51 protein-coding genes, 1 tRNA gene and 2 pseudogenes (2 of these 54 only partly in view) are annotated in these 57,017 nt (G+C 73.1%); 21 read left to right on the top strand and 33 right to left on the bottom strand.

Annotation, left to right across the window (positions count from 1 at the left end; all coding sequences use genetic code 11):
- Together ACZZ97_RS03630 and ACZZ97_RS03625 are read left to right on the top strand one after the other, a co-directional pair.
- A protein-coding gene (locus ACZZ97_RS03630; RefSeq protein WP_314100550.1) for an acyl-CoA carboxylase subunit beta crosses the window boundary here: on the top strand, positions 1-347 show its 3' end. Its footprint begins 1,270 nt before the window's first position; 347 of the gene's 1,617 nt are visible here — the last part of the coding sequence; its start codon lies off the left edge, out of view; it ends in the stop codon at positions 345-347.
- On the top strand, positions 344-610 hold the full coding sequence (locus ACZZ97_RS03625) for an acyl-CoA carboxylase subunit epsilon (protein WP_463472304.1): 267 nt from the start codon (positions 344-346) through the stop codon (positions 608-610). The genes ACZZ97_RS03630 and ACZZ97_RS03625 overlap by 4 nt, the downstream gene beginning before the upstream one ends.
- 415 nt (positions 611-1,025) lie before the next feature.
- Here ACZZ97_RS03625 and ACZZ97_RS03620 read toward each other — a convergent pair whose 3' ends face one another.
- From ACZZ97_RS03620 to ACZZ97_RS03605, 4 genes are all read right to left on the bottom strand, one after another.
- Positions 1,026-2,135, bottom strand: coding sequence for a hypothetical protein (locus ACZZ97_RS03620; RefSeq protein WP_463472303.1), 1,110 nt, complete (start codon positions 2,133-2,135; stop codon positions 1,026-1,028).
- Complete coding sequence (locus tag ACZZ97_RS03615; RefSeq protein ID WP_463472302.1) at positions 2,132-3,385, bottom strand: sensor histidine kinase; 1,254 nt, start codon at positions 3,383-3,385, stop codon at positions 2,132-2,134. The genes ACZZ97_RS03620 and ACZZ97_RS03615 overlap by 4 nt, the downstream gene beginning before the upstream one ends.
- Positions 3,375-4,073 carry a response regulator transcription factor gene (locus ACZZ97_RS03610; RefSeq protein ID WP_223269329.1) on the bottom strand — a complete coding sequence of 233 codons (699 nt, stop codon included), beginning with the start codon at positions 4,071-4,073 and terminating at the stop codon, positions 3,375-3,377. Before ACZZ97_RS03610 ends, ACZZ97_RS03615 begins: the two co-directional genes overlap by 11 nt.
- 76 nt (positions 4,074-4,149) lie before the next feature.
- Positions 4,150-5,391: a class I SAM-dependent RNA methyltransferase gene (locus ACZZ97_RS03605; protein WP_314100554.1), complete on the bottom strand. Its 1,242-nt coding sequence runs from the start codon at positions 5,389-5,391 to the stop codon at positions 4,150-4,152.
- 26 nt (positions 5,392-5,417) lie between these two features.
- Between ACZZ97_RS03605 and ACZZ97_RS03600 the strand changes: the two genes are divergently transcribed.
- Entirely contained in the window at positions 5,418-6,107 is a 690-nt protein-coding gene (locus ACZZ97_RS03600; RefSeq protein ID WP_314100555.1) for a Maf family protein, read from the top strand.
- A 79-nt stretch (positions 6,108-6,186) separates the two neighbouring features.
- Positions 6,187-7,943 (top strand): annotated as a pseudogene (locus tag ACZZ97_RS03595) (acetyl/propionyl/methylcrotonyl-CoA carboxylase subunit alpha).
- Positions 7,944-8,014: 71 nt separating this feature from the next.
- Here ACZZ97_RS03595 and ACZZ97_RS03590 read toward each other — a convergent pair.
- Positions 8,015-8,314, bottom strand: a complete 300-nt coding sequence (locus ACZZ97_RS03590) for a DUF559 domain-containing protein (protein ID WP_463472301.1) — start codon at positions 8,312-8,314, stop codon at positions 8,015-8,017.
- Positions 8,315-9,004: 690 nt separating this feature from the next.
- On the opposite strand from ACZZ97_RS03590, the gene ACZZ97_RS03585 reads away from it, so the two are divergent.
- Positions 9,005-9,835, top strand: a complete 831-nt coding sequence (locus tag ACZZ97_RS03585; protein ID WP_463472300.1) for a purine-nucleoside phosphorylase — start codon at positions 9,005-9,007, stop codon at positions 9,833-9,835.
- Positions 9,832-11,520, top strand: coding sequence for a phospho-sugar mutase (locus ACZZ97_RS03580; protein ID WP_463472299.1), 1,689 nt, complete (start codon positions 9,832-9,834; stop codon positions 11,518-11,520). Before ACZZ97_RS03585 ends, ACZZ97_RS03580 begins: the two co-directional genes overlap by 4 nt.
- Positions 11,521-11,622: 102 nt before the next feature.
- Here ACZZ97_RS03580 and ACZZ97_RS03575 read toward each other — a convergent pair whose 3' ends face one another.
- From ACZZ97_RS03575 to ACZZ97_RS03530, 10 genes are all read right to left on the bottom strand, one after another.
- On the bottom strand, positions 11,623-11,895 hold the full coding sequence (locus tag ACZZ97_RS03575) for a PTS sugar transporter subunit IIB (RefSeq protein ID WP_314100559.1): 273 nt from the start codon (positions 11,893-11,895) through the stop codon (positions 11,623-11,625).
- On the bottom strand, positions 11,892-12,338 hold the full coding sequence (locus tag ACZZ97_RS03570; RefSeq protein WP_123546559.1) for a PTS sugar transporter subunit IIA: 447 nt from the start codon (positions 12,336-12,338) through the stop codon (positions 11,892-11,894). The genes ACZZ97_RS03575 and ACZZ97_RS03570 overlap by 4 nt, the downstream gene beginning before the upstream one ends.
- 2 nt (positions 12,339-12,340) lie before the next feature.
- Positions 12,341-13,465, bottom strand: coding sequence for an adenosine deaminase (locus ACZZ97_RS03565; RefSeq protein WP_314100561.1), 1,125 nt, complete (start codon positions 13,463-13,465; stop codon positions 12,341-12,343).
- A 54-nt stretch (positions 13,466-13,519) separates the two neighbouring features.
- Entirely contained in the window at positions 13,520-14,833 is a 1,314-nt protein-coding gene (locus ACZZ97_RS03560) for a thymidine phosphorylase (protein WP_463472298.1), read from the bottom strand.
- 14 nt (positions 14,834-14,847) lie between these two features.
- Positions 14,848-15,267, bottom strand: a complete 420-nt coding sequence (locus tag ACZZ97_RS03555; protein ID WP_314100563.1) for a cytidine deaminase — start codon at positions 15,265-15,267, stop codon at positions 14,848-14,850.
- Positions 15,264-16,553, bottom strand: a complete 1,290-nt coding sequence (locus tag ACZZ97_RS03550) for an ABC transporter permease (RefSeq protein ID WP_399539802.1) — start codon at positions 16,551-16,553, stop codon at positions 15,264-15,266. Before ACZZ97_RS03550 ends, ACZZ97_RS03555 begins: the two co-directional genes overlap by 4 nt.
- The gene (locus ACZZ97_RS03545; RefSeq protein WP_463472297.1) at positions 16,550-17,833 is read right to left on the bottom strand and encodes an ABC transporter permease; all 1,284 of its coding nucleotides are present in this window, start codon (positions 17,831-17,833) and stop codon (positions 16,550-16,552) included. Before ACZZ97_RS03545 ends, ACZZ97_RS03550 begins: the two co-directional genes overlap by 4 nt.
- Entirely contained in the window at positions 17,830-19,350 is a 1,521-nt protein-coding gene (locus ACZZ97_RS03540) for an ABC transporter ATP-binding protein (RefSeq protein ID WP_314100564.1), read from the bottom strand. The genes ACZZ97_RS03545 and ACZZ97_RS03540 overlap by 4 nt, the downstream gene beginning before the upstream one ends.
- A gap of 140 nt (positions 19,351-19,490) precedes the next feature.
- Positions 19,491-20,582, bottom strand: a complete 1,092-nt coding sequence (locus ACZZ97_RS03535; protein ID WP_314100565.1) for a BMP family lipoprotein — start codon at positions 20,580-20,582, stop codon at positions 19,491-19,493.
- Positions 20,583-20,758: 176 nt separating this feature from the next.
- The gene (locus ACZZ97_RS03530; protein WP_314100566.1) at positions 20,759-21,877 is read right to left on the bottom strand and encodes a mannose-1-phosphate guanylyltransferase; all 1,119 of its coding nucleotides are present in this window, start codon (positions 21,875-21,877) and stop codon (positions 20,759-20,761) included.
- Between the two features lie 137 nt (positions 21,878-22,014).
- Between ACZZ97_RS03530 and ACZZ97_RS03525 the strand changes: the two genes are divergently transcribed.
- The 5 genes from ACZZ97_RS03525 (at position 22,015) to ACZZ97_RS03505 (ending at position 26,902) form a co-directional block, all read left to right on the top strand.
- Positions 22,015-23,190, top strand: coding sequence for a glycosyltransferase family 4 protein (locus ACZZ97_RS03525; RefSeq protein ID WP_463472296.1), 1,176 nt, complete (start codon positions 22,015-22,017; stop codon positions 23,188-23,190).
- Between the two features lie 142 nt (positions 23,191-23,332).
- Positions 23,333-23,791 (top strand): succinate dehydrogenase, cytochrome b556 subunit, encoded by a 459-nt coding sequence (sdhC, locus tag ACZZ97_RS03520; RefSeq protein WP_314100568.1) that lies wholly within the window; start codon positions 23,333-23,335, stop codon positions 23,789-23,791.
- Positions 23,792-23,795: 4 nt separating this feature from the next.
- On the top strand, positions 23,796-24,242 hold the full coding sequence (gene sdhD / locus ACZZ97_RS03515; RefSeq protein WP_123546569.1) for a succinate dehydrogenase, hydrophobic membrane anchor protein: 447 nt from the start codon (positions 23,796-23,798) through the stop codon (positions 24,240-24,242).
- 72 nt (positions 24,243-24,314) lie between these two features.
- A complete protein-coding gene (gene sdhA / locus ACZZ97_RS03510) occupies positions 24,315-26,132 on the top strand; it encodes a succinate dehydrogenase flavoprotein subunit (protein ID WP_123546570.1) in 1,818 nt (605 codons plus the stop codon).
- A 2-nt stretch (positions 26,133-26,134) separates the two neighbouring features.
- Positions 26,135-26,902: a succinate dehydrogenase iron-sulfur subunit gene (locus ACZZ97_RS03505; RefSeq protein WP_123546571.1), complete on the top strand. Its 768-nt coding sequence runs from the start codon at positions 26,135-26,137 to the stop codon at positions 26,900-26,902.
- Between the two features lie 70 nt (positions 26,903-26,972).
- Here ACZZ97_RS03505 and ACZZ97_RS03500 read toward each other — a convergent pair whose 3' ends face one another.
- Together ACZZ97_RS03500 and ACZZ97_RS03495 are read right to left on the bottom strand one after the other, a co-directional pair.
- Positions 26,973-27,320: a hypothetical protein gene (locus ACZZ97_RS03500; RefSeq protein ID WP_314100569.1), complete on the bottom strand. Its 348-nt coding sequence runs from the start codon at positions 27,318-27,320 to the stop codon at positions 26,973-26,975.
- Entirely contained in the window at positions 27,310-28,488 is a 1,179-nt protein-coding gene (locus tag ACZZ97_RS03495) for a DUF6177 family protein (protein WP_463472295.1), read from the bottom strand. Before ACZZ97_RS03495 ends, ACZZ97_RS03500 begins: the two co-directional genes overlap by 11 nt.
- Before the next feature lie 164 nt (positions 28,489-28,652).
- Here ACZZ97_RS03495 and ACZZ97_RS03490 point away from each other — a divergent pair, with 164 nt between their 5' ends.
- Entirely contained in the window at positions 28,653-29,594 is a 942-nt protein-coding gene (locus ACZZ97_RS03490; protein WP_463472294.1) for a hypothetical protein, read from the top strand.
- An 85-nt stretch (positions 29,595-29,679) separates the two neighbouring features.
- Here ACZZ97_RS03490 and ptsP read toward each other — a convergent pair whose 3' ends face one another.
- On the bottom strand, positions 29,680-31,332 hold the full coding sequence (gene ptsP, locus ACZZ97_RS03485) for a phosphoenolpyruvate--protein phosphotransferase (RefSeq protein WP_463472293.1): 1,653 nt from the start codon (positions 31,330-31,332) through the stop codon (positions 29,680-29,682).
- A gap of 122 nt (positions 31,333-31,454) precedes the next feature.
- On the opposite strand from ptsP, the gene ACZZ97_RS03480 reads away from it, so the two are divergent.
- The 8 genes and pseudogenes from ACZZ97_RS03480 to ACZZ97_RS03445 all read left to right on the top strand — a co-directional run bounded on the left by ACZZ97_RS03480 (position 31,455) and on the right by ACZZ97_RS03445 (position 40,152).
- Positions 31,455-32,630: a YihY/virulence factor BrkB family protein gene (locus tag ACZZ97_RS03480; protein WP_463472292.1), complete on the top strand. Its 1,176-nt coding sequence runs from the start codon at positions 31,455-31,457 to the stop codon at positions 32,628-32,630.
- A gap of 10 nt (positions 32,631-32,640) precedes the next feature.
- Positions 32,641-33,486 (top strand): exodeoxyribonuclease III, encoded by an 846-nt coding sequence (locus ACZZ97_RS03475; protein ID WP_314104530.1) that lies wholly within the window; start codon positions 32,641-32,643, stop codon positions 33,484-33,486.
- A gap of 54 nt (positions 33,487-33,540) precedes the next feature.
- Positions 33,541-34,599 (top strand): tryptophan--tRNA ligase, encoded by a 1,059-nt coding sequence (trpS, locus tag ACZZ97_RS03470; protein ID WP_463472291.1) that lies wholly within the window; start codon positions 33,541-33,543, stop codon positions 34,597-34,599.
- A 2-nt stretch (positions 34,600-34,601) separates the two neighbouring features.
- Positions 34,602-35,312, top strand: coding sequence for a GNAT family N-acetyltransferase (locus ACZZ97_RS03465; RefSeq protein WP_463472290.1), 711 nt, complete (start codon positions 34,602-34,604; stop codon positions 35,310-35,312).
- Positions 35,313-35,374: 62 nt separating this feature from the next.
- Complete coding sequence (ribD, locus tag ACZZ97_RS03460) at positions 35,375-36,376, top strand: bifunctional diaminohydroxyphosphoribosylaminopyrimidine deaminase/5-amino-6-(5-phosphoribosylamino)uracil reductase RibD (protein WP_463473752.1); 1,002 nt, start codon at positions 35,375-35,377, stop codon at positions 36,374-36,376.
- A gap of 23 nt (positions 36,377-36,399) precedes the next feature.
- Positions 36,400-37,026, top strand: a pseudogene (gene ribA / locus ACZZ97_RS03455) (GTP cyclohydrolase II); the annotation flags it as partial.
- Between the two features lie 94 nt (positions 37,027-37,120).
- The gene (locus ACZZ97_RS03450) at positions 37,121-39,022 is read left to right on the top strand and encodes an ABC transporter ATP-binding protein (protein ID WP_463472289.1); all 1,902 of its coding nucleotides are present in this window, start codon (positions 37,121-37,123) and stop codon (positions 39,020-39,022) included.
- An 80-nt stretch (positions 39,023-39,102) separates the two neighbouring features.
- Positions 39,103-40,152 (top strand): enoyl-CoA hydratase/isomerase family protein, encoded by a 1,050-nt coding sequence (locus tag ACZZ97_RS03445; RefSeq protein ID WP_463472288.1) that lies wholly within the window; start codon positions 39,103-39,105, stop codon positions 40,150-40,152.
- A gap of 17 nt (positions 40,153-40,169) precedes the next feature.
- Here the strand turns inward: ACZZ97_RS03445 and ACZZ97_RS03440 are convergent, their stop codons facing one another.
- From ACZZ97_RS03440 to ACZZ97_RS03370, 15 genes are all read right to left on the bottom strand, one after another.
- Positions 40,170-41,246: a Gfo/Idh/MocA family oxidoreductase gene (locus ACZZ97_RS03440; protein ID WP_463472287.1), complete on the bottom strand. Its 1,077-nt coding sequence runs from the start codon at positions 41,244-41,246 to the stop codon at positions 40,170-40,172.
- Positions 41,243-42,718 (bottom strand): NAD-dependent succinate-semialdehyde dehydrogenase, encoded by a 1,476-nt coding sequence (locus ACZZ97_RS03435; RefSeq protein ID WP_463472286.1) that lies wholly within the window; start codon positions 42,716-42,718, stop codon positions 41,243-41,245. The genes ACZZ97_RS03440 and ACZZ97_RS03435 overlap by 4 nt, the downstream gene beginning before the upstream one ends.
- Positions 42,715-43,287: an isochorismatase family protein gene (locus ACZZ97_RS03430; RefSeq protein ID WP_463472285.1), complete on the bottom strand. Its 573-nt coding sequence runs from the start codon at positions 43,285-43,287 to the stop codon at positions 42,715-42,717. The genes ACZZ97_RS03435 and ACZZ97_RS03430 overlap by 4 nt, the downstream gene beginning before the upstream one ends.
- Positions 43,288-43,374: 87 nt before the next feature.
- Complete coding sequence (dacB, locus tag ACZZ97_RS03425) at positions 43,375-44,964, bottom strand: D-alanyl-D-alanine carboxypeptidase/D-alanyl-D-alanine endopeptidase (RefSeq protein WP_463472284.1); 1,590 nt, start codon at positions 44,962-44,964, stop codon at positions 43,375-43,377.
- Between the two features lie 90 nt (positions 44,965-45,054).
- Positions 45,055-46,035 carry a Gfo/Idh/MocA family protein gene (locus tag ACZZ97_RS03420; protein ID WP_463472283.1) on the bottom strand — a complete coding sequence of 327 codons (981 nt, stop codon included), beginning with the start codon at positions 46,033-46,035 and terminating at the stop codon, positions 45,055-45,057.
- Between the two features lie 170 nt (positions 46,036-46,205).
- A tRNA-Thr gene (locus tag ACZZ97_RS03415) sits at positions 46,206-46,281 on the bottom strand.
- A gap of 61 nt (positions 46,282-46,342) precedes the next feature.
- Positions 46,343-47,002, bottom strand: a complete 660-nt coding sequence (locus ACZZ97_RS03410; protein WP_314103454.1) for a TetR/AcrR family transcriptional regulator — start codon at positions 47,000-47,002, stop codon at positions 46,343-46,345.
- Between the two features lie 14 nt (positions 47,003-47,016).
- Positions 47,017-48,162 carry a DNA polymerase III subunit delta' gene (locus ACZZ97_RS03405; RefSeq protein WP_314103453.1) on the bottom strand — a complete coding sequence of 382 codons (1,146 nt, stop codon included), beginning with the start codon at positions 48,160-48,162 and terminating at the stop codon, positions 47,017-47,019.
- A gap of 10 nt (positions 48,163-48,172) precedes the next feature.
- On the bottom strand, positions 48,173-48,799 hold the full coding sequence (gene tmk / locus ACZZ97_RS03400) for a dTMP kinase (protein ID WP_314103451.1): 627 nt from the start codon (positions 48,797-48,799) through the stop codon (positions 48,173-48,175).
- The gene (topA, locus tag ACZZ97_RS03395) at positions 48,799-51,663 is read right to left on the bottom strand and encodes a type I DNA topoisomerase (protein WP_463472282.1); all 2,865 of its coding nucleotides are present in this window, start codon (positions 51,661-51,663) and stop codon (positions 48,799-48,801) included. Before topA ends, tmk begins: the two co-directional genes overlap by 1 nt.
- A 152-nt stretch (positions 51,664-51,815) precedes the next feature.
- The gene (locus ACZZ97_RS03390) at positions 51,816-52,247 is read right to left on the bottom strand and encodes an Rv3654c family TadE-like protein (RefSeq protein WP_463472281.1); all 432 of its coding nucleotides are present in this window, start codon (positions 52,245-52,247) and stop codon (positions 51,816-51,818) included.
- Positions 52,244-52,585 carry a TadE family type IV pilus minor pilin gene (locus tag ACZZ97_RS03385; RefSeq protein ID WP_463472280.1) on the bottom strand — a complete coding sequence of 114 codons (342 nt, stop codon included), beginning with the start codon at positions 52,583-52,585 and terminating at the stop codon, positions 52,244-52,246. The genes ACZZ97_RS03390 and ACZZ97_RS03385 overlap by 4 nt, the downstream gene beginning before the upstream one ends.
- A 6-nt stretch (positions 52,586-52,591) precedes the next feature.
- Positions 52,592-52,858, bottom strand: a complete 267-nt coding sequence (locus tag ACZZ97_RS03380; RefSeq protein WP_463472279.1) for a DUF4244 domain-containing protein — start codon at positions 52,856-52,858, stop codon at positions 52,592-52,594.
- A 107-nt stretch (positions 52,859-52,965) separates the two neighbouring features.
- On the bottom strand, positions 52,966-53,880 hold the full coding sequence (locus ACZZ97_RS03375; protein WP_463472278.1) for a type II secretion system F family protein: 915 nt from the start codon (positions 53,878-53,880) through the stop codon (positions 52,966-52,968).
- A gap of 44 nt (positions 53,881-53,924) precedes the next feature.
- Positions 53,925-55,040: a TadA family conjugal transfer-associated ATPase gene (locus ACZZ97_RS03370; RefSeq protein WP_463472277.1), complete on the bottom strand. Its 1,116-nt coding sequence runs from the start codon at positions 55,038-55,040 to the stop codon at positions 53,925-53,927.
- 491 nt (positions 55,041-55,531) lie between these two features.
- Between ACZZ97_RS03370 and acs the strand changes: the two genes are divergently transcribed.
- Positions 55,532-57,017: the 5' portion of an acetate--CoA ligase gene (acs, locus tag ACZZ97_RS03365; RefSeq protein WP_463472276.1), read on the top strand. It continues 392 nt past the right edge of the window; 1,486 of the gene's 1,878 nt are visible here — the first part of the coding sequence; it begins with the start codon at positions 55,532-55,534; the stop codon falls past the right edge of the window.

Raw genomic sequence — 57,017 nt, 5'->3', positions numbered from 1 at the left:
GCGCGTACATCGTGATGGGGTCCAAGCAGCTGGGCGCCGACATCAACCTGGCCTGGCCGACCGCCGAGATCGCCGTCATGGGCGGACAGGGCGCCGTCAACATCCTGTACCGCAACGAGATCAAGGCCGCGGAGGCCGCCGGGGAGGACGTCGCCGCAGTCCGGGCGAGGCTCGCCAGCGAGTACACCTACAACGTCGCCAGCCCCTTCCTCGCTGCCGAGCGCGGCGAGCTCGACGGTGTGATCGAGCCGGCGGCGACCCGCGTCGCCGTCGTCAAGGCGCTCCGGGCCCTCCGCACGAAGCGTGCCGACCTGCCGCCCAAGAAGCACGGGAACATCCCCCTGTGAGCGGCCGCCACGCCGCCGACGACACCACCGACGCGCACGAGGCCGAGGGGCCGCTCCTGCGCGTCGTCGGAGGCTCACCGTCACCGGAGGAGCTCGCCGCCGTCACGGCCGTCCTGACGGCCCTCGAGGCGGAGGCGGCCGAGACGGCGAGGGCGGCCCCTCGGGACGTCTCCTCGTCGCCGTCCGGCTGGTCCTCCCGGACGGCTCGTCTCCGTCGCCCCGTCGACCGCGGCCCCGGTCGCTGGCGCAGCTTCTCGGCCTGAGCCCGGCCGCGCCCGCGCGCGTACCCCGACCTCGTACCCCGCCATCGCCACCGGCGTGCCCCGAGGCCCAGAGATACGGCACCCGAACGGGGGTAGACGAGTCGCTCACCCCCGTGTTGTCCCCCTAAATGACGACTTTGCGCTCGTGGCGGGGGGCGACATACTCGTTCTTGCTAGGTGCCTCTCCTTGAGTCGCACCACCGATCGGGAGCTGACTAGGGTAAGCGAGTTCTCGGTCGGGGGCGGATCAGGGCGACATTCGGGTTGTCGCTCTGGACCGGGATATCTCCCATGAGGGCCAGACGGGTGTCTGGCCCTCTTTCCCGTCCTCGGGCCCGTTGCCCGTTCCTGCCCGGTCCCCGCCGCCGGCCTCCTCCGCTGCGGCGGCGCACGCCCCCACCGTCGGCCCTCGTCCCTAGCGGACGACGCGGCTGTCCTCGTCGAGGTCCTCGAGGTCGTCGACCGGTGCCTGGTCCGCAGAGACCCCGGCTCGGCGCGGTATCTGCAGCCAGAGCAGGACCTCGTCGTCGTCGTCGTCCTCGTCGGCCTCCGCGGACACCCCCCGCCCGAGAGCGCTCGAGCTGAGGTCCGGCGACCCGAGACCGACGACGCTGACGGCGTGGTCGCCGCCCGCGACCGTCCGGATGATGAGCTTGTCGGCCTCCGAGCCGTGCAGCGCCGCGGCGAGGGCCTCGTGGATGCGCCGCAGTTCGTCGTCGGGGACGTCGTCGATGCCGCCCTCGTCGAGCAGGCTGACCTCGGCCCCCCGGCGTCGCGCCGCCATGACCTCGCGACGGACCTCGTCGTCGAGGAGGCGCCTCCCGCGGATCTCGTCCCGGATGGCGCCCTCGAGATGGAGGCTCTCCTGCCGCTGCTCGGGCGACAGGTCGCCCGACTGGGAGACGATCGCCTGCAGCATGGGCCGGGCCGTGCGGCCCGTCTGCAGGAGGCGGTACTGACGCTCGTTGACGTGCGCCTCCTGTGCTGCCTGCCAGTCCGCGGCCTCGTGCTCGGCCAGGATGAACTCCCGCGTCTCGCGACCGGCCCGGGTCAGCGTGGACGAGATGGCGTGCGAGAAGGCGACCCAGCTGACGCTGCCGACGATGCCGAGGTCGGCGATCTGGGACACCCCGGCCCACGCGACCCCCTGCACGGCCATGAAGCCCACGCCGAGCCACGCGAAGCCCTGGCGACGACGCGTCGAGACGATCACCATGAGCGTGCCCACGGCGGCGACGTACCAGGTCGCGTAGCCGTTCTCGGCCCCGGGGTCCAGGACGCTCGTCACGACGAGCGGCACCACGATGCTCACGGCGAGGGCGAAGGCCGCCGCCCACACGGGAAGCACCGGTTGGCGGCTGGGCCAGAGCACGACGGCCGTGACGACCGCGTACGCGACCATGCAGGCGACGACCGGGACGGGATCGGCGACCTGGCCGAGCGAGACCGCCCCGAGCACCAGGTGGTAACCGGAGAAGACCGCCGCCAGCGAGACGATGAGCCACCGGGGGACGGTGATCCTCACGACGCGTCTCCCCTCGACGGGCCGACGACGAGGGCCGCGGGCCACATCACGCGGACGACCGTGCCGGCACCCGGCCGGGAGTCGATGCAGGCCCGGCCGCCCGCGTTGGCGACGCGCTCGATGATCGACACCCGGACTCCGAGGCGCTCCACGGGCACGGCACCCGGGTCGAAGCCCGCCCCGTCGTCGCCGACCTCGACGAGCACGCCGGCGTCTCCGGTGCGCTCGAGGGCGACCCAACGCCGGACCGGGCCGGGACCTGCGTGCTGGGAGCTGTTGACGAGCGCCTGGGCCGCGGCGCTGACGATGGCCTCCACGGCGGTGGTCGGCAGCACCCGGTCGTCCGTGTCGTCGACGCGGAGCTCGACGGCGACGCCGGTCGCGTCCACCGCGTCGGACAAGCGCCGGCGGAGGACGCCGAGGGTCGTCGTCGACTCGTCGAAGGGCGTCGTCGCGGCGGCCGAGGTGAGGTGGGCCATCGCGTTGCGGGCCATGGTCGTGGCGAGCACCTGCTCCGCCGGCGTGTACGCCCGGGCGGCCTGGATGAAGGTGGTCAGCACGCTGTCGTGCACGATGGCGTCGACCTGCACGCGCTCGAGCTCGGTGGCGTGCTCGCGGATCGCCCCCGAGTACCGGGCGACGGCCGTGGCCTGGGCGGCGTCCACGGCCGCGCTCGCCTGGCGCAGGATGAGCACGAGCACGAGCACGGCCCCGCCGAGCAGGATCGCGTAGGTCGAGTCGAGGGCGGCGCGCGCCAGCGACTCGCCGCCTCCCGACGGGGTCAGCCGGATCGCGCCGTAGACGAGCGGGACCACGACCGAGTAGCCGATCGCGATCCACGCGGAGAAGGCGTAGGCGGCCGCCGCGGTGGCGACGGTGCAGAGGTACCAGAGCCACGGCACGCCGGCGAGGACCTGGTCGGGGTCGACGACCGCCAGGGGCCACGTGACGATCGCCACGAGGTAGGACACCGCGAGGATGGCGCAGGTCGTCTCGACTCCGCGCACCACGACGCTCGCGACGCCGACGGCCACGATGGCGCCGAGCATCCCCAGCCCGATGAGCCAGGCCCACGCCACCTGCATGACCTCGATCTGCACCATCGTCGTCGGCAGCGCCTGCAGGCCGAAGATGAGCCCGGCGAGGGCGATGACCCGGCCGAGCACCTTGTCGAACAGGGCACGGCTGATCGGGTTCCGCGCCGAGCGCGTCGTCGGCGGCGTCAGCGCCGGCAGGGGCTCAGCGGCCATCGCCGTCCGCGTCGAGTCCCGGCAGGATGCCGTCCTCGACGGCACGCCGGAGCAGGTCGACCTTCGTGGGCGCCGGACGCCCCACCTCGACGTACTTGACGCGGATGCGGTCGAGGTACTCCCGAGCGGTCGAGTAGCCGATGCCGAGCTGCTGGGCGGCGAGCTTGAGGGGCAGGCCCGAGGCGTAGAGGTGCAGGATCTCGCGCTCGCGCCGGCCGAGCTGGGCCTTGGCGAAGTCGCGGTCGGCGTCGATCGCGCTGGCCCACTCGAGGTTGTTGAGCACGTCTCCGCGGGCGACGGTCGCGACGGCGGCCATCACCGTCTTCGTCGCGGAGGACTTGGGGATGACGCCGGCCGCGCCCGCGGCGAGCGCCTCGCGGACGCTCGCCACCCGGTCGGCGATGCTGTGCACGAGCACGGCGGAGCCGGTCGCCTGGACGCGCTTCACGTTCTCGGTGACCGTCGAGCCGTCGCCGAGCGAGAGGTCGAGGACGACGACGTCGACCTCGCGGCCCGCCAGCGACTCCACCAGCTCCTGCACGCCGGCCGCGGTCAGCACGACGTCGAAGCCCTCGGCCTGGCAGGCCGCCTGGATGCCCAGCCTCACCGACTCGTGGTCGTCCACGATGGCGACGCGGACGGGGGCGGGGGTCGTCGACGCCGGAGCGTCCGTCGAGGTGTCGGTCACGATGGTCCTTCGTTCGCGTGCGACCCGGTCCCTGAATTCCGGGTCGTCAACGTCGTCATCGTAACGTGACGGGGAGTCACCGACGGAGCAGCCGGACCACCGTCTCGACGTGGTGCGTGCTGGGGAACAGGTCGAAGGCCCTGATCGCGTCGACGTCGTACCCGTGGTCGCGGAAGAGCGCGAGGTCACGGGCGAGGGCGACGGGGTCGCAGGCGACGTAGACGACCTGCGCCGGGGCGAGCTCCGCGATGCCGTCGACCACGGGTCGACCGGCCCCCGAGCGCGGCGGGTCGAGGACGACCGTCGCGGAGCGGAAGCGGTCCCGCTCGGCCGAGGTCGCCTGGGCGGCGGCCTGGCGCACCCACCGGTCGACCCGGCCGGTGACGGCCGAGGCGCCGAGCCAGTCGGCCAGGTTCTCGGACGCGTGCTCGGTCGCGCGCTCGTCGCTCTCGACGCTCGTGATGCGGACGCGGCTGCCGAACGCGTCGCCCACGGCGGCCGCGAGGAGCCCCACGCCGCCGTAGAGGTCGAGGTTGGCCGCCCCGGGCTCGAAGCGCTCGGGGTCGACCATCTGCTGGACGGCGGCGGTCAGCGTCGCGGCGGCGTGGCGGTGCACCTGCCAGAAGCCGCCGTCGTCGAGCTGGAACGTGCGGTCGCCGACGACCTCGGTGACCGTGCTGGGCGCCTGGCCGCCGATGATCAGGCGGGCGCCTCCCGTGCTCGGCGCCAGCACGTCGACGTGCTCCTCGCCGGGGAACGCGTCGGCGAGCGGAGCGGCCTCGGCGACCTCGGGGGTCGCGAGGGGCAGGTCGGCGACCCGCACGACGCGGTGCGACCGGGCGGCGTACTGCCCGGGGCGGCCCTCGGCGTCGAGGTGCAGGCGCACCCGCGTGCGCCAGCCCGTCCCTCCGCGCTCGTCGTCGCCAGGGAGCGCCTCGACGGCGACGGTCGCCTGCTCGTCGGGGAGCCCGCCGGTCCGCGTGAGGGCGTCACGGACCACCTGCGACTTGAGCTCGCGCTGGTGGCCCAGCTCGATGTGCCCGAACTCGGCGCCGCCGGCGCGGTCCTCCGGAGCGCGGTCGACGGACGCCGCGGACCAGACGTGCTCGCGCCGGTGCGGGCTGGCCTCGACGACCGAGACCGTCTCGGCCCGCCAGAACGACTTCTTGCGGTCGTCGGCGACGCGCGCGAGGACCTTCTCGCCCGGCAGCGTGTCCGACACGAAGACGACCCGCCCGTCGAGGCGCGCCACCGAGATGCCCCCGTGTGCGATCCCGGTCACGTCCAGTTCGACCTCGCGGCCCAGCATGTCTCCCATGCTCCGAGTCTGCCAGGCTGGCGGACATGACCGTTCCCCTCTACCTGGCCAGCACCTCCCCCGCACGCCTCGCGCTCCTGCGGGCCGCAGGCGTCGAGCCGGTGCTGATCAGCCCGGGCGTCGACGAGGAGGCGGCGGTCGCGCGGGCCGAGGAGGCGACGGGCCGAGCCCTCACCGCCTCCGAGACCGTCTCGCTCCTGGCCAGGGCGAAGGCGGAGGCCGTCCTCGACGTGACCGTCGACGGGCACCCCCTCGACGGTCTCGTCCTCGGGGGCGACAGCGCATTCGAGTTCGACGGCGAGGTGCACGGCAAGCCCCACGAGCCCGCCCTCGCCCTCGATCGCTGGCGACGCATGGCCGAGGTCGGCCGGGGAACCCTCTGGTCGGGGCACTGGCTGATCGACCACCGCGGGGGCTCGCCCCGCGCCGACGCGGCGTTCCCGTCGGGCGGCGCGGGCGCCGTCGCGAGCGCCGACCTGGTCTTCGCCGACGACCTGGAGCCGGAGGAGCTCGCCGCCTACGTCGAGACCGGCGAGCCGCTCGAGGTCGCGGGCGCCTTCACCATCGACGGCCGCGCCTCCGCGTTCATCACCCACATCGAGGGCACGCCGAGCGCCGTCGTCGGCCTGTCGGTGCCGGTGCTGCGCTCGCTGGTTCGTGGCTTCGGGGTGTCGTGGCACGAGCTGTGGACGACACCGACCTCCGGCGCGTTGTAGCAATCCTCACGCGCCTCCTGCGTGTTTTCGTGCACGTCAGCCAAAGGAGGCTGCGGGTGGCGCAATAGGGTGGGGAACTATGCCGTCCATCAGCAAGGTCCTCATCGCCAACCGTGGAGAGATCGCGGTCCGGGTCGTCCGCGCAGCGCGCGACAGCGGGATCGGCAGCGTCGCCGTCTACGCCGACCAGGACAGGGACGCGCAGCACGCCCGCCTCGCCGACGAGGCCTACGCGCTCGGCGGCACGACGAGCGCCGAGACCTACCTCGTCATCGACAAGATCCTCTCGGTCGCCCGCCGCTCGGGGGCCGACGCCGTGCACCCCGGCTACGGGTTCCTCGCCGAGAACGCCGACTTCGCGCGCGCCGTGACCGCCGCGGGGCTCGTCTGGATCGGCCCCTCCCCCGAGGCGATCGAGCAGCTCGGCGACAAGGTCAGCGCCCGGCACATCGCCGAGCGCGTCGGCGCACCGCTCGCACCCGGCACCCTCAACCCCGTCTCGGGCGCCGACGAGGTGCTCGACTTCGTCGACCAGCACGGCCTGCCCGTCGCCATCAAGGCGGCCTTCGGCGGCGGCGGACGCGGCCTCAAGGTCGCCCGCACCCGCGACGAGGTGCCCGAGATGTTCGACTCGGCCGTCCGCGAGGCCGTCGCCGCCTTCGGCCGCGGCGAGTGCTTCGTCGAGAAGTACCTCGACCAGCCCCGCCACGTCGAGACCCAGTGCCTCGCCGACGCGCACGGCAACGTCGTCGTCGTGTCGACGCGCGACTGCTCGCTGCAGCGCCGTCACCAGAAGCTCGTCGAGGAGGCGCCCGCCCCGTTCCTGACCGAGGCGCAGACCACCGCGCTCTACGAGTCGTCCAAGGCGATCCTCCGCGAGGTCGGCTACGTCGGCGCGGGCACCTGCGAGTTCCTGATCGGCAAGGACGGCACGGTGTCGTTCCTCGAGGTCAACACCCGCCTCCAGGTCGAGCACCCCGTCTCCGAGGAGATCACGGGCATCGACCTCGTCCGCGAGCAGTTCCGCCTCGCCGAGGGCGGCGTGCTCGAGTACGGCGACCCCGAGCCCCGCGGCCACTCGTTCGAGTTCCGCATCAACGGCGAGGACGCGGGCCGGGGCTTCATGCCCGCCCCCGGCCCCGTGCACGTCTTCAAGGCGCCGGGCGGCCCCGGCGTCCGCGTCGACAGCGGCGTCCAGGCCGGCGACGAGATCAGCGGCTCGTTCGACTCGCTGCTCGCCAAGCTGATCGTCACCGGCTCGTCGCGCGAGGACGCCCTCGAGCGCTCGCGGCGTGCCCTCGACGAGTTCGAGGTCGCCGGCCTGCCCACCGTGTTGCCCTTCCACCGCGCGATCGTCCGCGACCCGGCGTTCGCCCCCGAAGGCGGCGAGCCGTTCTCGATCTACACCCGGTGGATCGAGACCGACTTCGTCAACGACATCCCCGCGTGGAGCGGCGAGGCCGAGGCTCCCCGCCCCGACGACCAGCGCACCACCGTCGTGGTCGAGGTCGGCGGCAAGCGCGTCGAGGTCTCGTTGCCCGCCGGTCTCGGCGCGCGCACCGCGCCTCCTGCGGCTGCCCCCGCCGCCGCGGCTCCGGTCGCGGCGCCGTGGTCACCGCCACGGGCGCCGAGGTGAAGTCGCCCATGCAGGCGACGGTCGTCAAGCTCGCCGTCGAGGAGGGCCAGCAGGTCGTCAAGGGCGACCTCGTGCTCGTGCTCGAGGCCATGAAGATGGAGCAGCCGGTCGCGGCCCACCGCGACGGGGTCGTCTCGGGCATCTCGGCCGCCGTCGGCGAGACTGTCTCGTCGGGCCACGTCCTCCTCAGCATCGACTAGCCCGCGCTCGCCCCCTTCCCCCTCCTCCTCTTTCATTCAGGAAGATCCGTCCTGATCCTCGCAATGAGGGGTCAGATCGTCCTGAACTGTGCACGGCTCAGGAACTTCGGCTCGTCCTTTCCTGCATCGTGCGCGTCGCGAACGCGGACGACCGTGTCACTGACCTCCCCGAGATCACGTTCGACCTGGTCGGCGCTGAACCGCAGGGTCGTGTAGCCGGCCGATGCGGACTCCGCGTCCTTCCTCCGGTCCCGGTCGAACGCGTCCCGCCGCGAGTGGAAAGCGAAGCCGTCCAGTTCCACCAGCGCGCGGAGCGCCTGACCACGACGACCTCGCAGGCGCATGTCGCTCGGCCCGACCGACGTCACCACGACCTGTTGCTCGACCTCCACACCTCTCACAGCGAGGGCCTGCCGCACGATCGACTCGACTCCCGAGTCCGACCCCGGACGGCACCTCCGGAGCACGGCACGCGCTCGAGGACCGTGGCCCTCCAGACCTGCCGTGAGGTCGTCGAGACCGACGAGAGAGGCCTGCAGGGCCGTGTCGACGCACGCGACCGCCGTCATCTCGTCGCACCACGCGACCATCTGGCGGAGGCAGACGACGACCGGCGACAGCCAGCACGGCTCGCCCAGGTCGAGGGGCTCGGTGTCGGTCCAGTGGACCACCACCGAGTCGTCGGCCGACCTGGGCGCTCCTCCTCCCCCCGGTGCTGCCCGGCGCGCGTCCCTGAGGCGCGACGCGTGGCGGGGGACGGAGACGTGCAGTCGACGGTCGTACCCCGCCCAGAGCCCGTGCACGGAAGCGGCGGACGGACCCGCGAGGCGCCCGCCGAGACGAACGGCGGCGACTGCGTCCGTGGCTGCGTCGAGCCTCGCGTAGTGACCATGCCGGGCCCGCTGGACGCACAGCATGCAGGACCTGACGGTCCCGACTTCCTGAACAGTGCACGAGTCAGGAACACGGCTCCCCCCACCGCACGGCTCAGGCAGAGACTTCCTGAACGAGGAGGGGGAGGCAAAGGGGCGAGCCGGGGCGCGGGAACTAGGGTGGACGGCATGTCCGAGACACCCACGCACCCCCTCGACGGTGCCGCCGACCCCTTCGAGGTCGCCCGCACCGCCGCCGCCCAGATCGCCGAGGCGACCGGCGTAGCCCACCACGACGTCGCCCTCACCCTGGGCAGCGGCTGGGCCAAGGCCGCCGACCTGATCGGCGAGACCACCGCTGAGATCCCGGCGACCGAGATCACGGGCTTCAGCGCCTCGGCGGTCGTCGGCCACACGGGCTCGATCCGCAGCATCGCGCTGCCGAGCGGGAAGAACGCCCTCGTCATCGGCGCCCGCAAGCACTACTACGAGGGCCACGGCGTCCGCCGCGTCGTGCACAGCGTCCGGACCGCCGCCGCCACGGGCGCCCGGACGATGATCCTCACGAACGGCGCCGGCGGCATCAAGGAGACGTGGACGCCCGGCAGTCCCGTCCTGATCAGCGACCACATCAACCTCACGGCGGACAGCCCCCTCGAGGGCGCCACCTTCATCGACCTCACCGACCTCTACTCGGCGCGTCTGCGCGAGCTCGCCAAGGGCATCGACCCGACCCTCGACGAGGGCGTCTACACGCAGTTCCGCGGGCCGCACTACGAGACGCCCGCCGAGGTCCAGATGGCGAAGGCCATGGGCGGCCACATCGTGGGCATGTCCACCGCTCTCGAGGCCATCGCCGCCCGCGAGGCCGGCATGGAGGTGCTCGGCATGTCGCTCATCACGAACCTCGCCGCCGGCATCCAGAAGACGCCGCTGAGCCACCAGGAGGTGCTCCAGGCAGGCAAGGACGCCGAGGCCGCCATCAGCCAGCTGTTGGCTCGCATCGTGGCGGCCCTGTGACCGACCACGCGGCACGGGTCGACGAGGTCGCCCTGGTCGCCGCCGCCCGCTCGTGGCGTGACCAGGACCCGGACGCCGAGACGCGCGACGAGCTCGACGCCGTACTCGCGGCGGTCGAGGCCGGCGACGCCGCCGCCCTGGCCGACCTGCGCGACCGCTTCGACTCGCGCCTCGCCTTCGGCACCGCCGGGCTCCGTGGTGCTCTCGGAGCCGGCTCGGCACGGATGAACCGCGTGCTCGTCGCGCAGGCCGCGGCCGGGTTCGCGGCGTTCCTCACCGGTCGCGAGAGCGCCCCCTCGATCGTGATCGGCTACGACGGGCGCAAGAACAGCGCGGTCTTCGCCCGGGACACGGCCGAGATCATGGCTGCGGCCGGCGTCCGCACGACGATCCTCCCCCGCGCCCTGCCCACGCCCGTGCTGGCCTTCGCGGTCCGCCACCTCGACGTCAGCGCCGGCGTCATGGTGACGGCGAGCCACAACCCCGCACGGGACAACGGCTACAAGGTGTACCTGGGCGGGGTCGACGCGGGGTCGCAGATCGTCGCGCCGATCGATGCCGAGATCGCGGCCCACATCGACGACGCGGCCACCCGCCCCGTGAGCGAGCTGCCCCGGTCGGACGACTGGACCGAGGCCGGCGACGACCTCGTGGGCGAGTACGTCCGCCGCACGGCGGCGCTCGCCGGCACCGCCGCCTCCGGCACGCAGCCCCGCGTCGTCTACACGGCGATGCACGGCGTCGGGTGGGAGGTCGCCCGTCGGGTCTTCGCCCAGGCGGGCTTCGTCGAGCCGATCCCCGTCGCCGAGCAGTCCGCGCCCGACCCCGACTTCCCGACCGTGGCGTTCCCCAACCCCGAGGAGCCGGGCGCACTCGACCTCGCCTTCGCCACCGCCGACCGCGTCGAGGCCGACCTGGTGATCGCCAACGACCCCGACGCCGACCGGCTCGCCGTCGCCGTGCCGACGGCCGACGGCTGGCGCCGTCTCTCGGGCAACGAGGTCGGTGCGCTGCTCGGCTGGCGCGCCGCAGAGCGCGCCCGGCGGGACGACGTCGACGGCACCCTCGCCGCGAGCATCGTCTCGTCGCCGGCCCTCCGTGAGGTCGCACGCCGCTACGACCTGGACTACGTCGACACCCTCACCGGCTTCAAGTGGGTCTCCCGCGTGGGCGGGCTGCTGTACGGCTACGAGGAGGCCCTCGGCTACCTCGTCGACCCCGAGAAGGTCCGCGACAAGGACGGCATCTCCGCCGCCGTCGACTTCCTCGCGCTGGCGGCCGAGCTCAGCGCCGCCGGTTCGACCGTCGCGGAGCACCTCGTCGCCTTCGACGAGCGCTTCGGCGCGTACGCCTCCTCGCAGATCTCGCTGCGGGTCGACGACCTCGCCGAGATCGGGCGGCTGACGAGCCGACTGCGGGAGGCGCCTCCCGCGACCGTGGGCACGCACCGCGTCGACCGTGTCGACGACTTCCGCGACGGCTTCGGCGGGTTCCCCGCCGGCGACGTGCTGCGCTACTGGTTCACCGACGGGTCACGGGTCATCGTGCGCCCCAGCGGCACCGAGCCCAAGCTGAAGGTCTACATCGACGCCTCCAGCACCGAGGGCGACGCTCGCGACCGCCGCGTCGCCGCCGAGGCGGCCGTCGCCGACCTCGACGCGGGGATGCGCGAGCTGCTGAGCTAGCCGAGGCTGCGAGCCGACAGGCTCGTCGAGCGCAGGAGGGGCCAGGTCGCACGTCGTGCGTCCTGGCCCCTCCTCGTCGTGTGCCCGGGTGGGCACCCTCGCTCAGCCGAGCGAGCGCTGCAGCTTCTCGGTGAGCTCCGCCTGGTCGAAGTGGTTCTGGATGACGATGACGTCCGCGAAGGTCGCCCCGATCGCCTCGACGAACTCCTGCGACGTGAGGATCACCTGCGCGTCGTCCGCGACGGCGCCGATGGAGGCGACGTCGGCCGCGACCACGTCGGCCTCGATGTCGAGCCGCGCCAGGACGCGCTCCGCGTTGACCTTGAGGATCCCGCTGCTGCCGATGCCGGCACCGCAGATGGTCACGATCTTCACGCTGTCATCCCCATCAGCCGACGGACCTCGTCGGCGCTCGTGGCGGCCGCCAGCGCCGGGATCACCGTGGAGTCGTTGAAGACGTTCGCCAGGTCGGCGATGGACTCGAGGTGGCCGCCCACGGACTCCACCGCGAGGCCGAGGACGACGCTCACGGGGTCGTTGTGCGGGTGGCCGAAGGGCACCGGCTCGGCGAGGGTCACCACCGCGAGGCCGTCCTGCAGGACGCTCTCGTCGGGGCGGGCGTGCGCCAGCACGAGACCGGGCGCGATGACGACGTACGGGCCGTGCTCCTCGATCATGCGGACCATCTCGTCGCCGTAGCCGTCGCGCGTCGAGCCAGAGGCGACCAGCGCGTCGCCCGCCCGCAGGACGGCGGCACGCCAGTCGGGGGCGTCGGCCGCGATGACGACGGCCGAGTCCGGCAGGGACGGGAGCGCCACGGTCAGACCTCCCCGAAGCCCGCCGTGATGCGGTCGGCCAGCGCCTCGCGGTCCTCGAGGGGCAGGAAGCTCGACGCCGCGGCGTTGAGCTGGAACGTCTCCAGGTCGGACAGGCCGTAGTCGAACGCCTGGGCGAGCAGCGCGAGCTCTTTCGTCAGGCTGGTGTCGCTCATCAGGCGGTTGTCGGTGTTGACCGTGACACAGTAGCCGAGCTGGTAGAGCAGGTCGAAGGGGTGGTCGTCGAGGTCGCGGCCCCAGGCGGCGATGGCACCGGTCTGGAGGTTCGACTGCGGCGAGAGCTCGAGGGCGATCTCGCGGTCGCGGACCCACGCGGCGATCGGGCCGAGCTCGACCGTCGTCTGCTCGCCCGCCGACCCGACGACCCGGATGTCCTCGGCGAGGCGGACGCCGTGCCCGAGGCGGAGGGCGCGCCCGTCGAGGAGGGCGCTGCGGATGCTCTCGAGGCCGTCGGCCTCGCCCGCGTGGACGGTGACGGGCATGAACTCGCGCGCCAGCAGGTCGAAGGCCGGTCGCTGGTTCGACGCGGGGAAGCCCGCCTCGGCACCGGCGATGTCGAAGCCGATCACGCCGGCCTCGCGGTGCTTGATCGCGAGCTGTGCGATCTCGAGGCCGCGGTCGGCGTGCCGCATGGCCGTGACCAGCTGGCCGATCGAGATGACGTGGCCCTCGCCGTCGAGCTGGTCGATCGCCTCCTCGATGCCGCGCTGGACCGCCTCGACGGTCTGGTCGAGGCTCAGCCCGCCCTGCAGGTGCTGCTCGGGGGCCCAGCGGACCTCGCCGTGCACCACGCCGTCGGCGGCCAGGTCGAGCACGAACTCGCGGGCGACGCGTTCGAGGCCTGCCTCGGTCTGCATGACCGCGGTCGTGACGTCGAAGGTCTTCAGGTAGTCGGGCAGGTTGCCGGAGTCGGCGCTGTCGACGAACCAGCGCCCCAGCTCGTCGGCCCCGCCCGTGACGGGCAGCTCGTAGCCGATCTCGTCGGCCAGCTCGACGATGGTCTGGGGCCGCAGCCCACCGTCGAGGTGGTCGTGCAACGACACCTTCGGCAGGGGGGCGATGCGGGGTCCGCCGTCAGGCAGGCGGTAGTCCTTGTCCGGTGCGCTCATGGGACAAGGCTACCGCCGCCGACCGTCACGCCGCTGGGGGTCGCCGACTGCGGGTCAGGAGACGCGACCGGCGACCAGCGGGCCGCGCTCGACGCGCTCGTCGCCGATCGTCCACGCGCCCCCGACGGCCTCGAGGGCGCGCTCGAACCGCGCGGGCTCGTCGGCGTGCAGGGTGAAGAGCGGCTGGCCCTCGACGACGGCGTCGCCGAGCTTGGCGTGCAGCTCGATGCCGGCGGCGGCCTGGACCGGGTCCTGCTTGCGGGCACGACCGGCGCCGAGGCGCCAGGCACCGATGCCGAAGGGCAGCGCCTGCTGGTCGGTGACGAACCCGCTGCGCGCCGCGGTGACGACGTGCGTCTCACGGGCGGTGGGCAGCGCCGCGTCGGGATCGCCGCCCTGGGCACGGATCATGGTCCTCCAGGCGTCCATCGCTCGGCCGTCGTCGAGGGCGGCCTCGACGTCGGCGTCGGGCTGACCCGCCAGCGTGAGCATCTCGCGGGCGAGCGCGACCGTGAGCTCCCGGATGTCGGACGGACCGCCTCCGGCGAGGGTCTCGACCGACTCGCGCACCTCGAGCGCGTTGCCGATCGTGAGGCCGAGGGGGACGTTCATGTCGGTGAGCAGGGCGGTCGTCGCGACGCCCGCGTCCTTGCCCAGGTCGACCATGGTCTGCGCCAGCAGGCGCGACTGCTCGATGTCCTGGATGAAGGCGCCCGAGCCGAACTTGACGTCGAGCACGAGCGCGGCCGTGCCCTCCGCGATCTTCTTGCTCATGATCGACGACGCGATCAGCGGGATCGCCTCGACCGTCCCGGTGATGTCGCGGAGCGCGTAGAGCTTGCCGTCGGCGGGGGCGAGGCCCGAGCCGGCGGCGCAGACGACCGCACCCGAGTCGGCCATGATCTCGCGCATGCGCTCGTTCGAGATCGACGCCTGCCAGCCGGGGATCGACTCGAGCTTGTCGAGCGTGCCGCCCGTGTGCCCGAGGCCGCGGCCCGAGAGCTGCGGGACGGCGACCCCGAAGGACGCGACCAAGGGCGCCAGGGGAAGGGTGATCTTGTCGCCCACTCCCCCGGTCGAGTGCTTGTCGACCGTCGTCTTGCCGAGGCCCGTGAAGTCCATCGTCTCGCCGCTGCGGATCATCGCCAGCGTCATGTCGCGGATCTCGCGGCGCTCCATGCCGTTGAGGAAGATCGCCATGGTGAGCGCGGCCATCTGCTCGTCAGCGACGTAGCCGCGCGTGTACGCGTCGATCAGCCAGTCGATCTGGGGGGTCTCGAGGGCGTCGCCGCGACGCTTCACGCGGATGAGGTCGACGGTGTCGAAGGGCTCGACGGCGGCCGAGGAGGCGGTGGTGAGGCTGGTCATGGTGGTGCTCCTAGCTACGACTGCGAGTCGCGGTACTGCTCGAGTTGACGGGGCCCGAAGGCGTCCGGGATCACCTCGTCGATGGTCTTGAGGCCGGAGACGGTGTCGAGCACCATCGTCTCGTGGGAGTGCTCGTAGAGCAGCTGGCGGCACCGGCCGCAGGGCATCAGCACGCCCCCGTTGCCGTCGACGCAGGCGAAGGCGACGAGCTGGCCGCCGCCTCCCATGACGAGGTCGGTGACGAGCGAGCACTCGGCACACAGGGTGATGCCGTACGAGGCGTTCTCGATGTTGCAGCCGGTGACGAGACGGCCGTCGGCGGTCAGCGCGGCGGCCCCCACCGGGAACCCCGAGTACGGCACGTACGCCTTGGTCATCGCCTCCCGGGCGGCCTGACGGAGCGCCTCCCAGTCGGTCGTCTCGGCGACGCTCACGACTTGACGTAGGGCTTGCCGGACGCGGCCGGGCCCCGGGACTGGCCGACGAGGCCGGCGACGGCGAAGATCGTGACGACGTACGGCAGCATGAGCATGAACTCGCTCGGCACCGGCGACCCGATCGCCCCGAGCACGTTCTGCAGGTTCGAGGCGAAGCCGAAGAGGAGCGCCGCGAGCGTGGCCCTGATCGGGTCCCAGCGGCCGAAGATGACCGCCGCGAGGGCGATGAAGCCGGCCCCGGCCGTCATCTCCTTCTGGAAGTTGCCGAGCGAGCCGAGGGTGAAGTAAGCGCCGCCGAGACCGGCGATCGCGCCCGCGAGCGAGACGTTCCAGAAGCGGGTCGCGTTGACCTTGATGCCCACGGTGTCGGCGGCCTGCGGGTGCTCGCCGACCGCGCGGAGGCGCAGCCCCCAGCGGGTGCGGAAGAGCCCGTAGAAGACCACGGCGATCGCGACGTACATGAGGTACACGATGATCGTCTGGCGGAAGAACACCGGCCCGACGATCGGGATCTGGCTGAGCCCCGGGATCGGCAGCTGCGGGAACCGGACGCCCTGGTTGAGGGCGTCCGACTTCGTGAGGACCTGCGAGTACAGGAAGCTCGTCAGGCCCGTGACGAGCACGTTGAGCACGACGCCCACGATCACCTGGTCGACGATGTAGCGGATGCTGAAGACGGCCAGGACCATCGACACGAGCACGCCGGCCACCATCGCGGAGGCGAGGCCCACGTAGGCAGACCCCGTCGCCGACGCGACGACGGCCGAGACGAAGGCGCCGGCGAGCAGCTGCCCCTCGATGGCGACGTTCACGACGCCGACCCGCTCGCTGATGACGCCGCCCAGGGCGCCGAAGATCAGCGGCGTGCTCAGGGCGAGCGCGCCCAGGAGGAGGCCGGGCACGGGGATCCGGGCCCCGGCGCTGGTCCAGGTGAGGAAGGCGACGAGGAAGACGACCCCGAAGGCCGCGACGAGCCAGATCGGGACGCGCTTGGCCTGGAGGGCCAGGACGGTCGCGACGCCGGTGACGACGGCGAGCAGCACCGTCAGCACCGTCCCCGTCGCTGCCGAGGGCAGGACGGCGTCCGGCAGCTGGACGAAGTCCGTCGCGGTCGCGAGGCGGAAGGTGCTGTCGCCGTCGCGGGAGAAGCCGACGAAGAGCACGGCGGCGATCACCGTGAAGACGCCGAAGGCGATCGGGGCCTTCAGGCTCCGCGTCGCCACGGTCGAGAGCTCGGGCGACGGCGCGGCGGGCACCGCGGTGTCGGGGCTGAGGGTGCTCATTTGGTCACCACCGCCTCCTTGGTCGAGGCCTTGCGCACCGGACGGGCTCCGGGGGCGGGCAGGCGGAAGATGCTGCGGACGAGCGGCGGCGCCGCCACGAACAGGACGATGAGGGACTGGACGACGAGGACGATGTCGATCGGCACGCCGTCGGCCGCCTGCATCGAGTAGCCGCCGGCCTTCAGGGCGCCGAACAGGATGCCGGCGCCGAAGACGCCCCAGGGTCGCGACCGGCCGAGCAGGGCGACGGTGATGGCGTCGAACCCGATGCCGGCGTCGATGCCCGAGCTGAACCCGGTCGTGAGGGTGCCCAGGACCTGGGTCGACCCCGCCACGCCCGCGAGCGCACCGGAGATGAGCATCGCGTACAGGTAGATGTTCTTGACGTTCATGCCGGCGGTGCGGGCCGCGTGGGGGTTCTCGCCCACCGCGCGGAACCGGAAGCCGAGGGTCGACCGGTTGATCAGCCACCAGACGACCGCGGTGATGGCGACGACGATGACGAAGCCGAGGTTGAGGTTGTACCGCGAGCCGAAGAGGTCGGGCAGGATCGCCGACGGCAGCGTCGCGGGCGCCTTCGGGTTCGGGCTGCCGGGCGCCTGGAGCAGGCCCGGGGTGCGCAGCATGTAGGCGATCAGGTAGAAGGCCACGTAGTTGAGCATGATCGTGAGGATGACCTCGTGTGCGCCGGTGCGGGCCTTGAGCAGGCCCACGATGCCGCCCCAGACGGCACCGCCGGCGATGCCCGCGAGCAGGGCGAGCGGGAGGTGCACCCAGATCGGCAGGTCGAACGAGAAGCCGACCCAGCCTGCGGCTGCGGCCGCGATGAGGATCTGGCCCCGTGCACCGATGTTGAACAGGCCCACCCGGAACGCGAGGGCCACGCCCAGCCCGGCCGCGATGAGCGGGACCGAGTAGTTGAGCGTCTCGGTGAGGGGCCGGATGCCGGCCGCGAAGCCGTCGACGCGGAAGTTGTAGACCGCCCCCTGGAACAGGGACGAGTAGGCGGAGCTGACGGTCGTCCAGAAGGCCTGGAAGAAGTCCGCCGGCCGGCTGAAGAAGTAGCCCGTGGTCGCCTGGACGGCGGGGGTCGTGAAGGCGATGAGCACGCCGGAGATGACGAGCGCGAGCACGACGGCGAGGACCGAGATGGCCGCGTTGCCCGTCGTGATCTCGCGCAGGAGGCGCGAGCCCCTGTCGTCCTGCTTCTCCGGTGCTCCGGGCACCGGGGGCGCGGGCCGCTCCGGGGCGGGGGTGGTCGAGGGGGTGGCGTCGGTCACGCTGCCTGCTCCGTTCCGTGCGGCATCTCGCCGGCCATCATGAGACCCAGGACGTCTCTCGGGGTGTCGGCGGGGACGATGCCGATGATCGTGCCGCGGTACATGACCGCGATGCGGTCGGCGAGGGCGACGACCTCGTCCAGCTCGGTAGAGACGACGATGACGGGCACACCGGAGTCGCGCGTGGCGACGATGCGCTTGTGGACGAACTCGATCGAGCCGACGTCGATGCCCCGGGTGGGCTGGGCGGCGACGAAGAGGCGGAGGTCACGGCTGAGCTCGCGGGCGAGCACGACCTTCTGCTGGTTGCCGCCGGAGAGGCGACCGGCCGGCGTCGTGATGCCCTGGGTGCGGATGTCGAACTCCTTGACCTTCTCGACGGCGAACCGGGCGAGCTCGGCGAGCCGGAGGGAGCCCCGACGGACGAAGGGCCCGGACTGCGAGCGGTCGAGCATGAGGTTCTCCGCGACGGTGAAGGCCCCGACCAGGCCGTCCTCGTTGCGGTCCTCGGGCACGAAGCCGACACCGGCGTCGAGGACGCGGCGCACGCTGTGCCCGGTGATGTCGGCGCCGTCGAGGTGCACTCGTCCCTCCACCCGGCTCTGCAGTCCGAGGATCGCCTCGGTGAGCTCGGTCTGGCCGTTGCCCTGGACGCCCGCGATGGCGAGGACCTCGCCGCGGCGGACCTCGAAGGAGACGTCGTCGACGACGACCTGCCCGATCGCGTCCACGACCCTCAGGTTCTCGACGACGAGCGCGGGCTCGCCGGGCTCGGCGGGCGACTTCTGCACGGTGAGCTCGACGGCTCGGCCCACCATGAGCGAGGCGAGCTCGGCGTTGGTGGCCGTGGGCTCGGCCTCGCCGACGACCTTGCCGAGCCGGATGACCGTGATGCGGCTGGCGACCTCGCGCACCTCGCGCAGCTTGTGCGTGATGAAGACGATGCCCGTGCCGGCGTCGCGGAGCTGGCGCATGATGCCCATCAGCTCGTCGGTCTCCTGCGGGGTGAGCACGGCTGTGGGCTCGTCGAAGACGAGGACCTCGGCGTCGCGCGACAGGGCCTTGATGATCTCGACGCGCTGCTGGACCCCGACCGGCAGCTCCTCCACGAGGGCGTCGGGGTCGATGTCGAACCCGAAGCGGCCGGAGATCTCGCGCACCTTCGCACGGGCGGCGGCGAGGTCGAGGAGGCCGCCCGCCTTCGTCTCCTCGTGGCCGAGCATGACGTTCTCGGCGACGGTGAAGACCGGCACGAGCATGAAGTGCTGGTGCACCATGCCGATGCCGGCCGCCATGGCGTCGCCCGGGCCGGAGAAGTGCTGGACGACGTCGTCGAGCAGGATCTCGCCCTCCTCTGCCTGGTACAGGCCGTACAGGACGTTCATGAGCGTGGACTTGCCGGCGCCGTTCTCGCCCAGCAGGCAGTGGATCTCACCAGGCTCGACGGTGAGGCTGATGTGGTCGTTGGCGGTCAGTGCGCCGAATCGCTTCGTGATGCCCTTGAGCTCGAGCTTCATCGTTGATCTACCTCGGGTGTAGGCGTGGGAAGGGCCCAGGACGAACGGTCGAGACCGTCCGCCCCGGGCCCTCGGTCAGTTGATGCTAATCGATGCCTGACGCTGGGTGGTGCGAGTGCTGGTGCTGACGGGGCAGCGACTCAGCTCTTCGGTGCGGAGGGCGACTCGACCTCGATCGAGCCGTCGATGATGCCCGCCTTGATGTCGTCCAGCTCGCCCTGCAGGCTGCTGTCGACCTTGCTCTCGAAGTCGTGGAACGGCGCGATGCCGACGCCGTCGTTCTCGAGGGTGCCCACGTAGGGCTCGTTGGTGAAGTCGCCGTCGGCGGCGCTGGTCACGACGTCGTTCGTGGCCTGCTTGATGCCCTTCAGGACGGAGGTGAGGAAGAGGTCCGCGTTGGCCGAGTCGGTCTCGTAGGTGTCGGAGTCGACGCCGATCATGGCGATGTCCTTGCCCGAGTCGCGGATGGCCTCGGCGGCGCTCTGGTAGATCGGACCGCCCACGGCCATGATGACGTCGGCGTCCTGGTCGATCAGCGTCTGCGCGCTGGCCTTGGCCTGCGTGCCGGCCTCGAAGCCGCCCGTGAACGTGCCGCCGGACTGCGCGGCGACGTCCCAGCCGCCCGCGACCTGGACGTCGGCGTCCTTCTGCTCGTTGTAGTACTCGACGCCGTCCTGGAAGCCGTCCATGAAGATGGTCACGGTCGGGATCTGCAGGCCGCCCATGGTGCCCACGGTGCCGGTCGTCGAGTAGCTCGCGGCGACGTAGCCGGCGAGGAACGCGGCCTCCGACGTGTTGAAGGTGATCGGGCGCACGTTGTCGGCGTCGTTCGAGCTGTCGTCGATCGTCGCGAAGTCGACGTCGGGGTTCGCCTCGGCGGCGACGCCGGTGGCGTCGGCGAGCAGGAAGCCGACCGTGACGATCAGGTTGCAGCCGTTCGCGACGAGGCTGTCGATGTTCGAGTTGTAGACGGTCTCGTCGGCCGACTCGACGGTCTGGGGCGTGGCGCCGAGGGACTCGGCAGCCTCGGTGAGGCCCTCGTAGCCGAGCTGGTTGAACGACTTGTCGTCGAACCCGCCCGCGTCGGAGACCATGCAGGGCACGAAGTCGCTGGACGCCGATCCGCCGGAGGCGTCGTCGCCCTCGGGTGCCGACGCACAGCCGGCCAGGATGGCGACGGTGCTCGCCAGGGCGAGGCCGCTGTAGGCGGCCCTGCGCGCAGTTGTAGTCAAGGTGTCCTCCAAGGTGCAGCCCGACAGGGGAAGCCGGGCACGTATGGCGACAGGTTACCTACTGTGACGAGCGGGCCGGACCGCGGAGGCGGACCGATGCGGAGGCGTTACACGAACGCGACCACCTCGTAACGGCGCCGTAACAACGGGGACCGCCGGGGCGGCCCCCGGACCCGTCAGAGGACGTCGCTGCGGCCGCTGAGCTTGAGGGCGTCGACGACGCTCTTGACCCGCTGGGCGTTCGCCGTCGTCGTGACCAGCAGGGCGTCCGGGGTGTCGACCACGATGATGTCGTTCACGCCGATCAGCGAGATGAGCCGGCCGCTGTGCCCCACGACGATGCCGCTCGAGGCGTCGGACAGCACGCGGGCGTTCTCGCCGAGGATGGCGAGGTCGCTCTTGCGACCGCCCGAGTGCAGCTTGGCGATCGACGCGAAGTCGCCGACGTCGTCCCAGTCGAAGTCGCCGGGCACGACGGCGAGGCGACCCGCCGCAGCCGCGGGCTCGGCGACCGTGTAGTCGATCGCGATCTTCTCGAGGCCCGGCCAGACGGCGTCGACCACGGCGCCGCGCCTCGACGTGTCCCACGCCTCGGCCAGCTCCTCCAGGCCCGCGAGCAGCTCGGGCCGCGTCTCGCCGAGCTGGTCCAGGAGGCGGTCGGCACGGGAGATGAACATGCCCCCGTTCCAGAGGTGGTCACCCCCGGCGACGTAGCCCTCGGCGGTGGGGAGGTCGGGCTTCTCGACGAACGACTCGACCCTGCGGGCGCTCGGGGCTCCCTCGACGTCGAGCGCCTCCCCCACGTGGATGTAGCCGAAGCCGATCGCGGGCTCGGTCGGGGTGATGCCGATGGTCGCGATCCAGCCCGCGTCGGCGAGGGCGATGGCCTCGCGCACGGCGCGTCCGAAGCCGCGGACGTCGGCGATCACGTGGTCGGCCGCGAACGAGCCGACGATGACGTCCGGTTCGCGCCGACGCAGGATGGCCGCGGCGAGGCCGATGGCGGCCGTCGAGTCCTTCGGCTCGCTCTCGAGGACGACGTTGTGGTCGGCGAGGGCAGGGAGCTGCGCCTCGACCGCGGCTCGGTGGGCGCGGCCGGTGACGACCATGATGCGCTGCTCGCCGGCGAGGGGCGCGAGGCGGTCCCACGTGCCGCGGAGCAGGGTCGACCCGCTGCCGGTGAGGTCGTGCAGGAACTTCGGCGCGTCCGCGCGGCTGAGCGGCCACAGGCGGGAGCCGATGCCCCCGGCGGGGATGATGCTGTAGAAGCGGTCGGCGGCGTCCTGGGGGGTCATGTCGGCCACCTTAGCGATGCCGCGCTGCGAGCCACGGGGCACCCGTTCACCGCCCCGACACCCGCCCGTCACGGCACCGGCTCCGACCGGCCACGACCGCGCGGCAGCCTGGTGCCACGCCGAGTCGAGGAGTGCCCATGCGGGTCGCCATCGTGACCGAGAGTTTCCTGCCCACCGTGAACGGCGTGACCACCAGCGTGCTGCGGGTGCTCGACCACCTCGAGCGGCGTGGCCACGAGGCCCTCGTCATCGCCCCGGCGGGCCGCGGGCACGACTCCTACGCGGGCGCCCGCGTCCACCGCGTCCCGTCGGTCGCGTACCGCCAGTTCCCCGTCGGGCTGCCCGGGCCCCAGGTCGCCGGGGCGATCGCGGCCTTCGCCCCGGACGTCGTGCACGTCGCCTCGCCGTTCCTGCTCGGCGCCCAGGCCATCTCGGCGGCGGCCAGGCTCGGCCTGCCGAGCGTCGCGGTCTTCCAGACGGACGTCGCCCGCTACGCGGCCGCGAGCGGGCTCGGGACGGTCACCGAGGCCGTGGCGTGGCGGCTGGTGCGCCGCATCCACGACCAGGCGACCGTCACGCTCGTGCCGTCCACCGCCTCCCTGCGGGATCTCGAGCGGGCCGGCGTGCAGCGCCTGGAGACGTGGGGCCGCGGAGTCGACGCCCGCCGGTACCACCCGAACCGCCGTGCCGGCGCGGGCGCGTCGCTGCTCCGTTCGCGGGCCGGCGCGGGCCCGGACGACGTGCTCGTCGGCTACGTGGGCAGGCTCGCGGCCGAGAAGCAGGTCGAGCGCCTCGCGGCCCTCCGCCGCCAGGACGGCGTCCGCCTCGTGGTCGTCGGGGGCGGGCCCTCGCTGCCCTCCCTGCGGCGTCGGCTGCGACACCTCGACCCGCTCTTCACCGGCCCCCTGCACGGGGACGAGCTCGCGGACGCCTACGCCGCGCTCGACGTCTTCGTGCACACCGGCACGACGGAGACGTTCGGGCAGACGGTGCAGGAGGCGCACGCCGCGGGCGTCCCGGTGGTCGCGCCCGCCGCGGGCGGCCCCCTCGACCTCGTCCGCCACGGCGTCGACGGGTACCTGTTCGATCCCCGCCACGACCACTCGCTCCGACGGTCGGTGGGCACGCTCGTGGCCGACGGGGGCCGGAGGGCCCGCTTCGGCGAGGCGGGCCGTCGAGCCGTCGTGGGCCGCACGTGGGAGAGCGTCGGCGACGACCTGCTGGGCCACTACGACGAGGCCCGAGCCCACGTCCGCCGCGCCACGGCGGCCCGCACAGCCGCGGGGACCGACCTTCTCTCGACATCGAAGTAGATCGGTCGTTCTTAGGCCCGCCTAAGCGGCGGGACGACGTGCCCCGCTCGTATGCTGGGACAGTTCTATGAACGCACACGGCGGACGCGGCTGTCCTCCCCCGGATCGCAGCCGACCGCCTCGTCCGCGAGGAGGGCCGCTCATGGCTGAGCAGTCGACGGGAACACTGGCGTCACCGGCAGGCAGGTCGGGCGGCTCGCCGACGCGTGTGCCCGAGCCCCGCAAGGGCGGACGCTTCGCCGGCACGCTCTATCGCGGCCGCGAGGGCATGTGGTCGTGGGTGCTGCACCGCATCACCGGCGTGAGCATCTACTTCTTCCTCCTCGTGCACATCCTCGACACGGCTCTCGTGCGGATCAGCCCCGAGGCGTACGACGCCGTGATCGGCACCTACAAGAACCCGATCATGGGCCTCGGCGAGACCGGCCTCGTGGCCGCGATCCTGTTCCACGCCCTCAACGGCCTGCGCATCATCCTCATCGACTTCTGGGCCCCGGCCACCAAGCACCAGCGACTCCTCTTCTGGATCGTGATCGGCGTGGCCGTGGTGCTGTTCGCCGGCTTCGCCCCCCGCCACCTGATGAACGTCTTCTCGGAGTAACGCGATGACCACTGAGACCGTCGAGGCCCCGCGCAGCGCGCGCACCGCCCGCCGCAGCACCAACTGGGAAAAGTGGGGCTGGATCTACATGCGCGTCAGCGGCGCCGTGCTGGTCGTGCTGATCTTCGGCCACCTCTTCGTCAACCTGCTCGCGGGCGAGGGCGGGGTCAAGGCGATCGACTGGGGCTTCGTCGCGGGCAAGTGGGCCAACCCCTTCTGGCAGGTCTACGACACGCTGCTCCTCTGGCTCGCGCTGATCCACGGCTCCAACGGCATGCGCACCATCGTCAACGACTACGTCGGCCGCCCCGCGGTGCGCCGCGTGCTGCTGGGGACGCTCGTCGTCTCGGCGGCCGTCCTGCTCCTCCTCGGCACCCTCGTGGTCTGGACGTTCGACCCGTGCCCGGCCAACGCGCCGGCCGACATGCTCCCGTCCATCTGCTCGGCCTGACCACCTCGGCGTGACGACCTCCGCCTCCTCGACCTGTCCCGCCGCCGGCACCACCGTCCCCCGGAAAGAACTGTGACCACTCCCTCCGCTCCCGCCTCGTCCGACCAGGACTCCGTCGTCGACGGCATCCACTACCACCAGCACGACGTCGTCATCGTCGGCGCCGGGGGCGCGGGGATGCGTGCCGCGATCGAGGCCGGGCCGAACGCCCGCACGGCCGTCATCTCGAAGCTCTACCCGACCCGGTCGCACACCGGCGCGGCCCAGGGCGGCATGGCCGCCGCGCTGGCCAACGTCGAGGACGACAACTGGGAGTGGCACACCTTCGACACGGTCAAGGGCGGCGACTACCTCGTCGACCAGGACGCCGCCGAGATCCTGGCGAAGGAGGCGATCGACGCCGTCCTGGACCTCGAGAACATGGGGCTGCCCTTCAACCGCACCCCCGAGGGCAAGATCGACCAGCGCCGCTTCGGCGGGCACACGGCCGAGCACGGCAAGGCCCCCGTCCGTCGCGCGTGCTACGCCGCCGACCGCACGGGCCACATGATCCTGCAGACGCTGTACCAGAACTGCGTCAAGCTCGGCATCGACTTCTACAACGAGTTCTACGTGCTCGACCTCATCATGGGCGAGGTCGACGGCGTGGCACGTCCGGCCGGCGTCGTGGCGCTCGAGCTCGCCACGGGCGAGCTGCACGTGTTCCAGGGCAAGTCGGTCGTCTTCGCCACGGGCGGCTTCGGCAAGATCTACAAGACGACGTCCAACGCCCACACCCTCACGGGCGACGGGGTCGGCATCATCTGGCGCAAGGGCCTCCCCCTCGAGGACATGGAGTTCTTCCAGTTCCACCCGACCGGCCTGGCCGGCCTCGGCATCCTCCTGTCGGAGGCGGCCCGCGGCGAGGGCGCCATCCTCCGCAACAGCGAGGGCGAGCGCTTCATGGAGCGCTACGCCCCCACCATCAAGGACCTGGCGCCCCGCGACATCGTCGCCCGCTGCATGGCGACCGAGATCCGCGAGGGGCGCGGCGGCGGCCCGCACAAGGAGTACGTCTACCTCGACATCACGCACCTCGACCCGGCCGTGATCGACGCCAAGCTGCCCGACATCACCGAGTTCGCCCGCACCTACCTCGGCGTCGAGCCGTACACGGAGCCCGTGCCGGTGCTGCCGACGGCGCACTACGCCATGGGCGGGATCCCCACGAACGTGCACGCCGAGGTGCTCAGCGACAACACGACGGTCGTCCCCGGGCTCTACGCCGCCGGCGAGTGCGCCTGCGTCAGCGTGCACGGCTCGAACCGCCTCGGCACCAACTCGCTGCTCGACATCAACGTCTTCGGCAAGCGCGCCGGCAACAACGCCGTCGAGTTCGCCAGGACGGCCGAGTTCGTGCCGCTGCCCGAGGACCCTGCCGGGTTCGTCCGCGGCCTGGTCGCGGACGTCCGCAACGCCACCGGCACGGAGCGCATCGCGACGCTCCGCAAGGAGCTGCAGGACAGCATGGACCGCAACGCCCAGGTGTTCCGCACCGAGGAGACCCTCGACGAGGTGACCCACGTGATCGCCGACCTGCGCGACCGGTTCAAGAACATCTCGGTCCAGGACAAGGGCAAGCGCTTCAACACTGACCTGCTCGAGGCCATCGAGCTCGGGTTCCTGCTCGACCTGGCCGAGGTCGTCGTGTACTCGGCGCGCTCGCGCCAGGAGAGCCGCGGCGGTCACTTCCGCGAGGACTACCCGACGCGCGACGACGAGAACTGGCTGGTCCACACGATGGCCTACCTGACGGGCGACCCGCACTCGTCGCTCGCGGGCGACCACATCCGACTCGACACGAAGCCCGTCGTGATCACGAACTACCAGCCGATGGAACGGAAGTACTGAGCATGAGCTCCGCAGTCCTCGAGAACGCCCCCACCGCCTCCGACGCCGTCCCCACCTTCACGGCGACGCTGATCATCCGCCGGTTCGACCCCGAGGTCGACGACGAGCCGCGCTGGCAGGACTTCGACGTCCAGGTTCTGCCCACCGATCGGGTGCTGGACGCCCTGCACCAGATCAAGTGGGAGCAGGACGGCTCGCTGACGTTCCGCCGCTCGTGCGCCCACGGCGTCTGCGGCTCGGACGCGATGCGCATCAACGGCCGCAACCGACTCGCCTGCAAGACCCTGATCAAGGACCTCGACCTGTCGCAGCCGATCTACGTCGAGGCCATCAAGGGGCTGCCCCTCGAGAAGGACCTCGTCGTCGACATGGAGCCGTTCTTCCAGTCGTACCGAGAGATCCAGCCGTTCCTGATGGCCTCGTCGAAGCCGGAGAAGGAGCGCATCCAGAGCGCCACCCAGCGCGAGCGCTTCGACGACACGACCAAGTGCATCCTGTGCGCCGCGTGCACGTCGAGCTGCCCCGTGTTCTGGACCGACGGCCAGTACTTCGGCCCGGCCGCCATCGTGAACGCCCACCGCTTCATCTTCGACTCGCGCGACGAGGGCGCCCAGGTCCGCCTCGACATCCTCAACGACAAGGAAGGCGTGTGGCGCTGCCGCACGACCTTCAACTGCACCGAGGCCTGCCCGCGCGGCATCCAGGTGACCAAGGCCATCGCCGAGGTCAAGAACGCCGTGCTGCGCGGCAGCGTCGCCCCCGTCAGCTGACGGACGACTGACGAGGAGCCCGGCACCACCGAGATGGTGCCGGGCTTTTTCGTGTGCCAGCCGTCAGTGGTCAGTCGTCCTCGACGATGCAGACGGCCTCGAGGCCGAGCGCCAGCCGGAGGGCCACGGAGACCCCGCGCTCGCCCTCGGCGCCGTGGGGCGCCACGGCGTCGACCCACCAGACGGGAAGGCGGACGGCCGGCGGGTCAGCGAGCAAGCGCTCGATCTCGCCCTCGACCGTGACCTCGTCGGAGCCGAAGACGGTGAGGACGGCGTCGCCGGTCGCGCCGAAGACCTGGAGCGCCGCTCCGCCGTCGATCTCGCGCACGCCGAGGGAGTCGTCGACCGTCCGTGCCGCGGTCGCGAGGTCGAGGGCGTCGACGACGTGCGGACTCAGGATCGTGATGTCACGGGGCACCGGGGGGCTCCTCCTCATCGATCTCGGAGTCGGACTCGTCGGTCTCGGCGACGGGAAGCCGGTGCTCGTGCAGCAGGTCGTGTTCGTCGAGGTCGTCCTCCCAGGCCTCGAGCAGCGGAGGCGAGACCATCTCGGCCAGGCGTTCCGGCCCGACGGCGTCGAGGGTGTCGTGCAGGGCGTCCCAGCCGGAGGTGGCCGCATCGCCGAGGGGCACGACGTAGGCCGGGAGGCGCGGGCGACCCACGACCGTGACCGGCCTGGGCACGGGGATCGTCGAGACCGTCAGGCCGAGCCGCTGGACCGACGGCGCGCCGATCAGCAGCACGACGGGATTGGGCGTCGGGTACGTGACCGCCCGGACGCTGCGGTCGGGCTCGCCCTCCCGAGCCACCACGAGGGCGAAGGTCGGGACGGAGGTGCGGGCGATCTCGGACAGCGCCTCCGTGAGGCGGTCGACCGCCGCGTCGACGGGGTCGGCGTCGCCACCGGAGGCGGCAGCAGCAGCGCCGGCGGGCACGGCGATCGTCAGCGCCGTCGTCTCCTCGATGCCGTTCTCGGTCACGCGGGCCGTGAGGGTGCCGGACAGGCCGGGGCCCTCGACGACCACGCGCACGAGCTCGGGTGCGGCGTGCCGTGCGCTCTGCGTGAGGACCCAGCGGTCCCAGGGCCTCCGCAGCGGCTCGGTCTCGCCCCACCTGTCGGGCCCCGCACCAGCCACGGCCTCGGAGAGCACCTCGACGGCCCCGCCCAGGGTCGTGTCGTGGTCGGGGCGGTGCAGCACCGTGAGGTCGACCGAGAGCTGCGCGATGGTGCCGACCGCCTCCTGGACGACGATCGGCTCAGAGGTGACCTCCTGGTCGGCGGGGGCGCTCGGCGGCCACCCCGCGGCGTCGAGGTCGGCGTACGGCGAGCCCGTCAGCCCGTCGCGGAGGTCGCCGTGCTCGTCGCGCACCGCCCAGGCGGCACCGGCGTGCACGAGAGCGGCCCGCGTGCCCACGGTCAGTCGGGAGGACTCCCCCGTCACGAGCACGATCCGGCGGCGTCCGCGACGGCGGGCCAGGAGGTCGGCGAGCGGCGCGCTCAGCCGCACGACGCGGGACCGGCTGTCGACCCGGACGACGCGCGCACTCACGGCGTCGATCAACGGGTGTCGGATAGGGGTGCCCACGACGACAAGTCTGCTCCCGCCCCCTGGACGGTGACCGGTCCGCGACCTCGCTCGCCCGGAAGAGGGCAGGAGGCGGCCCGTGCGAATAGTCTGTCGGTGCCGTCCGCGACGCCCGCGACGTCAGCACCGCTCCCGATCCCCGATCACGACCGAGAGGCTCCGACATGGACGTCGCCCGACAGCAGGACCTGCAGAACCAGATCGCCGCCCGCGTCGCCGAGTCGCTGGTCGACGTCGACTGGGCGGAGGCGACGCTGTTCCTCCTCCAGGTCGGCGAGGTCAGCCGCACCTGGCTGGACGCCCTCGACGCGGCCGGGAGCACGAAGCAGGACCTCCCCACGCCCGACGTCGAGGCACTGGGCACGCAGCTCCGCGAGGCGATGGCCGATCCGGAGCGCGGCACCTGGTTCTCGCTGGTGCTGACCCTGACGTCCGACGGTTCGTTCACCGCGCGCTTCAACGGTGAACGCCGGGTGTTCGACGACGCTGCGTCGCCGTTCGAGGCGACAGGCGACGAGGTCGTCCCGACCGACGCGGACTACGCCGCCGACCTCGCCCGCTTCCCCCGCGCGGAGAAGTACCGGCCCGAGTGGCTGTCCGGCGACGCCGCCCCGGCCGCGTCCGCGACGACCACTGCCCCCGTCGCGACAGCGACGACGACGAACGCACCGGTGGCCACCCCGCCCGCCGCGGCCCTGCCCGGCTCCCTGTCCCCGCTCGACGGCCGCTGGGGCTGGCCTGGGGTGCTCGCGAGCGTCGCACAGCAGACCGCGGCCTCGCCCGTGGCGTCCTCGCCGGACACCACGCCGACCGACGACCCCGACGCGCCCGAGCTCTCGCTCGGCCAGCTCGCGCTGCGCGTCCGCGACGCCGTCGTGCTCGACGTCATCGCGCCGCACCGGGTCGCGACGCTCCTCCGGCTGCACGCCGAGGCCGTCGCCGCCGGCGTGCTCCCGGCCGTGGACGCGGTCGAGTCCGTCGACCCCGAGCGGGGACTCGAGGAGGCGCGCGTCGCCTCCCCCGAGGTCGTCCCGGCCGTCGAGGCGGCCGTCGCGAGCATCGTGGACACGATCGTCGCCGAGCACCTGCGGGCCGTCGTCGCCTGACCCGAGCCTCCTTGCCCCGATCACGACGCGAGCCCGCCGCCCCGAGGGGGACGGCGGGCTCGCATCGTGCGTGAGGGGTGCGGGCTCAGCCGGCGGCGACGGCCTCGGCGGCCTGTCGAGCGCCGGAGGCGGTGGTCGCCGCGATCGCCGCGGTCGCCAGGGCGCGCGCCTGCTCGAGCGTGTGGGCGCCCAGCTCCAGGCGGACGTCGGCGAGCGCCGCGGGCGTCATCGACAGCGTGGTCGCGCCGAGGCCGACGAGCACGACGGCGAGCAGCGGGTCGGCCGCGGCCTCGCCGCAGATGCCGACGGGCTTGCCCGCGGCCGCGCCCGCGTCGCCGAGCGCCTTGACGAGGCGCAGGACGGCAGGGTGCCAGGGGTCCTGGTAGCTGGCGACCGAGCCGAGCATGCGGTCGGCGGCGAGGGTGTACTGCGTCAGGTCGTTGGTGCCGACGCTGACGAAGTCGGCCGAGGAGAAGATCTGGTCGGCGAGCACGGCGAGCGAGGGCACCTCGGCCATCACGCCGACGGTCTTCAGCCCGAGCTCACGCCCGAGGGCCACGAAGTACTCGGTCTCCTCCGCGTCGCTGACCATGGGCGCCATGACCCAGAGGTCGGCCGTCGTCGCAGCCTGGGCGGCGGCGAGGGCGCTCAGCTGGTCGCGGAGGATCTGCTCCTTGACGCGGAGCGCCCGGAGGCCTCGGAGGCCGAGTGCGGGGTTCTCCTCGTGGGCGTCGTTGAGGAAGCTCAGAGGCTTGTCGGCCCCGGCGTCGAGGGCACGCACGACGACCTTGCGGCCGGGGAACGCCTCGAGCAGGGCCGTGTAGCTCGCGGTCTGGCTCTCGACGGTCGGGGCGGAGCTGGTGCCGAGGAACAGGAACTCGGTGCGGAACAGGCCGACGCCCTCGGCGCCGAGCGCGACGGCGCCCGCGGCCTCGTCGGGCGAGCCGAGGTTCGCGAGCAACGGCACCGCGTGGCCGTCGGCGAGCGCGCCGTCGGTCAGGGGCGCGGCGGCCGCGGCGGCACGGTCGGCGATGCGCTTCTCGGCGTCGGCGACCTCGTCGGCGGACGGGTCGACGGTGACGACGCCGGTCGCGGCGTCGGCGACGACGACGGTGCCGTCGACGAGGTCGAGCGCGCCGGTGACGCCGACGATGGCGGGGATCGACTTCGAGCGGGCGAGGATCGCGGTGTGCGAGGTGGGGCCGCCGTCGCGCGTGACCAGGGCGAGGACCTTCTCGAGGTCGAGCAGGGCCGTGTCGGCCGGTGCGAGGTCGGGGGCGACCAGCACGAAGGGGGTGTCGCTCTCGGGCACCCCGGGGGCGGCGACGCCGCGCAGGGAGGCGATGACGCGCTGGGCGACGTCGCCGAGGTCGGTGGCCCGCTCGGCCATGTAGCCGCCCATGCCGACGAGCATCTCCTGGAAGGCGGCGAAGGCCTCGAAGACCGCGCGCTCGCCCGTGGCGCCGTCGGCGATGCGCTGGTCGACGTCCTCGACGAGGGTCGGGTCCTGGGCCATCAGGGCCTGGGCGTCCAGGACGTCCTTCGCCTCGCCTCCTGCCTTCTCGCCCCGTGCGGTCAGGTCGGAGGCGACGGCGGCGAGCGCGGTGGCCACGGCGGCCGACTCGGCGGCGGCGTCCCCGGTGCGACCCTCGGTGCCGGGCTCGGGAAGCGGCTCGGGCATCCTCAGGACGGGGCCGACGGCCACTCCACGTCCGACGCCAACGCCCTGTAGTGCCACTGTGTACCTCTTCGTGCTCGCGGTGTCTGCGGCGGGCACGCTGATCGGCGGCGCCGCGGGGTCAGCGACATCGTACGCGAGCGGTGGCGAGCGACCCGTGCACGCGCCCGTACCCTGGGTGCATGCGCCGCCGCCCCGACGACACCGAGCAGGCCGACGCCTCCAGGGACGCCGCCGCCGACAGGCCCGCCGCGACCCGCCGGGCCGCCTCGGGCGCCGTCGCCGCCGGGTCGCGCCTCGCGTCGTCGAGGGCCGTGCGGGTGATCGGGCGGCACGTCGTGCAGAAGGGCCCGTTGCTGGCGGCGGGCCTCACGTACCAGGCGCTCTTCGCCCTCTTCTCCGCTCTCTGGGTCGGCTTCAGCGTCGCGGGCTTCGTCGTCGCCGGGAACGACGTCGTGCGCGACGAGCTGATCGCCTTCATCCAGTCCGCCGTGCCGGGCGTCATCAAGGACGACACGGGCGCCGGCGTCGTCGAGCCGGGCGCCCTCATGAACGCGTCCGTCTTCGGCTGGACGGGCACCGTGGCCCTCGTCGGGCTGCTCTTCTCGTCCATCCGGCTCTTCGGCAGCATGCGCGACTCCGTGCGCACCGTGTTCCGGGCACCGCAGCCCGCGACGCCGCTCCTCCGGCTGATCGCCCGTGACCTGGTGCTCGCGCTGGTCTTCGGCGCGACGGTGCTGGTGTCGGCGTCGATCTCGCTGCTGACCACCACGGCCGTGACCTGGGGACTCCGCCTCGTCGGGCTCTCCGCCGACTCCGACGCGTCGGCCGCGCTGCTCCGGCTCGTCGGCCTGGTGCTCGTCTTCGTCTTCGACACGGCAGTGCTCGCCGTGCTGTTCCGGGTGCTGGCCGGTCTGCACATCCCGGCCCGCCGCCTCCTCGCGGGCTCGGCGATCGGCGGCGCCGGGTTCGTGCTCATCACCTTCGTCGGCGGCACCCTGCTGCGCGCCGCCGGCTCGAACCCGCTGCTCGCGTCGTTCGCCGCGATCGTCGGGCTGCTGCTCGTCATCAACCTGCTCTGCCAGGTGCTGCTGCTCGCGGCGGGCTGGATCGCCGTCGGCATGGACGACATCGGGGTGCTCGCCGACCCGCAGGCCGAGGCGGAGCGGCTGCGGCTGCTCGAGGAGGCGCGCCTGGCCGAGGAGGCGCAGCTCGGCTCGCGCAGGGCGCGCGCGGGCGAGCGACTCCGCGCCCTCGCCTCTCGGCTGCCGCGGGGCCTCCGCGGCCCGGCCGGCCGCGACCCCGGGGGCGACGACGGCGAGGCCGGGGGCGGCTCGGGCGTCGCCGGCCGCCGCTAGTCTCTCTGGCATGGGTTCTCGTCTTCGTCTCGCCTCGGTCAACGTCAACGGCATCCGTGCCGCGTACCGCAAGGGCATGGGCGAGTGGCTCGCCGACCGTGACGTCGACGTCCTCACCCTGCAAGAGGTGCGGGCCACCACAGAAGACCTCGAGGGCCTGCTCGGGCCCGAGTGGAACGTGCTGCACCACCCGGCCACGGCCAAGGGGCGCGCCGGCGTCGCCATCGCCTCCCGCGGCGCCGCCCAGATCCACCGCGTCGAGCTCGGCGCCGACGACTTCGACAGCGCCGGTCGCTGGATCGAGGCCGACTACGACGTCGACGGCACGATCGTCACGGTCGTCAGCACCTACGTGCACTCGGGCGAGGTCGGCACCGAGAAGCAGGACGAGAAGTGGAAGTTCCTCGACGCGATGAGCGAGCGGCTGCCCCAGCTCGCCGCCCACTCGGAGCTCGCCGTCGTCACGGGCGACCTCAACGTCGGGCACCGCGAGCTCGACATCAAGAACTGGAAGGGCAACGTGAAGCGCGCCGGCTTCCTGCCCCGGGAGCGCGCCTACTTCGACCGCTTCTTCGGCCCGGAGGGCGAGCCCGTCGAGACCGCCGACGGCGAGGGCGGCACCGGCCTCGGCTGGGTCGACGTCGGTCGACGCCTGGCCGGCGAGGTCGAGGGGCCGTACTCGTGGTGGTCGTGGCGCGGCCAGGCCTTCGACAACGACACCGGCTGGCGCATCGACTACCACGTGGCGACTCCCGCCCTCGCCGAGCGCGCCTCCGGCCTCGTCGTCGACCGCGCCGCCTCCTACGACAAGCGCTGGTCCGACCACGCCCCCGTCGTCGTCGACTACGACATCTGACCCGCACCGCCGACACCGAGCCTCGCTCCCCCGAGCTCTCTCCCCGAGGACACCATGACCAGCACCGCCCCCCGCACCGACGGCCGCACGACGCCCGGCACCGACGACGCTGCCCGGCCCCGTCTCTTCTCCGGCATGCAGCCGACCTCCGACTCCCTGCACGTGGGCAACTACGTCGGCGCCCTGCTGCAGTGGCGCGAGCTGCAGTCCAGCCACGACGCCCTGTTCTGCGTCGTGGACATGCACGCCATCACCGTGCCGCAAGATCCGGCGACGCTCCGCGAGCAGACCCGCCGCACCGCCGCCCAGTACATCGCCGCGGGCATCGACCCCGAGCGGTCGACCCTCTTCATCCAGTCGCACGTGCCCGCGCACGCACAGCTGGCCTGGGTGCTCAACACGCTGACGGGCTTCGGCGAGGCGAGCCGGATGACCCAGTTCAAGGACAAGTCGGCCAAGCAGGGCGCGGACGCCGCGACCCTCGGGCTCTTCGCGTACCCGACCCTCATGGCGGCCGACATCCTGCTCTACCAGGCCGAGTCGGTGCCGGTCGGCGACGACCAGCGCCAGCACGTCGAGCTCACCCGTGACCTGGCGGGGCGCTTCAACTCCCGGTACGGCCAGACCTTCGTCGTGCCCGAGGCGGCCATCCTCAAGGAGACCGCGCGCATCTACGACCTGCAGACGCCCGAGTCGAAGATGAGCAAGTCGGCCGCGACCGACTCCGGCATCGTGTGGATGCTCGACGAGCCGTCGCGCACCGCGAAGAAGATCAAGTCGGCGGTCACCGACACCGAGCGCGAGATCCGCTTCGACCGCGGGGCCAAGGCGGGGGTGTCGAACCTGCTGACCATCCTGTCCGCCTTCACGGGAACGACCGTGGCCGCGCTCGAGGAGAAGTACACGGGACGCGGCTACGGCGATCTCAAGAAGGACGTGGCCGAGGTCGTCGTCGAGACCTTCACCCCGATCCGCGCCCGGACGCTCGAGCTGCTCGACGACCCGGTCGAGCTCGATCGCGTGCTCGCGGGCAACGCCGAGCGCGCCGACGCCATCGCCCAGTCGACGCTCGACACCGTGTACGACCGCATCGGGTTCGTCCGCAGGGCCTGACCGTGCAGCCGTTCGTGCTCGAGTCGCCGGCCGTCCGTCTCGAGGTGCCGGGCCCGGCCGACGTCGAGGCGATCGTCGAGGCCTGCCAGGACCCGGTGCTGCAGCGCTTCACGACGGTGCCGACGCCCTACTCCCGGGCGGACGCCCTGTTCTTCCTCGAGCGGATCGTCGACCACGGCTGGGCCACCGGCCGCGAGGCGACGTGGGGCCTGCGCGGCCCGGGCTCGTCGCTGTTGCTCGGCGTCGTCAGCGTTCGGCTGGGCACCCGTGACATCGGGTTCTGGACGACGCCGGAGGCCCGCGGTCGAGGCCTGATGACCGCGGCGGTCCGCCTCGTCGCCGACTGGGCCCTGGGCGAGGCCGGCCTCGACCAGCTGCACTGGGAGGGCTACGTCGGGAACGACGCCTCCGCCGCCGTCGCTCGCCGCTGCGGCTTCACCTACACGGGTGTCGGGCCGGGCACGCAGCCCGATCGCGACGGAGGACGCCCCCTCTGCTGGAAGGCACGGCTGCGCCCCGGCGACGACCGCCTCCCGAAGCAGGGCTGGCCCGACCTCTCCGGCGGGGCCGCCCGGGGCCACACCGTCAGTGGGCCCGACGCCGAGGCCGATCGACACGACCGCGACCGCTCCCGGGAATGGCCGCGTGTCGACGACGTTGACCACAGGGGCCCGCAGACGCCGGGCACGCCCCGTCTCCCGGAGGACTCGTGACCGACCCGAACACCGCACCCGCGCCGTCGGACGGGCTGGACGACCTCGTCGTCCGGGCCGCCATGCGGCGGGCGCTCGAGCTGGCGGCTCGCGGCCCTGCCCGGGGCGCCAACCCCCAGGTGGGCTGCGTGCTCCTCCGGCCGGACGGCAGCACCGCGGCGGAGGGCTGGCACCGCGGCGCGGGCACCCCGCACGCGGAGATCGACGCCCTGGCGGAGCTCGGGGACGCCGGCGCCGCCGGTCTCACCGCCGTCGTCACCCTCGAGCCGTGCGACCACACCGGCCGCACCGGGCCGTGCAGCACCGCCCTGATCGCGGCGGGCGTGGCGCGCGTCGTGTACGCGGTCGACGACCCGGGCGAGCAGTCCGCGGGAGGCGGCGCCCGCCTCCTCGAGGCCGGCGTCGCGGTCGAGCGAGGACTCCTGGCCGACGAGGCGACGGAGCTGGTGCGCCGCTGGCTGGTGCCGGCTCGCCACCACCGGCCGTTCGTCACCGTGAAGTGGGCCTCGAGCCTCGACGGCCGAGCGGCGGCCGCGGACGGCACGAGCCGGTGGATCACCGGCGCCGCCGCGCGGCAGCACGTGCACGAGGTGCGTGCAGACCACGACGCGATCCTGGTGGGCACCGGCACCGTGCTCGCCGACGACCCGAGCCTCACGGCGCGGGGCGACGGCGGCGAGCTGCTCGCCGACCAGCCCGTGCCGGTGGTCGTGGGCGACCGTGCCGTCCCGGCCGGGGCCCGGCTCCGGACCCACCCTCGAGAGCTCGTGCAGCTCGCGGGGCACGACCCCGCGGCCGCGCTCGACGCCCTGTGGCGGCTCGGCGTGCGCAGCGTGCTCGTCGAGGGCGGCCCGACCGTCGCCAGCGCCTTCGTCCGCGCCGGCCTCGTCGACGACTACCTCGTCTACCTCGCCCCGACGCTGATCGGCGGCGCACGCACCGCGCTCGACGACCTCGGCGTCGGCACGATCGACGATCAGCGACGCCTCCGCGTCGCCGACGTCACCCTGCTCGGCACCGACCTGCTGGTCGTGGCCCGCGACGACACCCGGAGCACCCCATGACCGACGCCCACTCCCCCGACTCCCCCCGCGTCTCCCACGTGACGTTCGAGGTCGAGACCACCGTCCCCACCTCGCACGGCACGTTCCGGATGCGTGCGTACACCGACGTCGAGACGGGCGCCGAGCACATCGCGATCGTCGCCTCCGGGCCCGACGGCGCCGCCCCCTCCGACGGGGCGCTCGTGCGGGTCCACTCCGAGTGCCTGACCGGCGAGGCCTTCGGCTCGCTCAAGTGCGAGTGCGGCCCCCAGCTCGACGCCGCCCTCGACACCATCCGCGACCACGGCGGGGTCGTCGTCTACCTGCGCGGCCACGAGGGCCGAGGCATCGGGCTCATCAACAAGCTGCGCGCCTACCGGCTGCAGGAGGACGGCCTCGACACCCTCGACGCCAACCTGGCGCTCGGCCTGCCCGCCGACTCCCGCCAGTACGGCGCCGCGGCCGACATGCTGCGCGACCTCGGCGTGACGTCGGTCCGGCTCCTCAGCAACAACCCCGAGAAGCGCCGTCAGCTCGTGCAGCACGGCATCGAGGTGCTCGAGTCCGTGCCCCTCGTCGTCGGCGTGGGGGCCTTCAACGAGGGCTACCTCGACACCAAGCGAGACCGCATGGGCCACGAGCTGCCCGAGGAGCTGCACGGCGACGCCTGACCCGTCACCGGTCCCAGCGGAGGCGCAGGTGGCTCGGGACGGGACGAAGTACCGTGGTCGAGGCGATCTGCCGCGACCTTCCCCGAGAGGCACCATGAGCTCCGACACGAGCCGCTCCGACCTGAGCACTCGATCCGCGTCGTCCCCCGCACCCGCTCGACGAGGACGGTCAGGTCGGACGGGCCGCCGAGAGGCGGACGGGCCCCGCGCGACGTTCCGTCAGCTGCTGCCCTACCTCTTCGAGCACAAGAAGGTGATGGTGGTCATCATCGTGCTCAGCGTGCTGGGCGCCGCCGCCTCGCTCGGCCAGCCCCTCCTCGTCAGCCTGGTCATCACGCTCGTGCAGCAGGGCGAGACGCTCGGCCGGCTCGTCTGGGCGCTCGTCGCCCTGGTCGTCGTCGCCGGCCTGCTGAGCGGGTTCCAGCACTACCTGCTGCAGCGCACCGGCGAGGGCGTCGTGCTCTCGAGCCGCCGCAGGCTCGTGGCGAGCCTGCTGCACCTGCCGGTCAGCGAGTTCGACCGTCGACGCACGGGCGACCTCGTGTCGCGCGTCGGCAGCGACACGACCCTGCTGCGCGCCGTGCTGACCCAGGGCCTCGTCGAGGCGATCGGCGGCTCCCTGACCTTCGTCGGCGCCCTGGTCGGCATGTTCCTGATCGACCCCGTCCTGCTCGGCCTCACCGTGCTCGTGGTCGCCGTCTCGGTGACGGTCGTCGTGTTGCTCTCGGGCCGCATCCGCGTCGCCAGCCGGCGCGCACAGGAGAAGGTCGGCGACCTGACCGCCGCCGTCGAGCGGTCGATCAGCTCGGTGCGGACGATCCGCGCGAGCGGCGCCACCGAACGGGAGATCACCGGCGTCCAGGCCGACGCCGAGGGCGCCTACCGGCGGGGCCTCGAGGTCGCGCGCATCTCGGCGCTCGTCGTGCCCATCGCCTCCGTCGCGCTGCAGGCGTCGTTCCTCGTCGTGCTGGGCGTCGGCGGCTTCCGCGTCGCGAACGGCACGATCGACATCGCCTCGCTCGTGTCGTTCATCCTGTTCCTCTTCCTGATGATCATGCCGCTCGGCCAGGCCATGGGGGCCGTCCTCAGCGTCAACCAGGCGCTCGGGGCGCTCGGCCGCATCCAGGAGATCCTCGACCTGCCGCGCGAGACGGAGGGCGACGACGACGTCGCCGCGGGCCTCGGCGGCGACGCCAGGGTCGAGACCGACGCCGCGATCCGCTTCGACGACGTGCACTTCCGCTACCCCGACTCGCCCCCGGCCGTCGACGGCACGCCAGCCGCCAAGGAGGCGCGCGCGGCCTCGGACGACGACCTCACCGTGCTCCGCGGCGTCTCGTTCTCGGCTCCCGTGGGCAAGCGCACCGCCCTGGTCGGCCCGTCCGGAGCCGGCAAGAGCACCATCCTCGCCCTCATCGAGCGCTTCTACGACCCCACCTCCGGCGTCGTCCGTCTCGGCGGCGTGGACGTCCGCGCGCTCGACCGCGTCGACCTGCGCGCGCAGATCGGCTACGTCGAGCAGGACGCTGCGGTCCTGGCGGGCACCCTGCGCGACAACCTCACCCTCGGCTCGCCCGAGGCCACCGACGACGACTGCCGCCGGGTGCTCGAGGCGGTCAACCTCACCGCCGTGCTCGAGCGCGGCGAGCTCGGCCTCGACGCCCAGGTCGGCGAGGACGGCGTGCTGCTCTCGGGCGGCGAGCGCCAGCGTCTCGCGATCGCACGCACGCTGCTCTCGGCTCCCCCGCTGCTGCTGCTCGACGAGTCGACGTCGAGCCTCGACGGGCTCAACGAGCAGCGCCTCCGTGAGGCCATCGACGCCGTCGCCGAGGGTCGCACCCTGATCGTGATCGCGCACCGGCTCTCGACGGTCGTGGACAGCGACCAGATCGTCGTCGTCGACGACGGACGGGTCGTCGGCGTCGGCACGCACTCCGAGCTGGTCGAGAGCACGCCGCTCTACAAGGACCTCGCGAAGCACCAGCTGCTCGTCTGATCCCCTCCCGCGGGGCCGCGGGGTCGCGGGGTCGCGGCACCGTGGGCCCGCCGGGAGGCCGGGTCGCCTAGCCTGGCCCGATGAGCGACGACGCCCGCGAGCCCGAGGTCCTGTTCCACGTCGACAGGGGCGTGGGCGTCGTCACGCTGAACCGGCCCGGCAAGATCAACGCGGTGACCGAGGGCATGCTCGGCCTGATCGAGCGCGCCCTCGACGCCTGGCAGGACGACGACGAGGTCGAGGCCCTGCTGCTGCGCGGAGCCGGCCCCCGGGGTTTCTGTGCCGGCGGCGACATCACCGCGATCCGCCGCGACGCGACGGCGGACCCTGCCCGCAGCGTGGCGATGTGGCGTCGGGAGTACCGGGGCGCGCTGCGGCTGGCCCGCTGGGACCGTCCGGTCGTCTCGTACCTCGACGGCATCGCCATGGGCGCCGGCGTCGGGCTCGGCGGGCACGTGTCCCTGCGGGTCGTGACGCCGCGCAGCCGGGTCGGCATGCCCGAGACCCTGATCGGCCTGACGCCCGACGCGGGCGGCAGCTACCTGCTCTCGAGGGCGCCCGGCGAGCTGGGCACCCACCTGGCGCTGACCGGCGCCGCGATGACCGCCTCCGACGCCCTGCTCACGGGCTTCGCCGACGTCCTCGTCGCCGAGGAGGGCGAGGCCGGCGGCGACCTCGTGCTGGACGCGCTCGCGACGGGCGGCCCCGACGCCGTCCGGGCCCTCGCGGTCGAGCCTCCCCCGGCGCCGCTCGCCGCCGAGCGCAGCTGGATCGACGACGCCTACGAGGGCGATGACGCGGTCCGCGTGCTCGCTCGACTGCGCGGGCTCGCGCGGGACGGGGTCGACGCGGCCGGCAGGGCAGCGGACGACCTCGAGGCCGCCTCCCCCACCTCCGTCGTGCTCACGCTGGCCGCCCAGCGCCGGGCGCGCAGCCTGCCCGACCTCGAGGCCGTGCTCGGCCAGGAGCTCGGGCTCGTCACCGCCCTGGCCGACTCGCCCGACCTCGTCGAGGGGATCCGCGCACGGGTGGTCGACAAGGACAGGTCGCCGCGCTGGTCGCCCGCCAGCCTGGCCGAGGTCGACGCCGCCGCCGTGATCGAGGGCATCGACTGGGACACTCGGATCTGACCCGCCACGGACCGGTGTCAGGCCACCCCGGCCGACTCCCGTGCCGCCTCGATGACCTCGAGCGCCGCGAGGGCGTCGCGCGGGTCGACGGGCACGGGCCCGGCCCCGTGGAGCGCGCGGGCGAGCTGCTCGTAGAACAGCGGGTACCGGCCCCGGTCGGTCGGCTCGGGCCGGGCCTCGGTGCCGATCCCGACGAGGCCGTGTCGCTCGTCGGGGACGCGGCCGTACCCGGGGTCGCGGGGCGACGTGCCCGACGCCAGCTGCGCCTCCTGCGGGTCGAGCCCGTCGACGACGTAGGCACCGGCCGTGCCGAGGAGGCGGAGGCGCGGGGCGGGCTGGGCTGCGACGTGGCTCATCCAGAGCCGCGACCGGACCCCGCTCTCGTGCCGGAGGGACACGAACACGTCGTCGTCCGCGGCTCCCGACGGGCGTCGCCGCGCGATCTCCGCGTGCACGTCGGCCACGGGGCCGAAGAGGTGCAGCGCCTGGTCGATGAGGTGCGGACCGAGGTCGAACAGGACGCCGCCGCCCTCCGCCGACGTCGCCGCCGACTTCCAGCCCGCGCGGTTCGCGGTCTTCCACGGCTCGAAGCGCGACTCGAAGGTGTGGACCTCGCCGAGCGCGCCGTCCCTCACCAGGCGCGAGGCCGTGAGGTAGTCGCCGTCCCAGCGACGGTTCTGGTACACCGTCAGCGTCCGTCCGAGCGACTCGGCGAGCTCGATCAGCTGACGAGCCGAGGAGGCGGTGGTCGCGACGGGCTTGTCGACGACGACCGCGGACCCGGCGCGCAGTGCGTCCGCGGCCACGTCGGCGTGCGTCGCGTTCGGCGTCGCGACGACCACCAGGTCGAGGCCGAGCGCGTCGAGGTCGCCCGCGCGCGGGACGATCTCGACCCCGGGGTGCGAGGTCCTGGCCTGGTCGGCGCGGTCCGCGTCGCGCGTGACCACGGCGACGAGGTCGTACGAGTCGTCGGCGGCCACGAGGGGCGCGTGGAACACCCGGCCGGCGAGGCCGTAGCCAACGATGCCGACCCGGAGGCGGGGCTGGTTCGGCTCCGGGGCTCGCCCGGACTGCTGCGAGGCCGGGGCGCTCATGCGGCGAAGGGGTCGGGGGTCATCAGGTACACCGTCTCGAGGTACTCCTGGATGCCCTCCAGGCCGCCCTCGCGTCCGAGGCCGGACGCCTTGACGCCTCCGAACGGCGCCGAGGCGTTCGACACGACGCCGACGTTGAGGCCGAGCATCCCGGTCTCGAGCGTCTCGGCCAGGCGCTGCCCGCGGGCGAGGTCACGGGTGAACGCGTAGGCCACGAGGCCGAACTCGGTGTCGTTCGCCAGCCGCACCGCCTCCTCCTCGTCGGCGAAGGTCGAGACGGCCAGCACGGGGCCGAAGATCTCCGTCGTGAGGAGCTCGCTGCCCGGCCGCACCCCGTCGAGGACGGTCGCCTCGTAGAACGTGCCCGTGCCGTCGACGCGCGCGCCGCCCGTCCGCACGACGGCGCCGCGCGCGACCGCGTCGTCGACGAGGCGCTCGGCCTTCTCGACCGCTCGGTCGTCGATCAGCGGGCCGACGTCGACCCCGTCGTCGGTGCCGCGGCCGAGCGTCATCCCCTCGACGCGCTCGGTCACCCGGCGGACGAACTCGTCCGCGACCGCCTCGTGCACGAGGAACCGGTTGGCCGCGGTACAGGCCTGCCCGACGTTGCGGAACTTGGCCAGCAGGGCGCCCTCGACGGCCGCGTCGAGGTCCGCGTCGTCGAAGACGAGGAACGGCGCGTTGCCGCCGAGCTCCATCGACGTGCGGAGCACGCGCTCGGACGCCTGGGCGAGCAGGGTCGAGCCGACCGGCGTCGACCCCGTGAAGCTGAGTTTGCGGAGGCGCGGGTCGCGGATGAGGGGCTCGCAGACGTCGCCGGCCGAGGTCGTCGTCACCACGTTCACCACGCCGCGGGGCACCCCGGCCTCGGCGAGGATCCCGACGAGGGCGAGCGTCGTGAGCGGCGTGAGGTCGGCGGGCTTCACGACCACGGTGCAGCCGGCCGCGAGGGCGGGCGCGATCTTGCGCGTCGCCATCGCGAGGGGGAAGTTCCAGGGGGTGATCAGCAGGCACGGGCCCACGGGGCGCTTCAGCACCATGGTCCGGCCGGTCCCCTCCGGGTTCGTGCCGTAGCGGCCCGAGACGCGCACCGCCTCCTCGCTGGCCCAGCGGACGAACTCCGAGCCGTAGGCGACCTCGCCGCGCGACTCGGCGAGCGGCTTGCCCATCTCGAGCGTCATGAGCAGCGCGAGGTCGTCGGCGCGCTCGCGGAGCAGGTCGAACGCCCGCCGCAGGATGTCGGAGCGGGTGCGGGGCGGCGTCGCCGCCCAGGCCGCCTGCGCGGCGACGGCGGCGTCGAGGGCGCGGAGCCCGTCGGAGGCGTCGCCGTCGGCGACCGTCGCGATCACGTCGCCGGTGGACGGATCGCGCACGTCGAAGGTGCGGCCCGCTGTCGCCGGAGCCCACGTCCCGTCGACGTGGAGGCCGGCAGGCACGGCGGCGAGGACTCGAGCCTCGTCGGCGGCGCTCACGAACGCACCGTCTCGACGCCGGCTGCGCGCAGTTCGTCGAGGGCGGCGGCGCTCGGCCCCTCGGCGACACCGGCGACGAGGTCGGTGAGGACCCTCACGCGGAGCCCGGCCCGCGCCGCGTCGAGCGCGGAGGCGCGGACGCAGTGGTCGGTGGCCAGGCCCACGACGTCGACCTCGGTGACGCCGTGTCGGGCGACGAGGTCGGCGAGCGGCTCGCCCTGCTCGGTGGCGGCCTCGAAGATCGAGTAGGCCGGGCTGCCCGTCCCCTTCCGCACGTGCTCGTCGACGAGCGAGACGTCGAGGTCGGGGTGGTACTCGGCGCCCGCGCTGCCCCGGACGCAGTGCGGCGGCCAGGTGTCGACGAAGTTCGGCTCGGCGGCGAAGTGGCCGCCGTTGTCGCCCTGGTCGTCGTGCCAGTCGCGGCTGGCGACGACGACGTCCCACCGGGCCCGGTCACCGCGGAGGCGCTCCGTGACCCGGGCGGCGACGCCTGCGCCCCCGGCGACGGCGAGGGCGCCTCCCTCGGTGAAGTCGTTCTGGACGTCGATGACGAAGAGCGCGGTGGTCATGCTCCCATCCTCCCTCTGTGGCCTGGTGCTGTGCTGGTGCTGGTGCTGTGCTGGTGCTGGTGCTGTGCCGGCGCCCGGCCGTCCCGGTCAGCTGTTCGCGAGCGAGTTCCCGCAGCGCCACACCGACGCTGTGAGGGTGTCGAGGGCGCTGCGGGTGTTGTCCTTCACCGGGCCGATCGCATAGAAGGCGAAGGTCAGGGGAGTCCCGTCGGCCGAGTCGATCGAGCCGGCGAGCGTGTACGCGGTGTCGATCCAGCCGGTCTTGGCGTGCACCGCGCCGCGGGCGTCGGCGTTCGAGCCCGTGAAACGGGAGGCGAGTGTGCCGGTGCGGCCCGAGATCGGCAGGGCGTCGTAGACCGTGCCCAGGCCGTGGGCGCGGTCGCGCACCTGGATCATCAGCCGCGCCACGAAGGTCGACGGCACGGCGTCGTTCTCGCTCAGCCCCGAGCCGTCCACGATCGTGATCGTCGACGCGTCGAGACCGTAGGTGCCGCCGAGCGCGGACCGGTACAGGGCCGTCAGGGAGGCGGCCGACCCGTCCGCCCCGGACACCCTCGACGAGGCCCGTGCGAGCATCTCGGCCAGCGTGTTGTCCGAGTTCGGCAGCATCTGGCCGATCAGCGTCGACACGGGTTGCGACTGCACGGACCCCAGCACCGTGGCGCTGCTCGCCGTGCCCTGGGAGATCGACGCCGACGCCGCCCCCGGGACGCCCGCCGCGACGAGCGCGGACCGGAAGGCCTCGCCGGCCCGGCCGACCGGGTCGGTGCTGCGCGGGCTCGTGACCGCGGAGGGGTCGGCCCGGTCGCCGTCGACCATCAGCGCGGTGACCTCGCTGTGGTAGCCGATCGTCTGCTCGGTGCGCTTCCACGACGGGTCCCACTTGTCGGCCTGGCTCCACCAGGTGGCGTCGAGCGTGATCTGCGAGACCGGCTGGCCGCCGAGCGAGGCGGCGACCTGCCCTGCCAGGTCGCTGAGCGTCGGGGCGCCGGAGTACACGCTGCGGCCCGTCGCGCTGAGGGTCGCGTCGCCGCCGCCCACGAGGGCGATCGTCCCGCTGCCCGGGTCGCCCGTGACCGTGGTCGTCAGACGGTGGTCGCCGCCCAGGACCGAGAGCGCCACGGCGCTCGTCAGGGTCTTGAGCACGCTGCCGGTCCGGGCCGGGGTCGACCCGCTCCGGTCGAAGAGGACCTCGCCCGTCGCCGCGTTGACGACCGACCCCTCGAACTGGGCGAGGCGAGGATCGGACGCGGCGGCGGCGACCGAGCAGGTGCGCAGCTTCGTGGCCGGCGGCACGACCGCGGGCGCGACGCGCTGGGGGTCGGGCGCCGCGGTGGGGTCGGGCGTGACGGTGACGACCTCGGCCGGTTCGGCACCGCCGTCGCCGTCCGCTCCGGACAGGGCACTCGACGCGACGGGAACGTCGGGAGCGGTCGCGGCGCCGGCGGCGACCGCACCGCCGCCGAGCAGGGCGAACGCGAGGACGCCGGCGGTGACGAGCGCGGTGCGGGGGTGCTCCCGCAGGAGGCGCGCGGCCGACGCGCGCACGTCTCGCGTCCGGACTCCCCCTGCGGTCACGTCCGTGTCCTCGGCCCGCGTCTCGGCCGCCTCCGCACGCACCTCGGGGGCGCCGTGGCCGGAGGGGCGGTCGTCGGGGGTCGCGTCCTGCTCGCTCATCCAGGACATCCTACGAAACGCGTGCCTCCTCCGGGGGCCGCGCCCGCGCCTCCTCGGCTCCGGGCTCTGCCGACCAGGGAAGCGCTCGGCTCAGCGCTCGGGGTAGTGGACGCCGACCTGGCGGCGGACCTCGTCCATGGTGGCCATCACGGCGAGGATCCCCTCGGAGGTGAGCGCCGGGCTCTCGAGATCGCCGGCCTCGGCCAGGCGCGCCAGCTCGAGCGCCTGGTGCTGCATGCCGCGGAGGTCGCCCTCGTCGGAGTCGAACCGGTCGACGATCTCGCCCTCGGCGTCTCGCACGGTGAAGCCGCCGGGGGTGAAGAACGTCGCGTCGATCTCGATGCGGCCTGCGCTGCCGTGCAGGACGGCGTCGTTGCGGCCCGCGGTGTCGAGCGCGCAGAACAGGTTCGACGTCGCTCCGTTCGCGTGGCGCAGCGTGATCCCCGTGCGTGCGTCGACGCCCTGGCCGCTCAGCACGGCCGTCGCCGCGACGGCCTCGACCGGCCCGAGCAGGTCGTGCGCGAACGACACCGGGTAGACGCCGAGGTCGAGCAGGGCGCCGCCGCCGAGGGCCGGGTCGTTGAGACGGTGCTGCGGGTCGGTCGGCAGCGACTGCATGTGGGCGGCCGTGAGGAGGCGCGGCTCGCCGATCACGCCGCTGCGGACGACCTCGCGGAGGCGCGCCTGCTGTGGCAGGTACCGAGTCCACATCGCCTCGAGGGCCACGACGCCGGCCTCACGAGCAGCGGCCAGCACGCGCCCCGCCTCGTCGGCGCTGACGGTGAAGGGCTTCTCGACGAGGACGTGCTTGCCCGCCCGGATCGCGAGGAGGGCGTTCTGCTCGTGGAAGACGTGCGGCGTCGCGACGTACACCGCGTCGACCTCCGGATCAGCCACGAGGTCGTCGTAGCTGCCGTGCGCGGTCGTGATGCCGTGGTCGTCGGCGAAGCGCCTCGCCTTGTCGGCGTCACGCGACCCGACGGCCGCGACGGCGATGCCTGCGGCCGCCAGGTCGTTCACGAAGGTGTCGGCGATGCCGCCGGCGCCGAGGATGCCCCATCGGATGCTCATCTGACCTGTCTACCAGGACAGGTCGCCGGCGGCGCCGTGCGCGGGACGACCCACGCCGCGGGCGCGACCGGCTCCCCCAGGCCCGACCGATGCCCCAGGCCCGCCGTCGCCGGGAACGGCGGAGGCCCCGATCCGCTGGGGATCGGGGCCTCGGGGACAACCGGTGCTGCTGGAGCCGCTTTGGGGAATCGAACCCCAGACCTTCTCATTACGAGTGAGACGCTCTGCCGACTGAGCTAAAGCGGCGGATCTCGATCAGACCGAGAACCTCGTGCCTCGCGGCACGATCACCAACTGTAGCGGATTCTCAGACCTGTCGCGTCACGACGCGGCCGAGCTCGGCGAACGACCCCTCCATGCGCGCCCGCAGGCCGTAGCGGTGGTCGGTCGCGTGGTCGGCGTCGTCGTCGTCGATCCACTCGCCCCAGGCGTGCCGGAGCGCGGCGATCGCCACGAGCGTGAGCAGGTGGGCGCTGCTCAGGTCGGACTCCTCGGTGGCGTCGTCGGCACGGCCGGGGGCCGTGGCCAGACGACGCGCGACGATGCCCGTGAGGCGGTCCTCGAGCACGCGGGTGGAGGCGATCCGGCGTGCGAGCAGGTCGGGGTGGCTGCGCAGCACCATGCGTCGGCGCTGCACCAGGTCGCGGTCGAACGTCGCGGTCACGACCGCCTCGTCGAGGAGGCGGATGAGGCCGTCGATGATCGGCTCGTCGTGCGCCCCCAGGAACCTGTCGAGGGAATCGCCCTCGGGCAGGTCGGGGAGGTCGCCGACGACCGCTTCTTCTTTCGACGTGAAGTAGTTGAAGAACGTGCGGGGCGACACGTCGGCGCGGCGGCTGATCATGTCGACGGTGACGGCCTCGAGTCCCTCCTCGCCGATCAGGTCGAGGACGGAGAGCTGGATGGCCCGTCGGGTGGCCAGGCGCTTGCGTTCACGCAGGCCCGGGGCGGCAGTCGGGTCGGTCATGCCGCCATCTTGCCTCACCTGACCGCGTGTCGGCTGACGGCCACCAGCATGGCCTCGAGCGCCAACGCCGGGGCCACGTTCGACTCGATCCGCCGACGTGCGACGGCGATCGCGTCCATGACCGCGAGCGTGCTCGCCGGCGTCGAGGCCGCGGTCGCCTCGTCGAGCCGGCCACGGACCGCCTGGTTGATGGGCTCCTCCGCGACTCCGAGGTGCAGCAGGAGAACGTCGCGGTACAGCGAGAGCAGGTCGACGAGGATGCGGTCGATGCCGTCGCGGAGGCTCCGGGTCGCCCGGCGCTTCTGGTCGTCCTCCAGCGCGCGGAGCTGGCTGCGGAGGGCAGGGGGCACGGTCCCGCCCGGCTCGACGCCGAGCGACCGGAGGGCACTCGCGCGTTCCTGGGCGTCACGCTGCTCGGTGATCGCCTTGGCGTCGTCGCCGGCGACGGCGAGCATCGTGGTCGCCGCGTTCACCGCGTCGGACACGCTGCGGATGGCCAGCGCGGCCTCGAGCGTCCGTCGGCGTCGCTCGCGCGCCTCCCCGTCCGTCGCGAGGCGGAGCGCCATGCCGATGTGGCTCTGCGCCTCGCGGGCCGCCGTGACGGCCGTCTCGTGGTCGATGCCGTCGCGACGCTCGAGCAGGTCGGCCACGTCGGCCACGCTCGGCGTCCGGAGGCGGACGCTGCGGACGCGGGAGCGGATCGTGGGGATGAGGTCGGCCTCGCTCGGAGCGCAGAGGATCCAGACCGTGCGGGGCGGCGGCTCCTCGAGGGCCTTCAGCAGGAGGTTGCTGGTGCGCTCGGTCATCCGGTCGGCGTCCTCGATGACGACGACGCGGTAGCGGCCGACCGAGGGAGAGAACTGGGACGACGCGACCAGCGACCGCACCTCGTCGATGGTGATGATGATCCGCTCCGTGCTGAGCACGGCCAGGTCGGGGTGCGAGCGGGCGTCGACCTGGCGGCTCGTCGCCTCGTCGTCGTGGCCCCGGGACAGCAACGCGGTCGCGAAGGCGTAGGCGAGGTTCGAACGGCCGGAACCGGGCGGGCCGGTGATCAGCCACGAGTGCGTCATCGCCGAGCGGGACGGATCGGCGGAGGCGGCCGCCCTGAGGAGCTCGACGGCGTCGGCCTGGCCGGTGAGGCCGTCCCAGCTGCTCATCGCTCGCTGCTCACTGCTCTGCGAGGAGGTCGGCGACCCTCGCCCGCACGGCGGCCGCGGCCTCGGCGACCGGCAGCGTGGCGTCGACCACGAGGAACCGGGCGGGCTCGGCACGGGCGATCGCGAGGTACGCGTCCCGGACCCGGCCGTGGAACGCGGCGGCCTCGGACTCGAGCCGGTCCCAGGACTTCTCGGCAGCGTCGAGTCGGGACCTGCCGACCTGCGGGTCGAGGTCGAGCAGCACGGTGAGGTCGGGCGTCAGTCCGCCGGTCGCCCAGACGGACAGCTCGCGCACCTCGTCGCCGCCCAGCACCCGGCCCGCGCCCTGGTAGGCGACGGACGAGTCGACGTACCTGTCCTGCAGGACGACCTCGCCGCGGTCGAGAGCCGGGCGCACGAGGGTCTCGACGTGGTGCGCACGGTCGGCCGCGTAGAGCAGGGCCTCGGCCCGGGGCGCGATGTGTCCCCGGCGGTGCAGGACGATCTGCCGGAGCTCGAGGCCCAGGTCGGTGCCGCCGGGCTCCCGGGTCCGGACGACACGGCGACCCTGCTCACCGAGCCACTCCTCGAGGAGGGCCGCCTGCGTGGTCTTGCCCGATCCGTCGCCGCCCTCGAGGGTGATGAACAGACCGGCCACTACGAGGCCTCCGGCGCGTCGCCGTCGGGACCCGTCGCGGCGGCGGGCTTCTTCGCGGCCGTGGGCTTCTTCGCAGCCGGCTTCTTGGCAGCGGGCTTCTTGGCAGCCGGCTTCTTGGCGGCGGGCTTCTTCGCGGCCGGCTTCTTGGCCGGGCCCTTGGCGCGCTTGTCCGCGAGCAGCTGGATGGCGCGCTCGAAGTCGACCTCCTCGACGGTCTCCCCGCGGGGGATGGTGGCGTTCGTCTCGCCGTCCGTCACGTAGGCCCCGAAGCGGCCGTCCTTGATCTTGATCGGCTTGCCGCTGACCGGGTCGGCCTCGAACTCGGCGAGGGCGCTGCTCGCCCGCTTCGCCCCGTACTTGGGCTGGGCGTAGAGCTCGAGCGCACCGGGAAGGTCGATCTCGAAGATCTGGTCCTCGCTGGTGAGCGACCGGGTGTCGGTGCCCTTCTTGAGGTACGGACCGTAACGGCCGTTCTGGGCCTGGATCTCGTCGCCCGTCTCCGGGTCGACCCCGACCGTCCGCGGCAGGTCGAGCAGCGCGAGAGCGGTCTCGAGGTCGATGGTGTCGACGCTCATGCTCTTGAACAGGGACGCCGTCCGCTCCTTGGGGGCGGCCTTCTTCGCCGGCGCCTTCTTGGCCGGCGCCTTCGTCGTCGCGGTGCCGGCCGCGGCGGTCGGGGCGACCGTCGCCTCGACGACCTCGCCCGTGGCGGGGTCCGCAGCGATGTCCTCCGGGGTGCGCTCAGTCACGTACGGACCGAAACGGCCGTCCTTCGCGAGCACCTCCTTTCCGGACTCGGGGTTGATGCCGACGACGCGGTCGCCGATGACGGGAGCGTCGATGAGCTCGCGGGCACGGGCCGGCGTCAGTTCGTCCGGCGCCATGTCCTCGGGGACGTTGACCCGGCGGGGGGTCTCGGGGTCGTCGCCCGGAGCTTCGAGGTAGGGGCCGTAGCGCCCGATGCGCAGGGTGAGCCCCTCTCCGAGCGGGATGGAGTTGATGTCCCTGGCGTCGATCTCGCCGAGGTTGTCGATCACCTTGCGGAGCCCGCGGTGCGTGTCGTTGCCGAAGTAGAAGCCGTTGAGCCAGTCGACCCGGTCGGCGTCGCCGCCGGCGATGAGGTCGAGGTCGTCCTCCATGCTGGCCGTGAAGTCGTACTGGACCAGGTCGCCGAAGTACTCCTCGAGCAGCCGGACGACGGAGAACGCGATCCAGTTCGGCACGAGGGCCGTGCCCCGCGGCGTGACGTAGCCGCGGTCGACGATGGTCGACATGATGGCGGCGTACGTCGAGGGGCGCCCGATCCCCAGCTCTTCGAGGGTCTTGACGAGGCTCGCCTCGGTGTACCGCGGCGGCGCGCTCGTGTCGTGGCCCTTCGCCTCGACCTCGTCGAGAGTGAGCTGCTGGCCCTCCGTCAGCGGCGGGAGCTTGGCCTCGGCGCTGTCGGCCGCGCCGTGCCGGTCTTCGTCACGACCCTCCTCGTACGCGTTGAGGAAGCCACGGAAGGTGATGACGGTGCCGGTCGCGACGAACTCGGCCGCCGTGCGGGCAGCACCCTCGGCGGACACGCCCGCGACGGCGGTCTCGGTCGTCGCCGTCACGACGACGGAGGCCGTGGAGCCCTTGGCGTCGGCCATCTGCGAGGCGACGGTGCGCTTCCAGATGAGGTCGTAGAGCTTCCAGTCGTTGCCCCTCAGAGTCGACTGCATGTCGCTCGGCGTGCGGAACGTGTCGCCGGAGGGGCGGATCGCCTCGTGCGCCTCCTGGGCGTTCTTGCTCTTTCCCGTGTAGACGCGGGGCTTGTCGGGCACCGTGTCGGCGCCGTAGAGCGAGGCGGCCTGGGACCGCGCGGCGTTCGTCGCCTGCTGCGAGAGCGAGGGCGAGTCGGTGCGCATGTAGGTGATGTGCCCGTTCTCGTACAGCGACTGGGCGACGCTCATCGTCTGGCGGGCGGAGAAGCGGAGCTTGCGCGCCGCCTCCTGCTGCAGGGTCGACGTCGTGAACGGGGCCGCGGGACGGCGCGTGTAGGGCTTCGACTCGACGGACGAGACGACGATGTCGACGCCCGACGCCTGGAGCGCACGGGAGAGCGCGCCGGCCGAGGCCTCGTCGAGCGCGACGGCCTGCCCCTTGGGCTGGCCGCGGTCGTCGAAGTCACGACCGCTGGCGACCCTGGTCCCGTCGACCCGCACGAGACGGGAGGAGAAGGGCACCGCGTCGGCCGCGGGCTCGAAGGTGGCGGTGAGGTCCCAGTAGGACGCGGAGACGAACGCGAGTCGCTCGCGCTCGCGGTCGACGACGAGGCGGGTGGCCGCCGACTGCACACGGCCGGCCGAGAGACCCGGGCCCACCTTGCGCCAGAGGACCGGCGAGACCTCGTAGCCGTACAGGCGGTCGAGGATGCGGCGGGTCTCCTGGGCGTCCACGAGAGCCGTGTCGAGCTCGCGGGTGTTCTCCTGGGCCTTCTGGATCGCGTCCTTCGTGATCTCGTGGAAGACCATCCTCTTGACCGGCACCTTCGGCTTCAGCTCCTGCAGCAGGTGCCACGCGATGGCCTCGCCCTCGCGGTCCTCATCAGTGGCGAGGTAGAGCTCGTCGGCGCCCTTGAGCGCGCGCTTGAGCTCGGAGACCGTCTTCTTCTTCGCGTCGGAGACGACGTAGTAGGGCTCGAAGCCGTTCTCGACGTCGACGGAGAACTTGCCGAGCGACCCCTTCTTGAGCTCGGGGGGCAGGTTCTTGGGCTCGACGAGGTCACGGATGTGCCCGACGGAGGCGAGCACCTCGTAGCCGCTGCCGAGGTACTGCCCGATCGTCTTGGCCTTCGCGGGCGACTCGACGATGACCAGTTTCTTCGTGCCTGGCACGGGACTCCTTGCTTCGGGGAACGTCTGGACCCGGTCACGAGGACCGGTCAGGTGGTCGGCGGCGGGCGGTTCTCCCGCCGTCCCTGACACGGGACCGACGGATCGTGCGCTGCCGACAGGCACACCATACACACACCCTCCGGCGCACCGGCTCACGGTCCGGGGCCCGTCCGTCGCGGTGCGGAGGGCGGCGGTCCTGCCGTCGCCGAGGCCCGCACGGCGACCCCGAGGACGGGCGCCGACCCCGTCACGACGACCGTCACGACGAGCTCGTCGACGTCGCAGGAGGAGAGCTCGACCGCGTTCGCCCGAGCCAGCGACGCTGCCAGGGAGCACGGCCCGCCGCCGCCCGTGACCAGCCCTGCAGCGGCGTCCGCGGCGGCCAGGGCGGAGGCGTCCGCGGCGCCCGCCACCCTGCTGCGCTCGGCGAGCGCCTGCGTCCCCGCGAGGGCCGCCGCGGCCAGGACCGCGATCACGACGACGACCGAGACCGAGACGACGGAGGCGCTGCCTGCGTCGTCGGGATCGGTCCGGCCCGCCGAGGCCGTCGCCTCTCTCCCGCTCGTCCCTTCTCTCCGCCTCATCCGCCGGCCGCCGGCGCGCAGCTGCGGGCCCGCAGGGTGACGACGTCGGACAGGGGCCCGAGGGAGACGGCCCTGGCCACCGTGAGGCAGATGATCGTGCCCTCGACCGACGAGCTGCTCTCGGCGCCCGGCGCCAGCGCGGCCAGCGTGCCGGGGACGGAGTCGACGTCTCCCCTCGCCGTCTGCCGGGCGGCCACCGCGGCGGCGTCGGCCAGCCGGACCGACTGGGCCGAGGCCCCCACCGCCCCGACAGCCAGCGCGACGACCGCGAGGACGGCGGGCAGGACGACCGCGAACTCGGCCGTGACGCTCCCGGTGTCGCGGAGGACCCTGCTCATCGTGTCTCAGCCGACCGACAAGGCCGAGCGGACGAGGTCGCTCAGGACCCCGCGCACCTCGTCCGACCGCATGATCACGACCAGCAGCCCCGCGAAGCCCACGGCGGCCATGATCACGATCGCGTACTCGGCCGTGGCGGCCCCGTCCTCCGACAGCCACCGCCTCCTGGTCCGGGAGGCGCGGCCCGCCCGCCCGGCAGCGGGGACGGCGACGGGGACGGACGGGAAGGTACGGTCGGCGGCGGTGGTCGGGGTCGTGGGGCTCGTGCTCATGTGCTGCTCTCTCTCGTCGGTGGCGACCACGCGTCGTGGTCGGGAGCGAGTCTCCGACGACGGGGCGCACTGCCGCCGCCCGTGTCGCGCGTCCTGGGCACGGAAGGTCAGAGGACCTCGGCTGTGGAGGAGAGGAGCGCGACGACGAGCGGGACGACCCCCACCACGAGGAACGCCGGCAGCACGCAGACCCCCAGGGGCAGCATCAGGGTCGATCCCAGCCTGGACGCCGCGGAGCGCGCCGCCGTCGTCGCCTCGAGGCGGCGCTCCGCGGCCGCCGCGCGCAGCAGTGCGCCCGCCGGGGCTCCTGCCCGCCGTGAGAGCTCCAGGACCGCCTCACCGCCCCCGTCGTCCTCGGCACCGACCCGCGGGCTGTCCCGACAGGCCTCGTCGACGAGGTCGAGTCCGCCCTGCCAGGACCCGCCCCCGGCGACGGCCACGGCGAGGAGCTCGAGGCGGAGACCCGGCACGGAGGCGCTGGGGACGGCCGAGCGGACCAGCCGACCGTTCCAGGCACGAGCGGCGAGCACGAGCGCTCCTCCCGTCACCAGGCAGCCCCATCCCACCGGGCTGCCGAAGAGCACCGAGGCGGTGTCGAAGCCGAGCCCCAGGGAGAAGAGGAGACCCACCGGGGGGAGGGCGAGGACGATCCGCCCTGTCGAGCGCGGGCCGCTCAGCGCGACCTCCACCTCGCGCCGAGCGGCATCGGCCTGGCGGAGGGCGGCCACGAAGCTGCCCAGGCACTCGGACAGCGGAGCTCCGCTCCGTTCCGCGACGTACCAGGCACAGGCGACCTGGGCCCACTCGACCGCGTGCCGTTCCCCGTCCCCGGCCGTGCCGAACGGCCGGTGCTCAAGGGCCTGCCGCAGCGACGCCGACACGGGGACGCCCTCGTCCGCGGATCGGCCGACGTGCGAGGCCACGGCACGGACGGCCCCGTCGGGCTCGGCCTCGCCCACGTGCCTCCAGGCGGACGCCGGCGTGACGCCGGCCGAGAGGAGGACGGCGAGTCGATCGACCACGGTCGCCGCGGGGGTGGGCGGAGGTCGACGACGGCCCCGCCCGGTCACCGGCCCCGTCGGCCGACGGCGTCGGTGCGGACGAGACCCTCCCGGGCCGTGAGCTCACCCGACGCCGACGTGCCGAGGCTGCCGATGACGGCCAGCCGCCGCCGCCCGCCCGCCCGGTCGAGGTGGAACACGGCGTCGAGTGCGCTGACGGCCTGGCGGGCCAGGGCCGCCGGTGCGAGGCCGGCGACCGCACCGAGCGCCTCGAGGCGTGCGGGGACGTCCGCCAGGCCGTTCGCGTGCAGGGTCCCGGCCCCGCCGTCGTGCCCGGTGTTCAGCGCCGAGAGGAGGTCTCGGACCTCGACCCCCCGGACCTCCCCCACGACGAGGCGGTCGGGACGCATGCGGAGGGCCTCCCGCAGCAGCCGTGCGAGGTCGACGCCGCCCACCCCCTCGAGGTTCGGCTGGCGGGCCTCGAGGGAGACCACGTGGGGATGGACGACGCGGAGCTCAGCCACGTCCTCGACGGTGACGATGCGGTCGCCGGGCGACGCCGCGGACAGCATGGCCGCCAGGAACGTGGTCTTGCCGGTCCCGCCCGCGCCCGTGACGAGCACGTTGGCACGCCGGTCCACGCACGACCGGACTGCGCCTTCGTCAGCGTCGGCGAAGAAGCCGGCCCGGCTCAGGTCGTCGAGCGTCGGGGGCACGGCCCTGGGGAAGCGGATGGAAAGGGCCGTGCCGGACGTCGAGATCGGCGGCAGGACCACGTGCACGCGCACGCCGCCCGGGAGCCGCACGTCGACGCAGGGGCTCGCCTCGTCCACGTGGCGCCCGCCGCGAGCGACGAGCCTGACGGCGAGGTCGCGCACGGCCGCCTCGGAGAGGTGGACCCGCGGCTCGGGGCGTGCGCCGCCTCCTCGGTCCACCCACGTGCCCGCTCCGCCCGTGACGAAGACGTCGGTCACGTCGGGGTCGTCCAGGAGGGGGGCGAGCGCCCCCAGCCACGACCTGTCGACCCGAGACCCGTGTACCCCGTTCGGGACTCCTGTACCCCATCGAGCAGCGGTGCCCGGCGGGGCCGCCGCGACGAAGCGCCCTGGCTCCGAGGCGAGGGTGACGAACGGGTGGTCGGGGGTGAGGCCCGGGGTGGGGGCTGGAGGCGCTCCGGTCATGTCCGGACTGTAACCACCCGGCACGACGGAGACAGACAGGGCTGTGCGTCCTGGGGGCGAAGACCAGACGATGTGCTCTGGGGAGGAATCACCCGGGTGGTCGTCGCACGATCCACGGGGCAAAAGAGGGGCGGCACCAGTTGGGGGAACTGGTGCCGCCACGGCAGCGCTGGATCGGGGGGAATCGCTCGCGCTGCACACCGGGGTTGAATCCGGACGTCTCAACTGTACCCCACGGAGGCGGACGGGTGCCAGCATCGCCACCGTGTCCGGTCTGCGCGCTTCGTTCTCCGGCCAGCACGTCGCCCGGGCGGCCACGCGACCCGGAGTAGTCTCGCTCGGGGCGCGAGGAGCCCGCATCCGCAACGACGCGAGAGGACGACGATGGTCGACCGCCAGGACACCCCCACCAGCCCCGCCACGCACGAGGGGGTGGTGCAGTCCCCGTCCGCGGCTGCCTTCCCCCGTCGCCCGAGTTCGCCGAGCGGGCCGTGGCCGGACCGGAGCTCGTCGAGGCCGCCGCCGCCGACCGGCTCCTCTTCTGGGGCGACCAGGCGCGTCGGCGGTTGTCCTGGGACGTCGAGCCGACGGAGACCCTCGACTGGTCGGGAGCCCCCGTGGCCCGCTGGTTCGCCGACGGTCGCCTCAACGTCGCCTACAACTGCCTCGACCGGCACGTCGAGGCCGGTCACGGCGACCGCGTCGCGCTCCACTGGGAGGGCGAGCCGGGCGACAGCAGGTCGGTCACCTACGCGGAGCTCACCTCCGAGGTGAGCAGGGCCGCGAACGTCCTCGCCTCGATGGGCGTCGTGGCCGGCGACCGCGTCGTCATCTACCTGCCCCAGGTCCCGGAGGCGGTGGTCGCCATGCTCGCCGTGGCCCGCCTCGGCGCCGTGCACAGCGTGGTCTTCGGCGGATTCAGCGCCGAGAGCCTCCGCGCCCGCATGGACGACGCCCAGGCCGTGCTCGTCATCACCGCCGACGGCGGGTGGCGGAAGGGCTCCGTCGCCCCGCTCAAGCCCGCCGTCGACGCCGCGCTCGCCGTCGGGGGCGAGTCCAGCGTCCGCGACGTGCTCGTCGTCCGCCGCGGCGGGAACGACGTCGGGTGGGTCGACGGTCGTGACCGGTGGTGGCACGAGGCGCTCGAGGGCGTCTCCGACCAGCACGAGCCCGAGTCGTTCGAGGCGGAGCACCCGCTGTTCATCCTGTACACGAGCGGGACCACCGGCAAGCCCAAGGGAATCCTCCACACCTCCGGCGGGTACCTGACACAGGTCGCGACCACCCACGCGACGGTATTCGACCTCCGTCCGGAGACCGACGTGTGGTGGTGCACCGCGGACGTGGGCTGGATCACGGGCCACAGCTACGTCGTCTACGGGCCGCTCGCGAACGGCGCCACCCAGGTGCTCTACGAGGGCACGCCCGACTCCCCCGCGCCGGGCCGGTGGTGGGACATCGTCGAGAAGTACGGCGTCTCGCTCTTCTACACGGCCCCCACCGCGATCCGCGGCTTCATGAAGGCCGGCCGCGAGATCCCCCAGGCACGCGACCTGTCGTCCCTGCGCCTGCTCGGGTCGGTGGGCGAGCCGATCAACCCGGAGGCGTGGCTCTGGTACCGGGAGGTCATCGGCGCAGGCCGGACGCCGATCGTCGACACCTGGTGGCAGACGGAGACGGGGGCGATCATGATCTCCCCGCTGCCCGGGCTCACGTCGACCAAGCCGGGTGCGGCGCAGACGCCGCTGCCGGGCGTCACGGTGGACGTCGTCGACGACCACGGCGCCTCGGTGGCCGACGGGGAGAGCGGCCTGCTCGTCGTCGCCGAGCCCTGGCCGTCGATGCTGCGGGGCATCTGGGGCGACCCGGAGCGCTACGCGGAGACGTACTGGGACCGCTTCGGCGACCGCTACTTCGCCGGCGACGGGGCACGCCGCGACGAGGACGGCGACATCTGGCTCCTCGGCCGTGTGGACG

The organism is Frigoribacterium sp. AC512, from assembly GCF_979258295.1.
The sequence above is the reverse complement of the archived record's forward strand: the minus strand, read 5'-3'. Positions and strand labels throughout refer to the sequence as shown.

Bases quoted from the DNA above. Each gene is read 5' to 3' on its own strand.
- ACZZ97_RS03445 (WP_463472288.1), top strand. From the start codon at position 39,103: ATGAGCGACGACGCCCGCGAGCCCGAGGTCCTGTTCCACGTCGACAGG.
- sdhD (WP_123546569.1), top strand. From the start codon at position 23,796: ATGACCACTGAGACCGTCGAGGCCCCGCGCAGCGCGCGCACCGCCCGC.
- ACZZ97_RS03615 (WP_463472302.1), bottom strand. From the start codon at position 3,385: ATGGCCGCTGAGCCCCTGCCGGCGCTGACGCCGCCGACGACGCGCTCG.
- ACZZ97_RS03410 (WP_314103454.1), bottom strand. From the start codon at position 47,002: ATGACCGACCCGACTGCCGCCCCGGGCCTGCGTGAACGCAAGCGCCTG.
- ACZZ97_RS03560 (WP_463472298.1), bottom strand. From the start codon at position 14,833: ATGACCAGCCTCACCACCGCCTCCTCGGCCGCCGTCGAGCCCTTCGAC.
- ACZZ97_RS03480 (WP_463472292.1), top strand. From the start codon at position 31,455: ATGCGCCGCCGCCCCGACGACACCGAGCAGGCCGACGCCTCCAGGGAC.
- ACZZ97_RS03550 (WP_399539802.1), bottom strand. From the start codon at position 16,553: ATGAGCACCCTCAGCCCCGACACCGCGGTGCCCGCCGCGCCGTCGCCC.
- ACZZ97_RS03405 (WP_314103453.1), bottom strand. From the start codon at position 48,162: ATGAGCAGCTGGGACGGCCTCACCGGCCAGGCCGACGCCGTCGAGCTC.
- ACZZ97_RS03385 (WP_463472280.1), bottom strand. From the start codon at position 52,585: ATGAGCAGGGTCCTCCGCGACACCGGGAGCGTCACGGCCGAGTTCGCG.
- ACZZ97_RS03430 (WP_463472285.1), bottom strand. From the start codon at position 43,287: ATGACCACCGCGCTCTTCGTCATCGACGTCCAGAACGACTTCACCGAG.
- ribD (WP_463473752.1), top strand. From the start codon at position 35,375: ATGCGGCGGGCGCTCGAGCTGGCGGCTCGCGGCCCTGCCCGGGGCGCC.
- ACZZ97_RS03450 (WP_463472289.1), top strand. From the start codon at position 37,121: ATGAGCTCCGACACGAGCCGCTCCGACCTGAGCACTCGATCCGCGTCG.
- ACZZ97_RS03585 (WP_463472300.1), top strand. From the start codon at position 9,005: ATGTCCGAGACACCCACGCACCCCCTCGACGGTGCCGCCGACCCCTTC.
- ACZZ97_RS03380 (WP_463472279.1), bottom strand. From the start codon at position 52,858: ATGAGCACGAGCCCCACGACCCCGACCACCGCCGCCGACCGTACCTTC.
- ACZZ97_RS03440 (WP_463472287.1), bottom strand. From the start codon at position 41,246: ATGAGCGCCCCGGCCTCGCAGCAGTCCGGGCGAGCCCCGGAGCCGAAC.
- ACZZ97_RS03525 (WP_463472296.1), top strand. From the start codon at position 22,015: ATGCGGGTCGCCATCGTGACCGAGAGTTTCCTGCCCACCGTGAACGGC.
- trpS (WP_463472291.1), top strand. From the start codon at position 33,541: ATGACCAGCACCGCCCCCCGCACCGACGGCCGCACGACGCCCGGCACC.
- ACZZ97_RS03490 (WP_463472294.1), top strand. From the start codon at position 28,653: ATGGACGTCGCCCGACAGCAGGACCTGCAGAACCAGATCGCCGCCCGC.
- ACZZ97_RS03505 (WP_123546571.1), top strand. From the start codon at position 26,135: ATGAGCTCCGCAGTCCTCGAGAACGCCCCCACCGCCTCCGACGCCGTC.
- ACZZ97_RS03420 (WP_463472283.1), bottom strand. From the start codon at position 46,035: ATGAGCATCCGATGGGGCATCCTCGGCGCCGGCGGCATCGCCGACACC.
- ACZZ97_RS03390 (WP_463472281.1), bottom strand. From the start codon at position 52,247: ATGAGGCGGAGAGAAGGGACGAGCGGGAGAGAGGCGACGGCCTCGGCG.
- ACZZ97_RS03600 (WP_314100555.1), top strand. From the start codon at position 5,418: ATGACCGTTCCCCTCTACCTGGCCAGCACCTCCCCCGCACGCCTCGCG.
- ACZZ97_RS03530 (WP_314100566.1), bottom strand. From the start codon at position 21,877: ATGACCCCCCAGGACGCCGCCGACCGCTTCTACAGCATCATCCCCGCC.
- ACZZ97_RS03540 (WP_314100564.1), bottom strand. From the start codon at position 19,350: ATGAAGCTCGAGCTCAAGGGCATCACGAAGCGATTCGGCGCACTGACC.
- sdhC (WP_314100568.1), top strand. From the start codon at position 23,333: ATGGCTGAGCAGTCGACGGGAACACTGGCGTCACCGGCAGGCAGGTCG.
- ACZZ97_RS03565 (WP_314100561.1), bottom strand. From the start codon at position 13,465: ATGAGCGCACCGGACAAGGACTACCGCCTGCCTGACGGCGGACCCCGC.
- ACZZ97_RS03370 (WP_463472277.1), bottom strand. From the start codon at position 55,040: ATGACCGGAGCGCCTCCAGCCCCCACCCCGGGCCTCACCCCCGACCAC.
- dacB (WP_463472284.1), bottom strand. From the start codon at position 44,964: ATGAGCGAGCAGGACGCGACCCCCGACGACCGCCCCTCCGGCCACGGC.
- ACZZ97_RS03475 (WP_314104530.1), top strand. From the start codon at position 32,641: ATGGGTTCTCGTCTTCGTCTCGCCTCGGTCAACGTCAACGGCATCCGT.
- ACZZ97_RS03605 (WP_314100554.1), bottom strand. From the start codon at position 5,391: ATGGGAGACATGCTGGGCCGCGAGGTCGAACTGGACGTGACCGGGATC.